Source organism: Agrobacterium sp. rho-13.3 (assembly GCF_033957765.2).
Taxonomy (GTDB): domain Bacteria; phylum Pseudomonadota; class Alphaproteobacteria; order Rhizobiales; family Rhizobiaceae; genus Agrobacterium.
Map to the genome: position 1 here is coordinate 2,966,832 of NZ_CP192774.1, position 55,228 is coordinate 3,022,059.

Here is a 55,228-nt window from a genome sequence, read left to right on the forward strand (position 1 = left end):
GTGGAAGAAGGTGCGCATGAGACGCTTGCGCGGCAGGAAGATGGTCTTTACGCTCGCCTCAACAATCTTCAGGCAACGGGCGTTCGCGGTCTTTAAACCGCAAATCACAGTGGGGAAGCATGAGCGGTGATGGCATGAAACTGGTTGTGGTCGGTGCTGCCGGGCGTATGGGACAAACCCTGATTCGGCTGATCCATGAAACACCGGGCGTCCAACTTCATGCCGCCCTGGAGCGTGAAGGTTCCCCCTTCATCGGTCGTGATGCGGGCGAGATTTCGGGCCTTGGTCCGATTGGTGTTGCCGTCACCAGCGATGCGCTTGAAGCCTTTGTGCATGCCGAAGGTGTGATCGATTTTACCTCGCCTGCCGGAAGCGTGGCTTTCGCAGGTCTCGCGGCGCAGGCGCGCATCGTCCACGTCATCGGCACCACGGGTTGCTCGGTGGAAGATGAGGAAAAATTCAATGCCGCAGCCCGCCACGCCCGCATCGTCAAGTCCGGCAATATGAGCCTCGGTGTGAACCTGCTCGGCGTGCTGACGCAGCAGGCAGCGAAAGCACTTGATGCCAACAGCTGGGATATCGAAGTCCTGGAAATGCACCATAAGCACAAGGTCGATGCGCCGTCCGGTACCGCCTTGCTTCTGGGTGAAGCAGCGGCAAAGGGGCGTGCGGTTGATCTCGCGACGTCTTCCGTACGCGTACGCGATGGCCATACCGGTGCGCGCGAAATCGGCACGATCGGTTTTGCCACGCTGCGCGGAGGTTCGGTTATCGGCGACCATTCGGTGATTTTCGCTGGTGAGGGTGAACAGATCACCCTGTCGCATCATGCTGGGGATCGCACCATTTTCGGGCGGGGTGCCATAACCGCTGCCCTGTGGGCTTTCGATAAAAAGCCGGGTTTCTATTCCATGCTGGACGTTCTCGGTCTGGCGAAAAACCAATAATCAACTCTGGAGAGATATTGAAAATGAGCGGAACCCTCGTCCTCGTTCGTCACGGCCAAAGTGACTGGAACCTCAAGAACCTCTTCACCGGATGGCGTGACCCGGATTTGACGGAACTCGGCGTCGAAGAAGCCAATGCGGGCGGCAAGGCGCTTGCCGATTACGGCATCAAGTTCGACGTGGCCTACACATCATCGCTGATCCGCGCCCAGAGAACCTGCCAGATGGTTCTTGACAATGTCGGCCAGTCCGACCTTGAAACCATTCGCGATGAGGCGCTGAACGAGCGCGACTACGGCGAATTGTCTGGCCTCAATAAAGATGATGCTCGCGTAAAATGGGGCGAAGAGCAGGTCCACATCTGGCGCCGCTCCTACGACATTCCACCTCCAGGCGGCGAAAGCCTGCGTGATACCGGCGCTCGCGTCTGGCCTTATTACCTGACAGAAATCCTGCCGCGTGTATTGCGTGGTGAAAAGGTTCTGGTTGCCGCACACGGCAATTCGTTGCGCTCGCTCGTCATGGTTCTCGACAAGTTGAGCAAGGAAGAAATTCTCAAGCTCAATCTCGCGACCGGCGTGCCCATGGTCTACAAGCTGAATGCAGATTCAACCGTCGCTTCCAAGGAAGTGCTGGGCGACATGTCCGCCGCGCATTGACTGTGAAAAAGCGCCGCGGGCTTTAGCTCTGCGGCGCTCAGTTTGATGACGGTAGAGTTCGTCATCTTGGATATGATCAGGGCGGCGAGAGCCGCCCTTTTATTTTCCATTATTGACGCAATCACTTCATCGTCGGCATGACGAATTCGGCACCTGCCTTGATGCCGGATGGCCAACGCGATGTGATGGTTTTGGTTTTCGTCCAGAACTTGATCGAATCCGTGCCGTGCTGGTTGAGATCGCCGAAGCTGGATGCCTTCCAGCCACCGAAGGAGTGGTAGGCGAGTGGAACGGGAATTGGCACGTTGATACCGATCATGCCGATGTTGATGCGGCTGGCGAAATCACGGGCGGCATCACCGTCACGGGTGAAGATTGCAACACCGTTGCCGTATTCATGCTTCATTGGCAGTTCGAGCGCTTCTTCGTAATTCTTGGCGCGAACGACAGAGAGAACCGGCCCGAAGATTTCTTGTTTGTAGATATCCATGTCCGGGGTGACGTGGTCGAACAGGCAGCCGCCGACGAAATAACCATCTTCATAACCCTGAAGATTGAAGTCGCGGCCATCGACCAGAAGTTCAGCGCCTTGCTCGACGCCACTGTTGATAAGGCCTTTGACGCGGGCTTGTGCTTCTTTGGTAATCAGCGGACCCATATCGGCCTTGTCGTCGGTATAAGGTCCAATTTTCAGTGCTTCGATCTGCGGGATGAGCTTTTCAACCAAGCGATTGGCTGTATCTTCGCCCACGGGAACAGCAACGGAAACGGCCATGCAGCGTTCGCCAGCCGAACCGTAACCAGCACCCATCAGCGCGTTGACGGCCTGATCCAGATCGGCATCCGGCATGATGATCATGTGGTTCTTTGCGCCACCGAAGCATTGGGCGCGTTTGCCATTCATGGCAGCAGTGCCGTAAACATAGCGTGCGATGGGCGTGGAGCCGACAAAGGAAACCGCGCCGATATCCGGGTTGGTCAAAAGGCCGTCCACGGCGCTCTTGTCGCCATTGATGACGTTCAAAATACCGGCAGGCAGGCCAGCCTCGATCATCAGTTCTGCAAGACGGATCGGCAGAGATGGATCTCGCTCGGATGGCTTGAGGATGAAAGCGTTGCCGCAAGCAATCGCTGGCGCAAACATCCACATCGGGATCATGCCCGGAAAGTTGAACGGCGTGATGCCGGCGCCAATGCCAACCGGCTGGCGGATGGAATACATATCGATGGCCGGGCCAGCACCCTCGGTGAACTCACCCTTGGAAAGATGCGGAATGCCACAGACGAATTCGCAGACTTCCAGACCACGAATGATATCGCCTTTGGAATCGTCAACCGTCTTGCCGTGTTCGCTGGAAAGAAGAACCGCCAGTTCGTCCATGTTCTGGTTCAGCAGCTCCACGAATTTGAAGAAAACGCGGGCGCGGCGCTGCGGGTTTGTCGCTGCCCATTTGGGCTGTGCCGCCTTGGCGCTGTTCACGGCTGCGAGAATTTCCGCGTCACTTGCCAGCGAAAGCGTGGCTTGCACTTCGCCCGTGGCCGGATTGTAGACATTGGATGTGCGGCCGCTGGTGCCTGCCACATGCTTGCCGTTGATGAAATGGCCAATTTCTTTCATGGATGTTCCTCCGGGATTTTTGATGACCAACCATCGCACTTCAATTTACACAAATCAACGCGTTGAAATAAGTAACCGTTGTGCGTAAATTATAGCGCAATCAGTGTTGAGGTGTGTCTTACAGAAAGTGAACAGCCTATGAGCGATGAAACTGTCGTGAGAATGGCGGAAATCGAAATCGATCCGGTTTATCTGGAGGCCTATCAACGTTTGCTTGCCGAGGAAATTGAGATTTCCGTCAATATTGAAGAGGGCGTGCTGGCATTGAATGCGGTCGCGATCAAAGGCTATCCAGAAAAGATTCGCATCCTTGAGGTCTATGCGAGCCGCGCAGCATACGAAGCCCATCTACAGACGCCGCATTTCCTGAAATACAAGGCGGGAACGGTTGGAATGGTAACATCACTCAACTTGATCGACGTTGAGCCCTTGATGATGCACAGCAAACCATGAACTGGGATGACGTCCGTATCTTCCTCGCCGTTGCACGGACCGGGCAGATTCTTGCCGCCTCAAAACGCCTCGGTCTTAATCATGCAACACTCTCCCGGCGGCTGACCTCGTTGGAAGAGGCACTGAAAACACGGCTTTTCACCCGCCGTACCAATGGCTGCGAATTAACGGAGGATGGAAGCCGGTTTCTCATCTCTGCCGAGCGCATGGAAACGGAAATGCTCAGCGTTCAGGCAAGCCTTGGGCGAGGGGATGCGGCCATCAGCGGAACGGTGCGGATTGGCGCGCCGGATGGTTTTGGGGTTTCTTTTTTGGCCCCGCGCCTTGGTGCGCTGACGGCGCTGCACCCGGAATTGAAGATCGAATTGGTGCCAGTGCCGCGTTCCTTTTCCTTGTCGCAGCGTGAGGCGGATATTGCAATTACCATCGAGAGGCCGGAACAGGGCAGGCTGGTTTTCTCGAAACTCACCGATTATTCGCTCGGCCTCTATGCCTCAAAATCCTATTTGAAAGAGAGCGGCGCACCTGACACCGTTGAGGCACTGAAACTGCATCGCCGGATTGGGTACGTCGAGGATCTGATATTCGCACCATCGCTCAACTATACCGGCGAAATCCTGCGTGATTGGGATGCAAGTTTTGAGATTTCCAGTGCCATCGGCCAGACGGAAGCGGTGCGCTCTGGCGCGGGCATTGGAATTCTGCACGACTATATTGCCAGAAGTCACGCAGAGCTGGTGCGGGTGCTGCCGGATATCGCGATCCGCCGGTCCTATTGGACAGCGTTTCATGAAAACGCCCGGCAGCTCGCCCGCGTTCGAACTGTTGCGCAGTTCCTTCAGGATATCGTCGCCAACGAGCGGCAGATATTCGTTTAGAGCGGGTTCACGCGGATGACATAGCAGACGATGTTTCTGGCTTCGATGGCAATTGTATCGTCGATCCAGACCGCGTCCAACGCTTCAAGGACTACGCTGTCCTGACTGGATTTCATGGGCACGCTGCCCGTCGCAAGCACTATAATCGTTTCCGTATCGGACTGTTTCGAGACAGAAAAACTGCCGCTTGCCCGCTCGACCTGATGCGTAAAACTCTCACGCCGTGTCATCACGTTCAGGTCGGTAATTGTGCCTTCCGGCAAGGTAGCGTCCACAGCAACGTCAGCCGCAAAGGAACGTGGTTGGCTGTGCCGAGTCAACAGCACAGGTGCCGCGCCATCGATGGCCAGCGACATGCCGTTGCCATCCAGAATGGACAGTGTGCGATCTATACCGGGAAAGATCGAGAATGGGCCATCGCTGGCAACCGTTGCCATGCTGATGCGCCAGTCGAAATCACTGACGGACGCGTTGGGAGGAAAGACGGTGATTTCCACCGTCTCCCCGCCACCATTCTTCCACGGCATGCGTTTGTAATCGCTGGCGCGTAAGACTTTCATGTGCATCAGTTACCCAGAATACCGGGCAGACGAAGGCCCTTCTCACGGGCGCAATCCAGCGCGATGTCATAACCGGCATCGGCATGGCGCATAACGCCTGTGGCCGGGTCGTTCCACAATACGCGGTCAAGACGCTTTGCGGCGTCTTCCGAACCATCGGCGCAGATAACAACGCCGGAGTGCTGGGAGAAGCCCATGCCCACGCCGCCGCCGTGGTGCAGAGACACCCATGTGGCGCCGGATGCGGTGTTGAGCAATGCGTTGAGAAGCGGCCAGTCGGACACGGCATCCGAGCCATCCTTCATTGCTTCCGTTTCGCGGTTCGGCGATGCGACGGAACCGCTATCGAGATGGTCACGACCGATGACGACTGGTGCTTTCAACTCGCCGCTCTTGACCATGTCATTGAAGGCCAGGGCGAGGCGATGGCGATCACCCAGACCAACCCAGCAGATGCGGGCGGGCAATCCCTGAAACGCGATGCGTTCGCGCGCCATGTCCAGCCAGTTGTGCAGATGGGTGTTGCCGGGAGTGAGTTCTTTCACCTTGGCATCTGTCTTGTAAATATCCTCCGGGTCGCCGGAAAGGGCAGCCCAACGGAACGGGCCGATACCACGGCAAAACAGTGGACGGATATAGGCAGGCACGAAGCCGGGGAAAGCGAAGGCGTTTTCCAAGCCCTCTTCCTTGGCAACCTGACGGATATTGTTGCCGTAATCGAGTGTCGGAACGTCTGCATTCCAGAAATCGACCATGGCCTGAACCTGAAGCTTCATGGAGGCGCGGGCTGCGGCTTCCACGGCTTTCGGGTCGCTCTCCTGCTTGGCACGCCATTCCGCAACGGTCCAACCGGCTGGCAGATAGCCGTGGATCGGGTCATGTGCCGAGGTCTGGTCGGTGACGATATCCGGGCGCGGACCACCGGCCTTCATGCGCTTGACGAGTTCCGGGAAGATTTCCGCCGCATTGCCGATAAGGCCAACAGATTTGGCTTCGCCAGCCTTCGTCCACTGGTCGATCAGCGCCAAGGCCTCATCCAGCGTATGCGCTTTTGCATCGACATAACGGGTGCGCAGGCGGAAATCGACGCGGGTTTCATCGCATTCCACGGCAAGGCAGCAGGCGCCAGCCATCACGGCGGCCAGCGGCTGCGCGCCACCCATGCCTCCGAGGCCGCCGGTCAAAATCCATTTGCCGGTGAGGTTGCCATCATAGTGCTGACGACCGGCCTCCACGAAAGTTTCGTAGGTGCCCTGCACGATTCCCTGCGTGCCGATGTAAATCCAAGAACCGGCAGTCATCTGGCCGTACATGGCCAGTCCCTTTTTATCCAACTCGTTGAAATGTTCCCACGTCGCCCAGTGTGGTACGAGGTTGGAGTTTGCGATCAGCACACGCGGCGCATCCTTGTGGGTGCGGAACACGCCCACCGGCTTGCCGGATTGCACCATCAACGTTTCGTCTTCGTTGAGGTCTTTCAGCGTGGCGACGATCTTGTCGAAGTCGGCCCAGGTGCGCGCTGCACGACCAATACCCCCATAGACCACCAGTTCATGCGGACGCTCTGCCACGTCTGGGTCCAGATTGTTCATCAGCATACGAAGCGGCGCTTCGGTCATCCAGCTTTTGGCGTTGAGTTGCGTGCCTGTGGGGCTGCGGACTTCACGTTCATTGTGGCGCGGGTTGGTCATGATTTCTCCCCTTATCGTTTGGTTTCGAGCGCAAACTGTTCCATGCGCGTCAGAATGGATTTGAGATGAATGCGAAGTTTCGTCGCTTTGCCTTCGTCATAGGCAAAGGGCGGCGTTTCGGTGGCAAGATGGGTGGATTGGGCCAGTTCCATCTGTATGGCGTGAACGCTATGATGTGGTTGTCCGTAGTGGCGGGTTGTCCAGCCGCCCTTGAAGCGGCCGTTCAAAGTGGATGTGTGACCTTCGGCCTTCGACGTTACATCGACAGCTATGCTTTCGATGGTCGGATCACAGGTCTTGCCCTCATCAGTGCCGATGTTGAAATCCGGCAACGCGCCTTCAAACAGGAAGGGGATGTGCGAACGGATCGAATGGCAATCATACAGAATGGCGATGCCGTGGATGGCCTTCACCCGCTCGATTTCTGCAGCCAATGCCGCATGGTAGGGCGCGTGGAAGGTTTCGAGCCGATGGGCGATGTCCGCTTCGGTTGGCTCTTCATCCGTCTTCCAGATCGGCCTGCCATCAAAATCCGTGTCTGGAACGAGACCGGTGGTGTTCTGTCCGGGGTAAAGGCTAACACCAGCAGGGTCACGATTGGCATCGATGACATAGCGGTGGAAGGTGGCGCGAACCGTCGTCGCGTCATCCAGCAGACCAGCATAGAGATCGTGAATATGCCAGTCGGTATCGGCAAGGATTTTGCCGTTGTCGTTCAGGCGTCCCCAAATTTCCGTGGGTACCTCGGTGCCAGTGTGCGGCAGGCCGAGGATGATGGGGGAGGTGCCTTGATGCAGGTCGAAAACCGACATCTCACGCCTCCAGCTTCGGCAAGATGCCATCCGAAATCGCGGCGACCAGTGCGCCGGATGCAATAAGCTCGGAGGCTACTTTCAGGTCTGGCGCCATGTAGCGGTCATCATCCAGCGAAGGAATGACATTGCGTAGCACGGCCATCGCCTTTTGAAGTTCCGGGCTGGTCTTCAGCGGGCCACGCAGTTCCACGCCTTGAACAGCAGACAGGGCTTCAATACCGAGAATGGCAAAGAGGTTTTCCGTCATGACCAGCAGGCGACGTGCGCCGTGGCAGGCCATGGAAACATGGTCTTCCTGATTGGCCGAGGTGGGCGTGGAATCTACCGAGGCCGGATGCGACATCTGCTTGTTTTCACTCATCAGCGCGGCCGAGGTCACTTCGGCGATCATGAGGCCGGAATTCAGGCCCGGCTTTTTGGAGAGGAAGGCAGGCAGGCCGTAGGACAAAGCAGGGTCCACCAGAAGTGCGACACGGCGCTGGGCAATCGCACCGATTTCGCAGATGGCAAGCGCCGTCTGATCGGCAGCAAAGGCCACGGGCTCGGCATGGAAATTGCCACCTGAAACGACCGAATTGTCGGACAGCACCAGCGGATTGTCCGTCACCGCATTGGCTTCAATTTCCAATGTGCGTGCAACTTGTCGCAGAAGATCCAGGCAAGCACCACCCACCTGTGGCTGGCAGCGAATGCAGTAGGGGTCCTGCACGCGCTCGTCACCTTCAATGTGGCTGACACGGATTTCAGAGCCTTCCAGCAGGTTGCGAAGGGCTGCACCCGCATCGATCTGGCCCTTATGGCCGCGAAGCGTATGGATATCGGGATGGAAGGGCGCGGAAGAGCCCATTGCGGCATCTGTAGAAAGCGCGCCGGTAATCAGCGCCGCCTGTGCAGCGCGGTGGGTGCGGAACAGACCGGCGAGTGCAAGCGCAGTTGAAGTCTGCGTGCCGTTGATCAGCGCCAGACCTTCTTTTGCGGCCAGCACGACTGGCTGAAGGCCGGCCTTGGAAAGCGCTTCCGCTGCGGGGAGCAGCGCGCCTTCATAAAACGCTTCGCCTTCACCCATCATCACGGCGGCCATATGTGCGAGCGGAGCCAGATCGCCGGACGCACCGACCGAACCTTTTTCCGGAATGGACGGAATCACGCCCTTTTCCAGCATGCCTTCAATCAGCCGAACCAGCTCCAGCCGCACGCCGGAGGCACCACGACCGAGCGAAATAAGCTTCAGCGCCATGATGAGGCGAACGACATTTTCCGGCAGTGCAGCACCCACGCCGCAACAATGCGAGAGAATGAGGTTGCGTTGAAGCGTAGCCACATCGGCAGCATCGATCTTGATCGAAGCCAGTTTGCCGAAGCCGGTGTTGATGCCATAGACCGGAGCATTGCCCGCAGCGATTTCGGCAATGCGCTTTGCTGCTTTTTCAATGCCTGCATCGAAGGAACGGTCTAGCTTTGCTGAACCATTGTTCCAATAAATATCTGCGAGAACGTCAAGCTGAACCGCGCCGGGATGAAGTGTGATGGTCATAGTGTCGTCCGTCCCTTGAAGATACGTGCATGAAGCGGGTTAAAGCCGATGCGGTAGATAAGCTCGGCAGGCCGTTCGATGTTCCATATGGTGAAATCAGCGGATTTTCCGACCTCAAGCGTGCCGGTTTCTGTGAGAAGTCCAAGTGCTTTTGCCGCATTGCGTGTCGTTGCTGTGAGGCATTCTTCCACCGTCAGGCGGAAAAGCGTGGCACCCATATTCATGGTCAACAGCAAAGAGGTCAGCGGTGATGTGCCTGGGTTGCAATCGGTGGCGAGCGCAATATCAGCACCCGCGTCACGCAGCGCCTGCACCGGCGGCAGTTGTTTTTCGCGCAGGGCATAGAAAGCACCGGGCAGCAGCACGGCAACGGTTCCAGCCTTTGCCAAAGCTTTTGCGCCCGCCTCGTCCAGATGTTCCAGATGGTCAGCGGAAAGTGCACCGTAGGATGCGGCAAGCGCCGCGCCGCCAAGGTTGGAAAGCTGCTCCGCATGGAGTTTGACGGGCAGTTCCAAGGCTTTTGCCTTGTCAAAAACGGTGCGGATGTCTTCGGGGGAGAAAGCAATGCCTTCGCAAAAACCGTCAACCGCATCGATCAAGCCTTCCGTATGACCGCGCTCCATTCCCGGCAAAACAACGTCTGCTATATAGTCGGCATTGCGGCCCTTATAGTCGGTGGGTGCGGTGTGGGCAGCAAGATAGGTGGTGAGGATGCGCACCGGCCGCAGCGTTTCCAGCTTGCGCGCCACACGCAGCATTTTCAGCTCTGTTTCAATGTCCAGTCCATAACCGGATTTGATTTCGATGGTCGAAATGCCCTCGGCCAGCAGCGTGTCCAGCCGTGGCAATGCCTGCGCAATCAACTCGTCTTCGGAAAGCGTGCGTGTATCGCGCACGGAAGACACAATGCCGCCGCCCGCCTTGGCAATTTCTTCATAGCTTGCGCCATTCAAGCGCATTTCGAATTCCATGGCACGGTTGCCGCCAAAAACGAGGTGGGTGTGGCAATCGATGAGAGAAGGCGTGATCCAGCGACTTTCACAATCAACCGTCTCGGCAGCATTGTTGAATTGCTCCGGCAATTCTGATTCCGGGCCTGCGAAAAGGATACGGCCATCACGAACGGCAATCGCGCCATTTTCAATAATTCCAAGGCCTGACTGCGAAGGATCAAGTGTTGCAATCCGCGCATTTCGCCACAGCGAAATTGGGCTATTTTTCGAAATGGAGTTTGCGTCCATGATGAATTTTCCCTTCCCTTATGTTTAATATGTATATACATAATGAAGGCAGAGGCAAGAGCCTGCGATATGAAAAAATGAGGAGCCAAGATGACCCTTCATGCTGAAACCGCTTTGCTGCCAGAAGGCTGGGTAAAGAACGTTCGTCTGATGATTACGGATGGCAGGATCGCTTCGGTTGAAGTCGGGGCAGCACCAACGCAGGGCGATGAGCGTCACAAGGTTCTCGTTCCAGCTATGCCAAACCTGCACAGCCACGCTTTTCAGCGCGCCATGTCTGGCATGGTGGAAACGCGCGGGGCCACCAATGACAGCTTTTGGAGCTGGCGCACGCTGATGTATCGTTTCGCGCTGACCATGACGCCGGACCAGATGGAAGCCGTTGCCGCGCAGCTTTATATGGAAATGCTGGAGGCCGGTTTTGGCCGGGTCGGCGAGTTCCATTATCTGCACCACGATAAGGACGGCGGCCACTACGCCAATATCGCCGAGCACGCCGAACGCATCGCGGCGGCGGCGTCGCAGACTGGCATAGCGCTCACGCTACTTCCCGTGCTTTATGCCCATTCCGGTTTTGGCGGTCTGGAGCCGGTGGACGGCCAGCGCCGCTTTATCAATTCAACGGATAGTTTTGCGCGCTTGCTGGAAGGTTGCCGCAAGGCAGTCGCGACATTACCCAAAAGCGTTGTTGGTGTCGCACCTCACAGCCTGCGCGCAGTGACACCGGAAGAGCTGGCCATCGCCGCGCAACTTGCTCCAGATGCACCCTTGCATATTCACATTGCCGAGCAGGTGAAAGAAGTCGAGGACTGCATTACATGGTCAGGCCAACGCCCTGTTGAATGGCTGCTGGACAATGCCGATGTGACAGATCGCTGGTGCCTCATCCATGCCACCCATATGACAGAAGGTGAGACTGAAGGCGTGGCGAAACGCGGTGCGGTCGCGGGTCTTTGCCCCATCACCGAAGCCAACCTTGGCGATGGCACGTTTCCGGCGACGGAGTTTCTGAATGCGGGCGGCGCGTTTGGCATTGGTTCTGACAGCAACGTGCTGATCGGCGTGGGTGATGAGTTACGGCAACTGGAATACTCGCAGCGCCTCTTGCACCGCGCCCGCAATGTTATCGCGCCCGCGAATGGCTCCACGGGTCGCACATTGTTTGATGCGGCGCTGATTGGTGGTGCGCAAGCCTTGGGTGCCAGGGTGGGTATTGCGCAAGGTCAGGCCGCGGATTTCGTGTCTCTGGATGTCGAAAACGCGCCTTATCTAGAGGGTGATCACCTGCTGGATGGTTGGATTTTCGGCAATTTGGTGAAGCCGGATAGGGTGTGGGTCAACGGCAAGACGGTCGTGCAGCAGGGGCGTCATGCGCAGCGCGAGGCTATCTCCCGTCGCTTCCGGCAAGCAATGAAAGAACTTTTGTCAGCATAGGGCATTCGCTGGGCTTGACTCCAATAGGTACGTGTTTGAGTCATGGGCCTCTAGGGAGTTCAAAAAACAAAATGCCCAATTTTCTTCGCAAGCTTTCGCCGACCAGTCTCGGCGTGGCCGTCATGCTGCTCGGTATGCTTCTGTTCGCCTTGAACGATGCCATGGGGAAGTGGCTGGTCGCGACCTATAGTTTGGGGCAGGTGGTGCTGGTGCGCAGCGCGGCTGCCATCATCGTGCTTTTGCCCATTCTGTGGAAAGCGGGCCTTAGCACTCTTGTGCGGATTGAACGCCCTGTTTTGCAGGCCTCTCGGGTGTTTTTTTCCACGGCGGAACTCTTTTGTTTTTACTTCGCGGTCGCGGCGCTGCCCTTGGCAGATGTCATGACCTATTGGCTGGCCGCACCCATTTATGTGGCGGCACTCTCGCCGTTTTTATTGGGTGAAAAGGTCGGTTGGCGGCGCTGGACGGCCATCGGCATTGGCTTCGTGGGCGTTTTGATTGCGCTCAATCCGAGTGCAGCCAGTCTCACCCCGGCGGCTTTGTTCTCTATTCTCGGCAGCGCCGCCTTTGCGTTTATGATGCTTTCTGGCAGGCAGCTTCGCAATACGCCGGATACGGTTTTGGCCTTCTGGCAGGTCGTCGGTGCAGCCCTTGCCGGTGTCGTCGCCCTTGCCATCGCGCCATCGGTTTGGGTACCGTTGAAATCCGGTTTTGACCTGTCACTTCTTTCGCTTTTGGGCATCGTCGCCGTGGTGGCGCATATACTGGTCAACCGCGCGCTGAAACTTGCCGATGCCGCCACGGTCGCGCCGTTGCAATACACGCTGTTGCTGTGGGCCGTCGTTTTCGGGTGGCTGATGTTCGGGGATGTTCCGCAGCCGGGCATCATCATCGGCGCGGGCCTAATCGTGCTGTCTGGCCTCTATATCTTCTTCCGCGAAAACACGTTGAAGCGCAGGCAAGGCAAACAAACCAATCAGACGGTAGACGACATCGTGTAAGCCACGATGTCGTCAGGCTGATGAATCAGCGCGCGAGCCAGCCCCCATCGACTGGCAGCACGGTGCCGTGAATGTAGTTCGAAGCGCTCGATGCAAGGAAGACAGCCGCGCCGCCGATCTCATCCGGCTTGCCCCAATGACCGGCCGGAATACGCGCCAGAATGGCAGCATTGCGGTCCGGGTCGTTGCGCAATGCTTCGGTGTTGTTGGTGTCGAAGTAGCCGGGCGCAATCGCGTTGACGTTGATGCCCTTGGATGCCCATTCGCAGGCCAGAAGGCGTGTCAAACCGGCAAGGCCGCTTTTGGAGGCCGTGTAGGACGGAATACGAATGCCGCCCTGAAACGACAGAAGCGAGGCAATGTTTATGATCTTGCCGGGCTTGTTTTCTGCGACCAGATGGCGGGCAAAGGCTTGGCTGAGAAAGAACACCGTTTTCAGGTTCACGTCCATTACCGCGTCCCAGTCGGCCTCGCTGAAATCCAGCGAATCGGCGCGTTTGATAATGCCCGCATTGTTGATGAGAATATCCGCGCTGCCCGACCAGCGAACCGTTTCTTCGATAATCTCGGCAACAGGCGCAATTGAAGACAGGTCAGCCTTGATGCTGTGGGTCTTGCCACCAATGGCCGCGATTGCCTCTTCCGTCTCAGCCATGGAGGAGCGCCCGACGAGCGCGACCGAGGCGCCCGCACCAGCCAGTGCCGTGGCAATGCCCTGTCCAAGTCCCGTATTGGCCCCGGTGACGATGGCGGTCTTGCCGGTCAAGTCGAAGGAAATCGTCATTCCGTTTCTCCATACTCAAGAAGTTCGCGATTGGTGTGAGTGTCTACCGCACGTAAGCCACGCAGGCAAGAAAACAAATAGTATCTATTTGCAAAATGATATGACAACGATGCACCTCGCAACTTTTGTTTGTAAATTGAAAGAAAGAACGCGCGCAATGTGGTCTATGAGGCCGAAAAAACAACTTTGGCCTTGACGAAATCACGAAGTTGAGAGACTTACAAAGTACTCCTAGCCCTTGGACATCGGGCATTGGGTAAAAGAACTTTGGTGCCGGGCCCCTCTGGCGAGAGTTTTACGGCGCTCTCGCGATGTCGGTACCGCCTGCTTGTTACGCCGGCGGATTTAAACCCATGAAGAATCTGACCATGCATTCCGTGCATGCGCTTTGCGCCATGCCCGTTTCGCGTCTTTCCGTTCCCACGATCATCAAGGGAGCGCTGTGATGACACCGACAACAAACTCGACACTCGCCTATTTTAAATGGGCCTTCATCGTTACGGTCGTGGGCCTGCTGCTTGGCGGCTATCTTGGCTGGGAAATGACCGGCACCATCAGCGGCACTGCCACGATCTTTTTCATCTGCGCGGTTCTGGCTGTGCTGGAAATCTCGCTTTCCTTCGATAACGCCATCGTCAATGCCAACAAGCTCAAAGACATGACGCCGGAATGGCAGCAGCGCTTCTTGACCTGGGGCATTCTGATTGCCGTTTTCGGCATGCGTATCGTCTTTCCACTGCTGATCGTCGTCATCGCCGCCAATGTTGGTCCGTGGACAGCCATGGTCATGGCGGCAACCGAGCCGGAACGTTACGCCCAGATCATGAAGGACGCCCATCTGCCGATCGCAGCCTTCGGCGGCACCTTCCTGATGATGGTGGGTCTGAGCTTCTTCTTCGACCACGAAAAAGACGTACACTGGGTGCGTTGGCTTGAAGAAAAGATTTCGACCTACTCGTCCATCAAGGGCATCGAAATCGCCTTTGTTCTGATCATCATGCTGGTCTTCTCGCGCATCATCAGCAACAGCGCAAATCCGGCACTTGGGCCGGAAGCGGCAACCGTGTTCTTCAGTTCAGCCATCTGGGGTCTTTTGACCTTCCTGCTGGTCGAAGTGCTGGGTGGTATTCTGGATCGCAGCCAACAGGTGCTGCAAGGTGCGGCGAAGGGCGGCTTCGGTGCGTTCCTCTACCTCGAAGTTCTGGATGCCAGCTTTTCGTTTGATGGTGTTATCGGTGCCTTCGCGCTGACCTCCAATCTCTTCATCATCGCCATTGGTCTTGGCATCGGCGCCATGTATGTGCGCTCGATGACGATCATGCTGGTCGAAAAGGGCACGCTTGCAGAATACCGTTATCTTGAGCATGGCGCGTTTTACGCCATCCTCATCCTCTCGGTCATTATGTACGTGCAGAGCCTGTTCCACATTCCTGAGGTCATTACCGGCCTTGGTGGTGCGGCGCTCATCGGTCTCTCACTCTGGTCTTCTATCCGTTACAACAAAAAGGAAAGAGCGCTGGAAGCCGAAGGCGGTCACACGGCTGAGGTTTGACCCTTTAAAAACAGCCTTTCGCCGTGCTGGCGAAGGGTTCGCTCCTGCATCATATTTGCGCAGTGATTAAAAAATAACCTTTGTGGTGTGGTGTCGAAAAAGAATGAACTCCCTTAAGCTGCTGATTTAGAAGTCATTATACGCCAGATCAAAACTGGCATGTTTCCTGCTTATAATCGGTAAGTCCAGAGGGGACACAAAAGGCTCGAAAACGGGCAAACAGACCGCCGCCATTATTGATGCGCTGTTGCAGCCGCAGAAAATAATGGCGGCGGTTTTGTTTTATTCATCGATTTGCAGGAAGATGAGCTAGAATTAATTGATCTTGGCAGCAAATAAGTGGAGCGGAACTTGGCCGTGGAACTGTCGCCGACGCAAGCGCTGGGCCTGTGGCATAGGGTCGTGATACGCCAAGTCGAGGAAGATGCACCCGATCTGACCTCGCGGCAGATGGCAATTCTCCTGCATATTTATCTCATACCGCCACCGCACACAGTGCGAGGGCTAGCGTCTCTGCTTGGTGTCACAAAACCTGTGATTACCCGCGCATTGGACAGTATGGGAACGATGGGGCTTGTTGAGCGCGAACGCGATACACGTGACCGCCGCAATGTGGTGATAAAACGCACGGTCGCCGGTGCGCTCTATCTGGAAAAATTCGGCGATTTGATTATTGATCAGGCGCGCAAGGCTTAAACTTTGGAACCAAAGCAATGACACTCGACCGCCGCCTGAATATTTTCCGTGATGACTTGGCTGATGAAAAGCTGAAAGGCCAAGTGGAGGCGGATCGTTTCGTCAGTGGCGCGCCCGCGCAAATCACCGTCCCGGTTATCGGTCTTCGCCCCAAACCGGATTTGGCCTCGGGCATTGATACGGAGCTGTTGCTTGGAGAAACGGTTCGTGTTTTCGACCGGGCGGATGGTTGGGCATGGGTGCAGGCAGATGCCGATGGTTATGCGGGCTACCTGCCCGAAACTGCGGTCGGCGATATATTGCCCGCCACGCATCGCATCATCGCGCCGCGCACATTCCTTTATCCAGCCGCCGAACTCAGAAAGCCACCGATTGCAGCTGTTTCCATGGGCAGCACTCTGGCCTTTGTGCGCGACGCTGAAACCCGAGGCACCCGCTATCTGCTGACCGAACAAGGCGAGGGCGTTATCGCTGCCCATTGCGTTGCCGTGGGGCAAACCTTGCAGGATGACGACTATGTTTCGGTGGCATTGCGCTTTCTGGAAACACCCTATCTTTGGGGCGGTCGCTCGGGTTTTGGTATCGATTGCTCCGGCCTCGTCCAGCTTTCCATGGCCATGGTTGGCAAATTTGCTTTGCGCGATACGGATATGCAGGTCGCGTCGCTTGGCACGGAAATCACCCGCGAAGAGTTGCAGCGCGGTGATCTGGTATTCTGGAAGGGCCACGTCGGCATTATGGAAGATGCGGAAACACTGCTCCATGCCAGTGGCCACACGATGAGTGTGACGCGGGAAAATCTCGATGACGCGATCCGACGCATCGGCTGGCTATATAACTTGCCGACATCCTATCGTCGGCCTTGAATATTTTCACGAAAACGTTTGAAGACATCCGCTGTTTCGGCGCAATTTTTGACCTATATGGAGTTGCGAGCAAACCAATCGCGGGACCCGGACATGACAAGATCAGCAACAGGCATCGTGGCGTTCATTCTCGCCGCTCTTTCCATTGCCTCTGTCGGTCATGCGCAAACGGTTTATGAAAATGGCTACATGCCAGCACCGGATGCCTACGCCAATCTGCCCGGCGTCAAAGACCCCAAGACGCTTCAGCCAAAGGAACGTTATACCTGCCATTCGACAACGGTAGCCTCTGGTTACCCGGATGGACCGTATCGCGATGTGTTCGGCAATCGCGGCCTGCCCATGCAGGGTTATCGCTGTACCGGCTCCGCCGGTGTCTCTGCCACTGGCACCCGCGTACCCACTTCGAAAGACTGGTATCCAGGCATAAACCCGCCCGCGACAGATTTCTGATCTGGTCTTCCCGAACCATCTTTGACCAAACCGGTCTGGACTTGCGAAGGTTCTTTCAGATAAGGCTTTAGCCTGGGAGCGGATCAGACTCCCAAGGGCTTAGGATTTTTTGAAATGCGCGGCGATACCGGCTTTGTCCGGTGCGGGGGATAGCAGCAGCAATGACGAAGATAGATATAGCGACCCGTGTTCACAACCACACCTGGAAGCTGGACCCCATCATCCGCAGTCTCATTGATACGGATTTCTACAAGCTTCTGATGTTGCAGATGATCTGGAAGCTGTATCCAGAGGTCAATGCAACATTCTCGCTCATCAACCGCACCAAAACGGTCAAGCTCGCAGAAGAGATCGACGAGATGGAGTTGCGCGAGCAGCTCGATCATGCCCGCACACTCAGGCTTTCGAAGAAGGAAAGCATCTGGCTGGCTGGTAACAGCTTCTATGGCCGTTCGCAGATTTTTGAGCCAGAATTTTTATCGTGGCTGGATAGCTATCAATTGCCGGAATATGAGCTGTTCAAGCGGGATGGCCAATACGAGCTGAATTTCCACGGGCGGTGGATGGATACCACGCTATGGGAAATTCCGGCCCTTGCCATCATCAACGAGTTGCGGTCACGCAGTGCCATGCGCTCGCTCGGCTATTTCACGCTTGATGTTCTGTATGCCCGTGCGAAAGCCAAGATGTGGGAAAAGGTAGAGCGTCTGCGCGAGCTTCCCGGCCTGCGCATCTCCGATTTCGGCACCCGCCGCCGTCACAGTTTTCTGTGGCAGCGCTGGTGCGTGGAAGCCTTAAAGGAAGGCATCGGCCCTGCCTTTACCGGCACCAGTAATGTATTGCTGGCTATGGATTCAGACCTTGAAGCGGTCGGCACCAACGCGCACGAGCTTCCTATGGTCGTCGCCGCCCTTGCACAAAATGACGAGGAGTTGGCCGCCGCACCCTATCAGGTGATGAAGGACTGGAACCGGCTTTACGGTGGCAACCTGCTGATCGTGCTGCCAGATGCGTTCGGAACCGCAGCCTTCCTGCGCAATGCGCCGGAATGGGTGGCCGACTGGACCGGTTTCCGCCCCGATAGTGCCCCACCCATCGAGGGTGGCGAGAAGATTATCGAATGGTGGAAAAAGATGCACCGCGACCCGAAGAAGAAACTTTTGATCTTCTCGGATGGTCTTGATGTCGACGCCATCATCGACACCTACAAACATTTCGAAGGCCGCGCCCGCATGAGCTTCGGTTGGGGCACCAACCTCACCAATGATTTCGCGGGCTGCGCACCGAAAACAATCGAAAGCCTGAAACCGATTTCGATCGTCTGCAAGGTCAGCCATGCCAATGGTCGCCCGGCCGTCAAGCTTTCGGATAATCCGCAAAAAGCCACGGGAGAGGCGGAAGAGGTACAGCGCTACCTAAAATTTTTCGGTCAGGAAGACCGCAAAGATCAGGATGTTTTGGTTTAAGGCGAGGCGGCTTATCCGCTTTGAGGTTTGCTGATAAAGCGTGCCAAACCCTTCATTGTCATGCTCGGACTTGTCCCGGGCATCTACCCACGCCTCCAAAATTGCAACCTAGCAGATCCTCGGGACTAGCCCGAGGATGACGTCGAGTGAGAATTTGAGCTTGTCCCAAGCCCAATCACCATTACGTCTTCGCAAAGTTCCGCGAAATATAATGGAACAGCGCCCGGATAGCCTGTGCCTCGCCGCCGATGGAGGAATGCGGGCGTTCGCTGAGAGACCAGCCGTAAATATCGAAATGCGCCCATTTTTTCGTTTGGGTTACGAAACGCTTGAGGAATAGCGCTGCGGTAATAGAGCCCGCCATGCCGCCCGCTGGCGCATTGGTGATGTCGGCGGCGCGCGAGCGGATATCTTTGTCGTAGCCCATGTAGAGTGGCAGTCTCCACAAAGGGTCGTCCACATCCATGCTCGCATCGGCGATGCTGTGGGCAAGGTCTTCGTCGTCGGTGAAGAAGGGCGGAACATCCGGGCCAAGTGCGACGCGGGCAGCGCCGGTCAGAGTCGCCATGTCGATCATCAGGTCAGGCGCATCGTCGTCCGCATAGGCCAGAGCGTCGGCCAGAACGAGGCGACCTTCGGCATCCGTGTTGTCGATCTGGACCGTCAATCCCTTGCGGCTCTTGTAGATATCGCCGGGGCGGAATGCGTTGGACGAGATGGAGTTTTCCACCGCAGGCACGAGAACGCGCAGTTCGATGGGCAGGCGCGCATCCATAATCATCAGCGCGAGGCCCAGCACATTCGCAGCGCCGCCCATGTCCTTTTTCATCAACGCCATGGAGGAGGAAGACTTTATATCAAGGCCGCCTGTATCGAAGCAGACACCTTTACCAACCAGTGTCAGACGCGGGTGACCTTTCTTACCCCATGTCATTTCCAGCAAGCGTGGCGCGCTGGCGCTGGCGCGGCCAACCGCGTGAATGAGCGGAAAGTTTTCTTTCAGCAGATCGTCGCCGGCGATGACAGATACCTGCGCTTTGTAATGGGCACCCAAACTGCGGAAGGGGATTTCAAGTTCGTCCGGTCCCATGTCATTGGCCGGCACGTTGATAAGATCACGCGCCAGATAAACGCCTGCCAGAACGCGTTTGATTTCCGCATCTTCCGCATCGCGGGGAATGAGCAGTTTCGCACCATTGCTTTTTACCGTGCGATATTTATCGAAGTGGTAGGCACCTAGACCGAAGCCCAGCGTCAGGCGGTTGACAGTGAGGGGCGCCGTCTCGATGTGCCAGTCCCCTTCAGGCAATTCGCGCGCCAGCTTGCCCGTTATAAACGGTATTTCCGAAGGGTTGGTGCCGAGACCGAGAAGCGCGCCCCCCAACGCTCCTTCTGCGGAAGGGATCAACAGGATCGCACCCGCGTCCGCTTTAAAGCCTGCCTTGCGCGCCCAATCCAAAGCAATCGGGTCGATCGCTCCCTGCTCGATATGTGCAGGCGTGATTGCGAAGACCGGTAATGTCTTGCCTGCCTTGGAGCTGAAAGGGGTCGGGCGCTCGATAAATTGATAGGGGGCCATGGTCAGCTTTCGTAAAGGTCTGGAATCAGCAAATTAACACTCTGTTAGGGTTAACAGATTATTGCTTGAGCGTAGGTTGCGTCGAATAAAATAACGACTCACCGCACATTTTCGATCCAAACCCAGAGCCGGGGCAATGTTATGATTGCTGTTACAGTCCTTCCAGCCCGCCACAAGACGCTGCTGCGCGGCGTTTGTGCGGCAGCGCTAGCCCTTGCTCTTGCCAGCTGTTCCACGAACAAGCCAGACCGTATGTCCACCGGCTCCATTGCGCCTGTCTCCCATTCCTATGATCAGATGAACATGGAGCAGTTGCGCCAAGCCGAAGCCTCGACTGGCAAAGCCTATGAGCGCAATCCCAAAGATCGTGGGACAGGGTTGAATTACGCCAATCTTTTGATGATGACGGGCAAAAACGCGCAGGCTTTGGCTGTGATGCAGCAGATTGCCATCGCTTATCCATCCGACCGTGAAGTGCTCGCATCCTATGGCAAGGCGCAGGCCGCTGCCGGTCAGTTGGAGCAGGCGCTGAGCACGATCAATCGCGCACAGACGCCGGATCGCCCGGACTGGCGTTTGTATTCCGCCGAAGGTGCGGTGCTGGATCAACTCGGCCGCTCCAACGAAGCCCGGACGAAATATCGTCAGGCGCTGGATCTCAAACCCAACGATCCAAGCATCTTGTCCAACCTCGGCATGTCTTACGTTCTCCAAAGCGATCCGCGCACGGCAGAAACCTATATGCGTTCCGCCGCCTCGCAGCCCGGTGCAGACAGCCGTATTCGCCAGAACCTCGCTCTCGTCGTTGGTCTTCAAGGCCGCTTCGAAGAAGCTGAACGCATTGCGACGCAGGAACTTTCCGCTCAGCAGGCGCAGGCCAATCTCACCTATCTCAGAGGCATGCTCTCACAGCAAAATGCCTGGTCGCAGCTTTCCGACAAGAACAAGAAAAAAGCGACAAACTAATTTGTATTTGTTGATGGGTTGAAGATAAGGCGGCCTGCGTGGTCGCCTTTTTGGTTTAACCTTCTTCGTCTTCAGAACGAGTCAGAAACGCGAATACCTGCTGGTCCAAGAATGACTGCGATCAGAACCGGCAAGAAAAACAGGATCATCGGCACCGTAAGTTTCGGCGGAAGTGCAGACGCCTTCTTTTCAGCCTCGTTCATTCGCTCATCGCGGCCTTCCTGCGCCAAAACGCGAAGAGCTTGCGCCAATGGCGTGCCATAGCGTTCGGCTTGAATGAGGGCTTGGACGACGCTTTTCACGCCGTCCAGCTGGGTGCGAATGCCCAGATTTTCGAGCGCGGTGCGTCGGTCTTGCAGAAATGACAGCTCGGCTGTGGTCAGCACCATTTCTTCGGCAAGCTCGGGAGACTGATCGGCCATTTCTTCAGCCACTCGGCGCATAGCGGCTTCCATGGACACGCCAGATTCCACGCAGATCAGCATCAGGTCCAGTGCGTCAGGCCAGGCGCGTTTGATGGATTTCTGGCGCTTGTTCATCTGGTTGGAAACGAAGATGTTTGGCGCGTAAAAACCAAGATAACCAAACCCGAGTACGGCCATCAGGCGAATGCCAAACGCTTTTTCTGCCAGATTGCCCATGACGAAAACCCAGAAAAAGGACAGCATCAGAAAAACGAAGGGCAGAATGAACCGGGCAGCGAGAAAGGTGTTCAGCGCGTTCTGGGAGCGATACCCCGCCGCTCTCAGCTTGTTCACCGTGTTGACGTCTACAAGCGCTTCACGCAGGTTAAAACGCTCGACGATACGGCGTGCCGACTTGTTGTTGTTGGAGCGCAGCGTCGCCTTGCCACCCTTTGCAAGTTCATTTGCACGCTCGCGTTCACGGATTCTGATTTGGTCGCGTTCTGTCGACACGGCCTTCATGCGCTTGTTGAGGTCTCCCTTTTCAAAATAGGGAATGGCAAGCGTGTAGAACGTCGCAAACACCGCTATCGACACCAGAATGGCGACGATAAGCAGCGGGTTGGTCAGGCTGGACGCGAGTTGCTCTGTCATGGCTTTGTGACCTCACATATCGAAATTGATCATGTTGCGCATGATGACGATGCCAATGGACATCCAGACTGCCGATGCCCCGAGAATGAGGTGCCCACGCGGATCGGTGAAAAGCACCATGATATAATCCGGCGAGGTAAGGTAAACGAGCGTTGCCACGATGAAGGGAAGGGCGCCGATGATGACGGCAGATGCCTTCGCTTCCATGGAAAGTGCGCTGACTTTCGCTTTCATCTTGCGGCGCTCACGCAGCACTTTGGACAGGTTTGCCAAAGCTTCCGAAAGGTTGCCGCCAGCCTGCGCCTGAATGGTAATCACCGTGCCAAAGAAGTTTACTTCCGGCAAAGGCATGGTCAGCATCATGCGGTTGATGCCGTCCGGAATGCTCATGCCGACCTGTTGTGCTTCTACGACGCGTTGAAACTCGGTTTTTACCGGCTCCTGCCCGTCGGACGCAATCAGTCGCACCGCATCGTTCAGAGGCAAGCCGGACTTGATGGACCGATACATAACATCAAGTGCATTCGGAAACTCTTCGAGAAACTTGGTCTGACGGCGTTTGACGAGAAAGCCGAGGATCCAGCGCGGAAGTCCCAAAGCACCGACAAAGCCGCCACCCAAGGCAAGAAGAAACGGTGCGCCATAAAGCAGCGCGACGAGAAAGATGGCCAGCCCGAGCCCGCCGCTCATCAGATAGAATTTTCTGACCGAAAAGGAAGAACCGGCCTGTATGAGCCTGCCTTTGACGCTGGTGTCTTTTCTGTCTTTTGCTTTTTCGTTTTGTTTCTTCTCAAGGTCTTTCAACGTGTCCTGGACGGACTTGCGCCGCTTGCCCAGTTCCTGCACGCGGTCGCGAGCGGCCTTGATCTTGTTGTGATCGGTTTCTGCTGCCTTGACGCGGCTGACCCGGCTTGCGGTTTTTTTCTCGACTTCGATCTGCGGAAACAGGAAGACATAGGCCATCGCTCCTGCCGATACGGCGACGAGGATAACAAGCAACATCACAGTCATGTTCATTTACTGTTCCGCCGTGCTTTATTGAGACTGGATTTCCATTTCATCAAGGGCGGCCGCAAGGCGCTTATCCTCGTTGAAATAGCGGGCGCGATCCCAGAAATGCGGTTTGCTGATGCCGGTTGAAACATGGCGGCCGATCAGGCGACCGTTTGCGTCTTCGCCATCGATTTCGTACCGCATCAAGTCCTGGGTGATGATGACATCGCCTTCCATGCCCAGCACTTCGGTCACTTGCGTGATCCGTCGCGAACCATCACGAAGACGGGCGGCCTGAATGACGATATCCACCGAAGACGAGATGATTTCGCGCACTGTTTTCGCGGGCAGGCTGAAGCCACCCATGGCGATCATGGATTCCATGCGGCTCAGGCATTCACGTGGTGTATTGGCGTGAATGGTGCCCATGGAGCCGTCATGGCCGGTGTTCATGGCTTGCAAAAGATCGAAGACCTCAGATCCACGCACTTCACCGACGATGATCCGTTCCGGGCGCATACGGAGGCAGTTCTTGACGAGATCACGCATGGTGATTTCGCCTTCGCCCTCGATGTTCGGCGGGCGTGTTTCCAGACGCACCACATGCGGCTGCTGAAGCTGAAGTTCGGCAGTGTCTTCGCAGGTAATGATACGCTCTGTCTTGTCGATGTAACTCGTCAAGCAGTTCAAAAGCGTGGTTTTACCTGAGCCCGTACCGCCTGATATAACCACATTACAGCGTACGCGCCCGATGATTTGCAGGAGAACCGCGCCCTCAGGCGTAATGGCGCCAAAGCGGACCAGCTGGTCGAGCGTCAGCTTGTCTTTCTTGAACTTTCGGATCGTCAGAACAGGACCGTCGATGGCAAGCGGCGGGGCGATGACGTTGACACGCGAACCGTCTGGAAGACGGGCATCGCAGATCGGGCTTGATTCATCGACACGGCGTCCGACCTGGCTAACGATACGCTGGCAGATCGACAGAAGTTGGCCGTTATCACGGAAACGGATATCGGATTCGATGGTCTTGCCGCCGACTTCGATAAAGGTCTGGCCAGAGCCATTGACCATGATATCGGCAATGTCATCGCGGGCGAGAAGCGGCTCCAGAGGACCGTAGCCCAGAACATCGTTGCAAATGTCCTCCAGCAGTTCTTCCTGCTCGGAAATCGACATCGCGAAATTTTTGATGGTGATGATATCGTTGACGATATCGCGAATTTCTTCGCGTGCGCTTTCGGTATCGAGTTTTGCCAGTTGCGACAGGTCGATCGTGTCGATCAGCGCCGAAAACACCTGTGCTTTCGTTTGATAATATTCGTCGGTGCGTGCTCGTTTTCGCGGCTGCGGCGGCTCAGAGCGGGATGTGGCAGGAACCGATGCCGGTGCAAGAACCATCGTATCGCCCGGTTCCGCACGCGGTGTTATGGCAGCAGCAGGCTGCGCAGGCGGTGGAGCCGCCTGTGCGTTATTGGAGCTTCTTACGAAGCCATCGCCGCCACGTTTTCCGAACATTTGTTTTTTCCAATGTGTCGCTGCACGGTAAAGCCGCGCATTACTTACGTTTTATAAGGTCCATAAACTTGCCGAGCCCGGCGCGCTTTGTTTTGCGCAGGGACGAGCGGCCCGTCACGATGTGGGAAATCTGCGAAAAGGTTTCGGCAATGGGTGACTTCGCATCGATTTCGCTGATCATCCGCCCGCTATTGGATGCACTCCCAAACAACTGCACATCAAAGGGAATGATGGCAATCGGTTCGATTTCAAGCGGTTCGAAGAAGTCCGCAGGCGCGATTTCGGGCCGTTTCGCCATGCCAACCTGATTGAGAACCAGATGCGGGGCCTTGTCATTGGGCCGCAGCTTCTTCAGCGCATCCAACAGGTTCTTGGTGTTTCTCAGATTGGCGAGATCCGGTACGGCAGTAATCACCACCTCATCAGCCTCCGAAAGCACGGTCTGCGTCCAGTCCGACCAGATGTGCGGAACGTCCAGCACGGCCACGGGCGCACTGCGTTGCAGAAGCTCCAGAATGGGCTGGAACGCCAGCCGCTCGAAATCGTAGGTTCGATCCAGCAATGACGGTGCGGCGAGCAGCGAAAGATGTTCTGAACATTTCGTCAGCAGACGATCGAGAAAAACTTCATCCAGACGCTCAGGCGCATAGACGGCTTCCGCAATACCTTGCGCGGGGTCCTGATCGAAATCGATATTGGCCGTACCAAAGGCAAGATCGAGGTCGGCAAGAATGGTCTCGGTCGAAAAAAGGTTTGATATGCCAAAGGCGCAATTATGGGCGATGGTCGATGAACCTACGCCGCCCTTGGAGCCGACGAACGCAATATTGCGACCAAGTGGTTCTGCCTCCGGGTCCACGAAAATGGCAGAGATGGATGCCAGCAAATCCGGCATTTTCACCGGTGCGACCAGATATTCCGAGATGCCGTTGCGCATGAGATCACGGTAAAGGGAAATATCGTTGTAACGACCGATGATGATCACGCGGGTCGTCGGATCACAAACCTCGGCAAGCGGTGCTAAGTCATTGAGCAGCGTGGATGGCTCGCGGGCTGTTTCAAGAACGATCAGGTTCGGCGTTGGGCTGGACGAAAACATCGTCGCAGCCGCTTCGATTTCGCCGTTGGTCACGCGCAGGCTAACTTTCGTCATCCGCCTGTCGCCGGAAAGACGATCCATAAGCCGCTGCATGCCTTCGCTTTCGCAAAACGCATGAATGGAGATGCGGGGCAGCGGCCTCAGCCCATCCAGATCGCCCGCGCGCAAAGGCTCATCGGAGTAGGTTTCATCCGGATCCTTGCGCTGTATGTCGTAGTCTACCGGGCTCATGGTTTATCCTGTTGCCGCATGCGTTGAGTGCTGGTCATTATTCCGTGGTGGCTGTGGTCTTACCTGCACGATAGTTGCCGATCACCAACGAGCGACGCTCCGCATCAATCGGGCTCATGCCACGCGGGCCGACAAGGTCCATCGGATTAGCGATTTGCGCAGCAAGATTGTTCTGGGATGCGCAACCGAAATTGTACCAGTTTTTGTTGGAATAGGTGTTGTTGGACAGGTCTTCCGGCCATTGTCCGCACTGTCCGGTCATTGCTGTAATCGCAATGTAGCTCAGCCGTATCGGTGCCGCGTCTCCAGAAGCGGCTGCACGATAGGGCGTTTCCACGATCTTGCCCGCAGGTATGCCAGATGATGTCAGTGCCGAGCGAACCTGACGTTTGATAAGAGACGCCGCCGCCGAGTTTGGCGAGCCGGTCGGTAGCTGAATTTGCACGACGCCAGAGGACGTCGCACTATAGCTCTGGGCAAAGCCCTTGATGTTATCCACCATGCCAATCGTCAGGCGGTTATCCCCGGACGACACCGGAATATCGAGTGAATGCTGCGCTTCCGAAAGTGTGATCGGGTGGCGGGTGCGGTAGTCATCGGGAATGGCGCCCGTCGACATCGGATCACGCGCGCAGCCTTGCGCAAGTGCTGCCGTGGTCAGCAGTGCAACAATGAGACCGGTTTTCCGGAGGGAGTGACTGAGGGCGAAAGGTTTCATCTGATGCATCTTTGTCATTTGTAGATAAACCCTACGGAGCCCTGATAGGGCTGTGTGTGTGCCTGTTGTTTGTTGCCGTAAACCTTGTTCACCCGGTTCATGAAATACATGGCCGCATCGTTTTCCGGGTTGAAGTTGTCATCCGGTCTGGCGATCTCGTTGCGTGACACGGGGCGGACGAGATAGGGCGTGGCAATAATGACAAGTTCCGTCTCGTTTCGGATAAAATCCTTGCTGCGGAACAGTGTGCCCAGCACCGGCACCTTGGAAACACCCGGTATCCCGGACATCGCCTGACGGACATTGTCCTGAACGAGACCGGCAATCACGATGGAGCCGCCGGAAGGCAGTTCTACGCTTGTGGATGCTTCACGTTTGCGAATCGACATGTAGGTGCTGCCCGGAATGTTAATGCTGCTGCCATTGCCGGTCACAGCGCTGCCTTCAAAAGTAGGCTCGGACACGTTCGTTTCGATTTTCAGACTGATACGGCCTGGCGATAAAACCACGGGACGGAAATTCAGCTCAATGCCGTAGTCAACCGTATCGGTTGTCCGTGTTACCGTTTGTTTTCCGTCAGTATCAATTGCCACTTCTTGCTCGGCTGGCAGCCGGAATTGTCCACCAACATAGAACTTAGCCTGCTCCCCAGAAATTGCGGTGAGGCTCGGTTCTGCCAATGTGCGCATCACACCAGCCTGTTCCATGGCATTGAAATAGCTGCTGAGCGCCACTTTGCCGATCGAACCGGCAATACTGCCCGTACCTGCAAGACCTATCGCATTTCCAAGGTTGGCTGGGTTGGAGAACGCGACGCGTCCGCCAAAATCGCTCCCTGAACCGCTGATCGAGCCGTTGAAACCGAGCTGCTTCAACACCTGTCGGCTGACCTCGGCGACCGTTACCTTCAGCGTGACCTGATCCTCACCTTCAATCGTCAGCATATTGACGATGGAAGAGTTCTGGCGGTCTTCGGCGAAAATCGCGACAGCGCCGTCGCCATTGCTCTGGCTGGTTTCAGTGATGTTGCGTGTCGTCGCTTCACCGCCCTTCAGGAAGGCAGTGGCAAGCTGTACGGCACGGGCAGAATCCTGCGGCGTGCGCACGCTTCCCGACAATACGATGTTGTCGGAAACGATCTCGACGCGAATATCCGATTCAGGAATGAACCGCCGCAAATTGGCTTCAAGGCCGGAAATGTCACGCTCGACTTCCAAATCGAGGCTGACGATTTCCTGGCCCTGCGCGCCGAAAATGAAAATATTCGTCTGTCCAACAGCTTTTCCAAACAGGTAAATGCGTCGGGAACTGCGCGTCACGGCATCCGCCATGCTGGGATCTGCAACAAGAATATCATGCGCGTCCTGCGGCAGATCAATCACCAGCGCCTTGTTCAGCCCCAGTTTCAGCCGCTTGCGTGTGCCCGTACCACTCTCTGTAATGCGCACGATGCTTGCGTTTTGGGCAAGCGCTTCAGTCGTACCGAGACCAAAAGGTGCGTTGGCACCGGGAAAGCCTGAGAATGCAATGCAAAACGCAAGGCCGCCAGACAGCGAGGAAAGCATGGCGCGTTTCAGACTATGATTTTTTTGTTGTCTGGTCATTGTGACGCCCCTTGTCCTTCCCGGACGATTGAGCCGGATTTGATGACCTGAATTGCCGGCTTGCCTGAGCCAGCGCTCAGCAGATAATCGGCGGACGTCGTGTCGCTCTCCTGCGCATCTGCAATGGAGCGCAGGGAAAGCGTCAGACGGTCGGCCATTTGTTGTGCGACAGTCATGATTTTTGCTTGCTCGGGTGTGAGCTCCAGCGTGGCTGTCGCGCCCACCACGGCTGTCGTTCCGTCTTCACCTTCTTTGATCTGCTGATCGATGGCGAGAACACGGACATTGTTGAGAACATTTTCCGTCAGGAATGTGCCCGCGTCGCCCTTGCGAACCATGATCACGTCGACGCGGTCATTGGGCAGCACGAAACCGCCAGCACCCGTCGCAACGGAAATCTCTGTCGCCAAAGCGCGTTTGCCAGCCGGAAGAAGCGAGGACATGATGCGTGTGCTGGAATCAACCACCTTTTCGGGACGGAGAGGCTCGCCTTCAAACAATGGTAGGCGCACGACGGCGCCTGTGAGTTCCGTTATAGCGTCGGGCCGTTTGTTTTCAGTCACCAAACTGTCGTTGATGCTTCCCTGAGGCCACGGCGCCCAGCGCACGGAATCCGCATTCAAGCGGCTGCCAACGGGAAGATTGACCGAAGAGACGAGGACGTTGACGGTCGGCTCTCTCTGAATAATGGCTTCTGCTTTTTCAACGACCTGCTGAGGGCCAGCCAGTTGCATAGCCAGCAAACCGGCGAGACCGGCGGCAACAACAGCTACGGAAAGAATGATCACACGTGACGGCTTCATGCTAGGCCCTTGAAAGAGTCAGAATCTCTGTCCTCAAGGATGGCCCGCCATTGGTGTAATTATAGTTAATAAAATGTCTGTATTTCTGGTTAATCAAAAATAAACGCAGGCTTCGTCAAAGCATATGCTGCATAGCGAGCTGTACAATGGGTGCTTCGGGGTACGTCAGCAAACCAGCTATCGCGATAGCAATTCCGTAAGGGACTTTTTTTGCGACCAATAGTGAGTCGGGAATGGGAATGCCGCTGGCCATGATTTCTTGTGAGCGGGAGCGCAAAAGCAAAATTGCCACTGTTAGAATGCCCCCGACAAGTGCAACGCAGACCAGAAATGTTGCAAGCGAAGCGTTAAAGCCAAACCAAATTGCTAATGCGGTCAAAAGCTTTGCATCACCTCCACCCATAGTGTTCAACGCGAAAAGAGCGAAGCACGCACAGAAAACGGTCAGTCCGGCTAGAAGGTTCATGCCGAATGACTGCAAATCCATGCCAGTGAAAGGCGCAATGACCACAAAGCCACCGAACAGTATAATTGAAATTCTGTTTGGTATTGTCATTGTGAAAAGATCGGTGAACGCTGCAAATGCAAGGCAAAGTGGGACAATAAGGAATATCGCCGATATAACCATCATACTGCCCTCACTTGCGAGTCGTAACTTTCAAAAATGGAAACTGCCCCGAATGGGGCAGAAATCCGTTATCTCAAGTTCGGAAATCAAGGTGCTTTGGCAGTTACGTTGAGGTAAGTTGCGACGTTAGCAAACTGCGTGCTCAAGTTCTTTCCGAGCGTTGTAGCACCAGTGATAATAGCAACGGAAATCAGGGCTGCGATCAGGCCGTATTCGATGGCGGTCGCGCCGGACTCGTCATTCATGAAGCGAGCGAAAATCTTGGTCATGCGGGTTCTCCTAAACTCTTCTATTGTTGTTCAGCACGCCGACAACTGTTTTCCGTTGTTCGGTTGTCCTCAAACTACAGAAGGCCGATTTCCAATCGCTTAAAAAATTGCGTTAAAAATAAGTAAACACGATGTTGAATTCACCATAGTAAACAACAACGTAAAGTAATAATTCTATCTTTAGAGAACTCTGGAGGCCCTTATTGTCAAAGGGTTTTGGTCGCTTTTCTTGCCTTGTGTGGTTCACGGGGTGGGACGCAACCTGTTCGATTATGAAGCATTGAATTATAAGGGCTTTCTCAACTGCTGATATGTAATTTACACCTTTTATTATGGTGCCGATGTTTAACCCTTCATTCACCAATCCGGCGCATGGTGTTTTTGATTGAAATGCCGCAACGCATCAACGAAGGCTGTCCATATCCATGTCATCCGCTTTTATGACTAGAATTGCTGTTACTTTGACGGTGCTTGCCGCCACACCAGCAACGGTCATGTCCGCCGACAGCGATATGCTGCGTGTGTCGATGAACCACGCGCGGGTTTTAAAGCTCGATCGCCCCGTCAGCAAAGTCATCATCGGCAATTCCAAGGTCGCCGACGCGACAGTGGCCGATGCTAAAACTATCGTTCTGACCGGCCGCAGCTTTGGCACTACCAACCTCGTCCTGCTGGATGCGGAAGGCAACGCTATCGTTGATGAGCGCATTCTTGTCTCGATAGACGAGGGCAACACGGTGCGCGTTTTCCGCCAGACCGCAAGAACGGTTCTGTCCTGTACGCCCAATTGCGAAGAACACTCGCCAAACGAAGGCGCATCCGCCACCGGTCAATAAGACACCGCTTTTTGATGAGTGTTAGGATGAAAGCGGGGGCAGCGTTTATAACGCCTTGTGTCCCAAACGATCCATGCCCCTATTGAACTTCAGCACGAAGCTTTCATGGATTTCTGTCGTTGTCGTTAAAGGCTTACGCGCAATTTCGCGGCGCCCGATGGGCGTTTTTTCTCACACAAAATTTCAGGTAAGTGCTTGATCTGGCTAAGATCAAAAATGGAATGGTGCCCAGAAGAGGACTCGAACCTCCACACCCTTTCGAGTACCAGCACCTGAAGCTGGCGCGTCTACCAATTCCGCCATCTGGGCGACGAGGAGCCATGTACGGGGGCAGTCGTCTGGTGTCAACAGCCATTGTGAAGTTTTGTGACGATCTTTTGTTTTTCAGTGAAAAAACTTGGAAGTCACTGTGGATGCCCCTCGGTTTGACGCCGATGAATGAGGTTTCGTGATGGCCTAAAACCGGTCCTGAACAGAATCAGGTGTCGAGTCCCTCGTTCTTTGAACGGTCGAGATGGCCGAGGTCACGGTCCGGGTCGATGACATCGCGGACGCGTTGTTTGAGTTCCTTGGGGCCGGGGAAACCGCCGTCGCGCTTGCGCTCCCAAATGCTTGTTCCATCGAGAAGGATTTCGAAACGACCGCCGGTTGCTGGAACGAGCGAAACTTCCGCCAGGCTGTCGGCGAATGTATGCAGCAACTCCTGCGCCATCCATGATGAGCGCAAAAGCCAGTTGCACTGGGTACAGTAGACAATGGAAATGCGCGGTTTGGATTGTGCGTCTGTCATTTTGTCCCTCCTTGGTTCTTGGGCAGGCCCATGTTTCTTCGGCGTGTGAATGTTTGCAAGTGCCGATCCGGGAAAAACAAAATGATCAGATGGACGCAGTGCCGTAGATCTAACCGATCCGTTTGTAAAACAACGTCGTTCCGCAAAAGCTTCCATCCGGAAACAAGGCGTAATCGGGAATAACCCCGACGCGCTCCCAGCCAAAGCGGGGATAGATGGCTTCTGCTTCGCTGCCGGTGGCTGTGTCCAGCACCAGAAGCGTCCTGCCGCGCTTTGCCGTTTCTGCCTCAACCCGTTCCATCAGCCTGCGGGCAAGGCCAAGGCCGCGCGCAGAGCGATGCACGAGGAGCTTCATCAGGTCGCCCCGGTGCGGCTGGTTCGGTTTCGAGGCCAAGCCCACCTGCACCGTGCCGACTATTTTGCCATCCACCTCTGCCACCACATGAATGGTGCCGCCTTCCTCAATGGCGTCTGCAACGCTCAACCAAAACGCTCTCGCGTCGACCGGTGTGAAGGGCAGCATAAAGCCCACGGATGCGCCGCCATTGACGCAATCAGATAGAATCTCGCAAAGGTCAGGCAGCGCGGCCAGCGTTTCTTGCCTGGTCAGCACACGAATCGTTGCCATTTCAATCTCCAGAATTTTAGTGTTTTCTTTGATCCAGCACCACGGCGTAGCGCGCCGGCCTGTCGGATGGATTGTGAAACGCGTGGCCGTCGCCCAAGGGCATGAACAGGCAATCGCCCGGTTCCATCCGGTGCACCTCATCGGTCGTCGTCATTTCGAGCGCGCCTTCCAGCAGCCAGATATATTGCGTCATTCCCCGGCTTGCCGCATGTGGCGGAAAGCTGACACGGGCACCCGCAGGAAAGGTCACTTCAACGATATCGACGTCAGAGCCAACGCGCGGCGGCGAAATGGCACGGCGCACATAACCGGTTTCAGGGTCTTGCCATATCTGCTGGTCCTGTTTTCGCACCAGTGGCGAAACGGCCTGCTCCTCCGCAGCAAAAAAGCCCGAAAGTGATAGGCCGAGTGCGGAGCAGATACGGGCGAGTAGCGAGGCAGTGGGGCTGGCCTCACCACGCTCGATGCGGGAGATCATGGCGCGGCTGACACCGGATACGCTGGCAAGCTGATCCAGTGTCAGCCCACCTTGGGTTCGCAGATGCTTTATACGCCCGGCGATGGAGCGTTCAAAAATATCGTTTTCATTTTCCATTATGCAAGAATAAATTTCTCTCATGATGGAGTCAATATCCACGATAGAAGAATTTCTCAGGCGATGAGGCGAAGATGCCAGCTAGGCGCCGACCTGTGCAATCCAGTCGTTCAGGTTATAATAATTGGTGACGCGGCTGATTTTGCCGTCTTTCAGTTCGAAAAAAGCACCGGCGGGCAGCACATATTTCTGACCGTTGGCGTCCGGCAATCCCTCGTCTGTTGTCAGATATTCGCCGTTGACGATGAATTCTGCGGAGCCGCGTTTGCCATCCTCGCTGCCCATGATGACTATGTCCGTCAGCGTTTCCTTATAGCAGCGGTTCATGTGGTCCATGAATGTCGCGAAGGTGGCCTTGCCGCTTTGGCGTTCGCCCTGATTGATGTCATGCACGACATTATCGCTCAGCAGTGCCAGAAAAGAGTCCATATCCTGTCGGTTGAAGGCGTCGTAATAGGCGTGGATCGTGTCTGTGGCGGTCATGTCGTCTCCATCTCTCAACAGAACTTGGCGGGCATTTGCTGCTAAGATATAACCATGCAACGCAAATGTGAAAACGCTTATGACCGTCGAAATTCGTTCCCTTTCCGGCATCGATGCCACACCATTTTTCGATGATCTTGCGCGGCTGCGCATCACGGTCTTTCGCGCATTTCCGTACCTTTACAATGGATCGCTGGCCTATGAGCGGAAATATCTGGAGACCTATGCGAAGGCGCAAGGTGCCGTTTTCGTGCTGGCGCTTTCCGGTGGTGTTGTCGTGGGTGTGTCTACCGGTATTCCGATGATGGCCGAAACGGATGAGGTCAAGGCGCCTTTTGTGGAGGCGGGGTACGATCCTTCCCGCATTTTCTATTTCGGAGAAAGCGTGCTTTTGCCGGATTATCGCGGCCACGGCACTGGCGTGCGGTTTTTTGAGGAGCGTGAAGCGCATGCAAACCGTTTTGGCGGTTTCGAGTGGTGTACCTTTTGTGCGGTGGAGCGACCAACAGATCATTCGCGTCGGCCGGTGGATTACGTGCCTTTGGATAGTTTCTGGAAAAAGCGCGGTTACAGGCATCACCCGGAGCTTCGCACCAGCTTCTTTTGGCAAGACCTTGATGAGAGTGGCGAAAGCCCAAAGCCTTTGTCGTTCTGGATGAAAAGGATTGCGACGTGACGAGACTTGCTGCCAGCCAATATGCCATAGACCTCATTGAAACATGGGATGCCTATTCCAGCCATTTGGCGGCGATTGTGCAAGAGGCGAAAGATGCAGGTGCGGAGCTTCTTTTGCTGCCGGAATATTCGGCCATGGCGCTCACAGGGCAATTGCCGCCAGACGTTCGCTCTGATCTGCACCTCTCTATCGCAGCTATCCAGCCGCTTATCCCTGTGTGGGTGGAGCTTTGCGACGAGCTTGCGCGCCAACACCAGATCATCTTTCAGCCGGGCAGCGCGCCGGTGAAAGACCCGGACGGAAAATTCAAAAACCGGGCATGGCTGTTTGGGTCAGATGGTTTGATCGGTTATCAGGACAAGCAGATCATGACCCGTTTCGAGCGGGAACAATGGAACATACATGCGGGCGTTGAGGGTCTGAAAGCTTTTGATACGCCCATCGGCAAGCTCGGCATTCTCATCTGTTACGACAATGAGTTTCCTATGCTTGGGCGCAGATTGGCGGAGCTGGGTGTGGAACTGGTGCTGGCACCAAGCTGCACGGATACGCTGGCAGGAGCATACCGTGTGCGCATCGGCGCGCAGGCGAGGGCGCTGGAAAATCAATATGCCGTGCTGTCATCGCCAACTGCTGGTGAAGCACCATGGTCTCCCGCTGTCGATGAAAATCGCGGACGTGCCGCGCTTTATGTGCCACCAGATTACGGCATGCCACCTTCGGGAATCGTCGCGCAAAGCGAACACGGTGAGGTGACGCAAAGCACGCTTCTGGTGGTTGACATCGACCTTGGCGATGTGGCGCGGCTTCGCAACGAGGGGCAGGTTGCCACTCGCCGCGACTGGCCGGAGCAATTTGCTATCTAAAAGCCTGCTTTTCGGCGGCTTTTAATTAAATTCCCGCTTTGCTGGCGCAACGGCCCCTGCTATAGCGCGGGGCATGAGCACAAATTCGACCCGCACCCCGCTTGACCATATCCGCAACTTCTCCATCGTCGCGCATATCGACCATGGCAAATCGACACTTGCCGACCGGTTGATCCAGTCGACCGGTGGCCTTGCCGAACGCGATATGTCCGAGCAGGTGCTCGACAATATGGATATCGAGCGGGAACGTGGCATCACCATCAAGGCACAGACCGTACGCCTGCATTACAAGGCGAATAACGGTGAAACATATGTGCTGAACCTCATCGATACCCCCGGTCACGTCGACTTTGCCTATGAAGTGTCTCGTTCGCTGTCGGCCTGCGAAGGTTCGTTGCTGGTGGTGGATGCGTCACAGGGCGTGGAAGCACAGACGCTCGCCAACGTTTATCAGGCCATCGATAACGACCACGAAATTGTGACGGTTCTGAACAAGATCGATCTGCCGGCGGCAGAGCCAGACCGCATCCGCGAACAGATCGAAGAAGTCATCGGCATCGATGCGTCTCAGGCTGTGCTGATCTCGGCCAAGACTGGCCTCGGCATTCCAGACGTTTTGGAAGCTATCGTGCACCAGTTGCCAGCACCAAAGAGCGAGCTTGGCGAAAAGGGTCCGTTGAAGGCTCTGCTGGTGGATAGCTGGTATGACACCTATCTCGGCGTTATGGTTCTGGTCCGCGTTCTGGATGGCGTGCTGACCAAGGGTCAGACCATCCGCATGATGGGCACGGATGCAAAATATCAGGTGGAGCGCGTCGGCGTTCTCACGCCTAAGATGGTGGCTGTCGATAGCCTCGGCCCGGGCGAAATCGGTTTCATCACCGGATCGATCAAGGAAGTGGCCGACACCCGCGTTGGCGATACCATCACCGAAGACAAGCGGCCAACAGCGCAGGCTCTGCCAGGCTTCAAGCCCGCACAGCCGGTGGTGTTCTGCGGTCTTTTCCCGGTCGATGCTGCCGACTTCGAAGACCTGCGTGCTGCCATGGGCAAGCTTCGCCTTAATGATGCGTCCTTCTCCTTTGAAATGGAATCATCTGCCGCTCTCGGCTTTGGTTTCCGTTGCGGCTTCCTTGGCCTGCTGCATCTGGAAATCATTCAGGAGCGTCTGGAGCGCGAATTCGATCTCGACCTGATCGCCACCGCGCCTTCGGTGGTCTATCAGTTGACGATGACCGATGGTTCCGAGCGCGAGCTACACAACCCTGCTGACATGCCTGACGTCGTGAAGATTTCCGAAATCCGCGAACCATGGATCAAGGCAACGATTTTGACGCCGGACGATTACCTCGGCGGCATTTTGAAGCTGTGTCAGGACCGCCGTGGCGTTCAGACAGAACTCACCTATGTCGGCAAGCGCGCCATGCTCACCTATGAGTTGCCGCTTAACGAAGTGGTGTTCGATTTCTACGATCGCTTGAAGTCCATCTCAAAGGGTTATGCCTCCTTCGATTACCATCTCGACGGTTACCGCGAAGGCAACCTCGTCAAGATGTCGATCATGGTCAATGGCGAGCCTGTCGACGCGCTCTCCATGCTGGTCCACCGCACCGCTGCCGAAAAGCGCGGTCGCGACATGTGCGAGAAGTTGAAAGACTTGATCCCGCGTCACATGTTCAAGATCCCGATTCAGGCAGCGATCGGTGGCAATGTCATCGCCCGCGAAACGATCTCGGCCATGCGCAAGGACGTAACCGCCAAGTGCTACGGCGGCGATGCCACCCGTAAGCGCAAACTTCTGGACAAGCAGAAGGAAGGCAAGAAGCGCATGCGCCAGTTCGGCAAGGTGGACATTCCGCAGGAAGCGTTCATTGCCGCGCTAAAGATGAGCGACGATTGATCTTTTCTTTGAACGTAATGCGTATACAATATGCGCATTACGTTGGAGATCGTCATGCCATCACCGGTCAGAAAGGCTGCTAACCTTTCGTTGGACAATGTCCTCGTCGAGCAAGCGCGCGAATTGAAGATCAACATATCCCGCGCTGCCGAAGAGGGGATCACCCATGCCATCAAGGCTGAGCGTGAACGGCTGTGGCGGCTGGAAAATGCCGAAGCAATTCGCCTCGAAAACGAATATGTCGAAAAGCACGGACTGCCATTCGCTCAGTACCGCAAGTTCTGATGGCCCGGTTTTGCGTTTATCGAATGTCGGACAGCCACATATTGGCACTAGACCTTCAGGCCGATATTCTGGAAAGCCTAAAAAACACGCGTTATTGCCCCACTTTACCCCATTGATGAACTGTCGTGGTCAATAACGCGGCTCAGCCCTCGCTTCACCATTGACGGGGACGTTTTTGTCATGGCGACGCAGAGAATGGTTGCCATATCTGTTCAGGAAATCGGAGATTTCGTCATCGATCTTTCCAGCCGCAGTGACGATATCGTTGCTGTAACTGATTTTCTTTTCCAGGGTTTCTGATTTCAGTTGATTGCCGCTATTCGTCGTGAAAAACAACGAAAAACCGCCTGCCGTAAGGCAAGCGGTTTTCATTTATCACATCACCAATCCTGTTAGGGCTGGGTCTGCGTGCCACCAGTGTTTGGCGAAGCAGGGGCCATCGTGTTGGCTGGCGGCGCTGCGGGTGTCATCGGCGCTGGTGCGGGAGCCTGATCAGTGACTGCCGGCGGCGTCGTGGATGATGTTGTTGTTGGGTCGGTTCTTGACGGTGCGCTCATCTGCATCCAGATAAAGCCGCCAACCAACAGAACGGCAATAACCGCTACCCATGGTGCCCAGCCAGCGGACTTGCGGGCTGCTTCAGGCGTTGTGCGCAGTTCAGGGCGGTCCGGACGAAGGTTCGGGTCGCGTGGCAGGTTTGGATCGAATGTCATTGTCTTTTCTCCTCTTCCTATGGGGAGAAAATGCACTTCCGCGTGATTGGTTCCAGAAATCTACGATTCTTGAAAAAAGCGCCCGTTATTGGCGCAACGCCGCATTGATCGCCGTGCGCAAAATATCCACCAGCTTCGGGTCATCACATTGCGAAACATTGAAGCGCATATAGCCCGCTGCGGTCTGCGCCTGACTGAACACATTGCCCGGCGCAAGCACCACATTTTCCGTCAAGGCGTGGCGCGCCACATCTGCCGCGTCCACGCCGTCCGGCAGTCTGCACCATAAAAAAACGCCCGCCTGCGGTTCGATCCATGGTGTTATGCCGAGTGGTTTGAGTTTGGTAATGGTGTCCAACCTTGCCCGGGCAAGCCGCACTTTCATCGCCTCGATGTGGCGGCGATAACTTCCGTCCTTCAGAGCGGACAGCACAAGGGCTTCACAAAGCTGGCTTCCAGAAAAACTGGCGGCGATTTTCATGTCGGTCAGCGGCTCTATCCAGTCCTTCGGTGCAGCAATATAGCCACATCGAACAGACGCAGAGAGCGTTTTGGAAAAACTGCCGATCTGCACCACGCGGTTCAGGCCGTCGAAGGCGGCAAGTCTTGGCGCTCTCTGCTCTTCGAAATCTGCAAAAATATCGTCTTCGATAATCGTCATCCCCGCACGTTCCACCAGCATCAGTACACGATGCGCCGTAACCGGGGAAAGAACGGCACCCGTCGGATTGTGGATCGCAGAGTTGGTGATGTAGAGCCTTGGCCTATGCTCCTCCAACGCCTGTTCGAACAATGCGATATCGGGACCGGATGGCGTGTAGGGGACGCCAATGACCTTGACGCGATGGGCGCGCAAAATGGCATGAAAATTAAAATAACACGGGTCGTCCACCAGCACGGTCTGTCCCGGCTCCAGCAGAAACCGACACAACAGATCAATGGCCTGCGTACCGGAATCGGCCAGCAGAATTTGCTCTGCACCCGCATGCACGCCAACGTCACCCAGTCTTCGCGACAGCAGTTGTCGAAGCGGCAAAAGACCAAGCGGCGAGCTATAATCGGTCAGAAACTCCGTTCCAGCGCGGGAGACGTTGCGCATGGCACGGCGCAGGGTGTCCTCCGGCATCCAGGAGGATGGCAACCAGCCACAGCCGGGTTTTATCATGCCCTCGCGCCCGTCCAGCGCCATCCGCGAAACCCAGAATGGATCGACGGCGCGATCCAGTTTCGGCCCGATATCCACAAGCGATAGGGGTGCCAATGTGCTGGCCACATAAAACCCGGAGCCGGGGCGGGAGCGGATCGCACCTTCTGCCACCAGCCGCTCGTAAGCTTCCACAACGGTGGAGGTGGAAACCTGCATCGCCTTGGCAAAGCCGCGCACAGAGGGAAGTTTCGCACCAGATGAAAGGCTGCGGGCAGAGATCCGACGGCGAATTTCCACCATCACGCTATCGATCCGCGGTGCCGCGTTGTCGGCTTTTTGCACAGATACATCCATCTGTATTGCTCCATTCGGCATAACGGTTTTGTCAAACCGTATCGTACTGTCGCTGTGAACGCCATCCACAGCGGCGCATAGCTTCCATCAAAATGGAGCAGTGCAATGGACAGATTATCAAGCGGTTGGTGGAGCGGGTTTCTAGGGGTGGTCATTTTCAGTGGCTCATTGCCGGCGACCCGCATGGCGGTGACGGGTTTCGATCCCGTGTTCCTCACCCTTGCCCGCGCCAGCATTGCCGGGCTGCTGGGCCTTGCCCTGCTTCTGGTATTTCAACAGAAACGCCCTGCCCGAAGTGATGTGCTGTCACTTGCGATCGTTTCTCTGGGCGTGGTCGTCGGTTTTCCGCTGCTGACGGCGTTGGCGCTGAAACACATCACCTCAGCGCATTCCATCGTTTTTGTCGGGCTTCTTCCATTGGCAACCGCGATTTTTGCGGTGCTGCGCGGCGGAGAGCGTCCACGTCCGGCCTTCTGGCTGTTCTCCTGCCTCGGCAGCGCGCTGGTTGGCGGGTTTGCACTGACGCAAAGTGGAACCGCGTCGCTGACAGGTGCTCTTTTGATGTTGGCGGCTATTGCCGCATGTGGGCTGGGTTATGCAGAAGGGGCCGCACTGTCGCGCAGGCTGGGCGGCTGGCAGGTCATTTCTTGGGCGCTGGTTTTGTCGCTGCCCGTCATGCTGCCATTGGCGCTTTTCACCATGCCCACCTCGTTGAACAACATCGCCGGTGCCGCATGGGGCGGCCTCGTTTATGTGTCGTTGTTCAGCATGCTCATCGGTTTTGTCTTCTGGTATCGCGGGTTAGCGCTCGGCGGTATTGCCGCCGTTGGCCAACTGCAATTGCTCCAGCCCTTCTTCGGCCTCGTTCTGGCAGCGACCCTGTTGGGAGAGCCGATCAGTGCTGCCATGCTGACTGTGACGCTGGGCGTTGTGGCCTGCGTGGCGGGCGCAAAGAAGTTCTCTCAATAGAGTACCGCTTGTCAGCCGTTGCCGCGTGATACCCAGCGATGCCAGCTTTCTTCACTGCCGCCAAACACGTTGAGATCGATCTTGCCCTCTACACCATGCGACAGGCCAGAGCCGGAATATTGCCAGAACAGCCATTTGCGATCTGGATAGACCTTGGACGGATGTTGTGCCACGGCGCGCAGCCAGAACGGGTAATCCAGAAGTTCACCAGACAGGTGATCCTTGTAGAAATCCGGTGCGGTATAGATGATCGGGCGCTTGCCGTAATGCCGCTCCAGCATGTCCATGAAGACCTGCATCTTTTCCAGCACCTTGGCGCGGGGAAGACGCATTTTGCAACTGGATTCGCCGTTATATTCAACGTCGATCACCGGCGGCAGCGCATCCGGGTCACGCGGCACATTGCGAATGAACCATTCCGCCTGATGGCTTGCCGGGCGACACCAGTAGAAGAAGTGATAGGCGCCGCGGCGCACACCTGCGGCCTTGGCACGGTTCCAGTTGGTCTTGAACATCGGGTCCAGATGGTCGCCACCATCGGTCGCCTTGATGAACGCGAAGTTCGCGCCCCGTGATCTCAAGCCTTCCCAGTCGATATTGCCCTGCCAGCGGGAAACATCCACGCCGTGCACTTGGTAATGCCGGGGTGTGACCTTGCCGAAATTGATCGGCTTGGCGTCACTGAAATTGGAGCGGAAAATGCGTGAGCGTACCGCCGGTCCAGCATTGATGGCAGGGGCAGCGGCCATAGCCAGCTGAACCGGCTTTTCATTCGGCAAAACCACGCCGGCTTGCGGTGCCATCGCTGCATTGATCTGAGGGACGGCACGCGGAATGCCTTGCTGATGGTCTACGGCAGCAAAAGCTGGTGATCCTGATGGCATCGGTCCACCCCAGGCCAGAACCTTTTGGCTGGGTTCGGCACGCAGCGGTGCCTGCATGTTTCCAACACTGGCCTGCGGGACGGGCGCGGAAGGCGTCACCGAACTTGTGGTCTCTTTGGAAGGTATGCCCGCCATCAGGCCATCCGGCCCGGAACTGGACGTACAGCCCGTAATGGATAGGCAGGCGAGTATAAACGCTGGCACTGTCGATCGATGCATGAGAACCCGTACGCAAAACAAACAGGCAAGTGCAAACGGCACCACCCTGAGACCATGAAAAATTATGACTAACCACAAATTATCAAAAAAGACTGAATCCAATCTTTACGAACGGCAATGGTTCAAAATGGAGAAGGCGCATCGCAATAAACATTTCGCTATCCCGACGTGAAAGCAGATAGCAAAACGCGCGGACAAAGCTGCCCGCGCGTAAACTCAGATCGCAAAGTTTTGGAGATTACGCCGCGAAGCGATTGCCCTCGCGCCGCCCATGCGTGGCCGCCAGACGAAACTGCTCCAGCAATTGCAGCAGCTGGTCCGTTTCTTCGTTCAACTGCTCGCTTGCCGCGCTGGTTTCTTCCACCATGGCGGCGTTTTGCTGGGTCAGCAAATCCACCTCGCCAACAGAGCTGTTGATCTGTTGCATGGCGATGGACTGGTCCTGCGTGGACTGTGTGATCTGTTGAACATGGTCGCTGACGTGGGAAATCTGCGTGCCGATTTGGGCCAAGGCATCGCCGGTTTTTGCAACCAAGCCAGAACCGGTTGCGACTTCCTTGGATGACACCGCGATCAATTCCCGGATTTCCCTTGCCGCTGCGGCAGATCGCTGAGCCAGTTCGCGCACTTCATGCGCTACAACGGCAAAGCCCTTGCCTGCTTCGCCCGCCCGCGCGGCTTCAACGCCTGCATTCAAAGCCAGCAGGTTTGTCTGGAACGAGATGGAATCGATCACCTCTGTGATATTGCCGATGGTCTGGGATGCATTCTCGATCCGCTGCATGGCCGAAACCGCATTGCGGACGATGACCAGCGACTCCTCGGTATTGCGACGGGTTTTGTCGACAATATCGTTGGCTTCGCGGGCGCGGTCCACGGCATTGCGCATGTTGGAATTGACCTCATCCACCGCGGCGGCCGTCTCTTCAAGTGACGCGGCCTGACGTTCGGTACGACGGGCGAGATCGACAGCGGACACAGACATCTGCTGGGCATTGTCCCTGATAGCACCGACATTTTCGCGAATCCCGCCGATGGTTTCGCGCAGCCGCAACATGGACTGGTTGAAATCGACGCGCAATTGTTCAAGACGACCATTGAAGGGGGTATCGATGGTGGTCGAAATATCGCCTGCCGAAAGACGTCCCAGACCGCCGGCCAACGCGCTGACTGCGAATTGAATCTGGCGATCCAGTTCCTTGCGTTCCGCATCGTTGGACTGGCGCTCGGCTTCTGCCGCCGCTCTCTGCTCTTCAGTTGACGCTTCAAGGCGGATGCGCTGCTCTGCATTGTCTTTGAAGACTTCCAAGGCGCGGGCCATGTCGCCGATTTCGTCGTAACGGTTCTTGCCGTCCAGCGGAATGTCGATTTCCCCCTTGGCCAGACGTTTCATCGCGCTGACGATACCAAGGATTGGGCCTTTGAAGGTCATCACCAGGCCGATGCCTGCAAAAATCGCTACCAGCACGCCAATCACCATGGCAGAGAGCGAGATGCCATCGGCCTTGCCGCGCTCGGTGTCGGCAGCGGTCCGCTGCTTTTCGGCAAAGCCCGTCAGATTGGTCCAGACGTGACCAATTTCGGCTTCTGCCATGCTGAAGGCCACCTTGCGCTGTTGCGAAAGCGCCAAAAGATCCGTGGCGGAGCCATCCAGCTTCGTGGCCAGTTCATCAATCGCCTTGGCACTTTTGCGCGTGCCTTCCGACATCTTGCTGTCGCCGGTCATTTCACCGGTGGACACATTCAGACGGAATGCGGCATCGCGGAATTTCTCAAGCCCCGGCTTGTCTGGGGCGGCCACATAACCTGCCATGTGTAATTCGAGGTTTTTAGCATCGTCGGCAACCTGCCGTGCAGCGGCGAGGAAGGCCGTCGCCTGTTCGATGGGCTGGTCAAGCTGACCAAAAACCTCGGTTGCCTGACGGGATTTGACCGTCGCAAAACCCTGCAAACGAATGGTCGCGGGGCGCATGAGGTTGACTGAGCGCTCGATCGCGCCGACCGTGGCGTCGTTGACGACGCCGATGTTGAGCTGCGCACGGATTTGCGCCACACCGTCGGCAAGCTGGTCTATAATCATCTTCTGATCGACGGTGGCAATGGCGACGAGTTCTTTGGCGGTGGTTTCAAGATTGCCAATGGCAGCCTTCACAACGGCAGTCTTTTCGTCCGGCAGCATCACCTTGTTGAAATCTGTCACCACTGTGGCAATGAGATTTGCACCACGATTGAGCTTGTCAGCCTCGCGCAAAAGCAGCTTGGCCTTTGTCTCGTCGGTCTGGAGCGTGTTTCTGATATTCGTGGCGTTCGCCAGAAGGCCGTTCAGCTCCTTCACGATGGTGGAAAGGTCGGTTCCCATACCAGCGCGGAGTGCTTGCTCCTTCTGGTGGCTGGACCACAATTCGTCCACTTGCGTGTTGATGACTTTTGTTCGCTCGATTGCGTCTTTTATTTCGGTGGAGTTGCCATCTTCCGTGGCGCGCAGAAAATTGGCCTGTTCCGCGAGTTGGCGATGCAGCGTCGTGCGGGTCTCGTCGTTAGTGTTGTTAAGAAACGACGTCATGCCGCCATAGACTTCCTTGAATCCCGTCAAGGACTGTAAAATCGTATTGGAAATATCCATACGGCTTTGCAGAAGGTTTGAGGCGTAGAGACCCGAAAATCCGACAGCAAGAATACTTGCAACGAAGGGTGCGATGAAAACAATGACTTTTGTTTGTATTTTGAATCGCGCAAGAAAGTTATCGATCACCATTGTTTTCCCAGAAGCCCCTTTTTGATTATATATCGGTATTTGCCGATATGATTATGTAGGTAAAACTACTGCGATTCAGGTTTGAAAAAACGGTTAAGACCGCGCAATTTCTTCTCATCGTGATGGCGAAAAGAGAAGCTGGCACTCTTGCGCCAGCCCCAATTTTTTTGACGGTTTCGAATACGAGCTGTTCAGTTCACAGCCTTGAGCGTGGTTTGAAACGCATCCACGATCATCCGCACAAGTTCCTTGTGAATGTCTGATCTGTCACGCCGACCTCCCGGCTCGCAGATGGGATCGACCTCGCCAATCGACTTCAAGAGTTCCGCTGCACCGTTTTTGCAGACCGGAAGAAAGCTGAAATGATCGCTTTCATCGACCTGCATGTAGGTGGCATCAGGCACGTCTTTGGCGAGTTGATCCGAAAGCACGGACACCGGGATTTTGCCGACACTGCCGAGATTGATGAACGTTAGTGGAATATCGATGGTCCTGAGGCTTTCTTGGGTGAAAGCGACTTCCAATCCCGGATCGACAAGCACTGCCGTGCGGATACGGTCATCGTGGTTCGATTGCTCGAAGCGTGCCTTATCAACAGTGTGCAAATCAAGTTTCGGCACTTTGATCTGTTCGTCATTTTTAAAGCCCCGCCCACCGGAAAACCATTGGCAATCCATGGATGTGGCATAGTCCACGCAATATTGCGCATAGGCACCGAGATTGGCGCGTGCACCGGCAAGCTCGATGGCCGTGCTTCCGCCTAGCGAAAAACCGAGGACACCGATGCGGTTTGCGTCAATGGATTTGGACCACGTCGCATCCCGGGTCAGCGATGTGATGATGGTGGAGATGTCATCCGTGCGCTCCCATATTTTCGGCGTATCGGCAGGCGTGGAATCGCCGCTGGTCGTGCCCGGATGGTCGGGTGCCGCGACGATAAAGCCAGCTTCGGCAAGCGCCGTGGCAATCCACGCCATACCAATTGCCCGAGAGCCGGAGCCGTGGGACAGCAGCACGAGAGGCTGGCGGTCTGGCTGGATGGCCGCATCCTTTATAGCGGGCGCACCTTCAAAAATACGGTTTTCACCGACATTGACCTTTTCGCCCTTGCCGTCGGACGGATACCAGACGGTAACGGAAAGATCCTTGCCGCGAGCGGTTGAATGAATGGTGATGTCGCGTGTGCCGACAGCCTGTTCCGCAAAGGCTGTGTGAGCGGTGAAAGTGCACAGCAGCATGGCGGCTGAAGAGATGATGGAGCGCATGGAAAAACCTCATGGATTTGAAAATAACGAGGTTGTTTTCGGCTCGCTGTCATTTTTCCACGCCCTGAAACGCGTTTGAGGTCGTACACAAACGCGATCTGGTCCATGAAAAGCATATTGTCATCTCTTGCCGGAAATGCCGCCCGTGCTGTTCGTTCCATTGCCCATTGTCGTCTCACTGCTGCTTTTGCTGATGCTGATTTCCGTCTTGCGTGGAAATGGCGCTGGCAAAGCCAATCGTCCGTTTCTGGCGTTGATTGCGCTCAGTGCCGTGCAGTCGGCCTTGGTGGGGTTGCGCTGGGGTTACCATATCGAATGGCTGAAATTTGCGTTGCCCATCATGGCATCGCTTCTGCCGCCTTTGGCCTATGCCAGTTTCAGAAGCCTGATGAACGACCGCCGCCAGGAGCGTGCCGTTACCATTGCCAGCGTCACCGCGCCCCCTTTGGCTATCATCGCGATGTTGTTGGCCTATCCCATCGCAATTGATTTTGCCCTTGTGCTGCTTTTCGTAGGCTACGCATTGGCGATCATTCTGCTGGGAAGGCGCGGACCGGATGGCTTGGAGGAGGCGCAGTTTGCCAGCGTGACGGCGGTGCACCGTGCGCTTTATATCGCAGCGGCGGCCTTATGCCTCTCCGCCACCTTCGATGTTCTGGTCCTCATCGATTTTGAGTGGTCGAGGGGGCAAAATGCCGGTGTCATCATCAGCAATGGCAATCTGCTCGGCCTTCTTTTGATCGGCTTGACGGCTTGGGTTGCGGGCGATAGCAGACCCGAAAAACTCTCAGGCGCGGCGCAGGCTGAAGCGGAAACGGTCAGTCCCACCGCCGAGGATCACGAGATTATGGCGCGGCTGGAAGAGTTGATGGCAAGTCATAGTGTCTACCGGGACGAAAATCTCAATCTTTCTCGCCTTGCGCGGAAACTGGCTTTGCCCAGCCGTCAGATTTCCAACGCCATCAACCGCGCCACCGGCGGCAATGTTTCGCAATACGTCAACCAGTTGCGGGTGCGGGATGCCTGTCGATTGCTGGAGGAAACGGAGCAGTCGGTCACATCCATCATGCTGGAAAGTGGCTTCCAGACCAAATCCAATTTCAACCGCGAATTTCGCCGCGTCACCGGCATGAGTCCGTTGGCATGGCGGGAGCGGGAGGTATGGAAACTGGTATCTGAAAACAAAAAAGGCCACCCGGCATAACCGGATGGCCCTCGAAAGATCGATGACGGCAGAGGATTACAGCGTGCCGTTGCGCTGCTGGATCATCATGTAGGTGTCATAGGTGTATTCAGCGATCTGCGCCCAAAGATACGCATCTTTCTTGAACGCCTGCTGGCTCTCGTAGATTTTCTTGAAGTTCTCGTTCACCGAAGAAATCTCGGCATAGGTTTCCAGCGCCGCCTTATGGCACACGTCGAGAATTTCCTGGCTGAATGGCCGCAGAATGGCACCCTGTGCAACGAGTTCCTTCAAAGCCTTCGGGTTGCGGGCATCGTAACGCTCCAACATGGAGGCGCTGCCAGCCGCACAGGCGTCCGTCAGGATGCGCTTGTAATTGTCCGGTAGGCTGTTGAACTTTTCCAGGTTCACGAAGGCGTGGCAGGCCGGGCCACCTTCCCACCATGCGGGATAGTAGTAATATTTCGCGACCTTGTAGAAGCCAAGCTTCTGGTCGTCGTAAGGGCCGACAAATTCCGTGGCGTCGATGGTGCCCTTTTCCAGTGCTGCGTAAACATCGCCACCAGCGATCTGCTGTGGCGTGATGCCAACCTTCTGCATGACCTGGCCGGTCAGGCCAGCGATACGCATCTTTAGACCCTTGAGGTCATCTATGGTGTTGATTTCCTTGCGGAACCAGCCGCCCATCTGCGCACCCGTATTGCCCAACAGAATGGAGTAGATGTTGTGCTTGGCAAGAAATTCGTTCAGCAATTCGTTGCCGCCGGCCTGGTTGAACCAGGCATTGGTCTGGCGTGCATTGAGGCCGAAAGGAACCGATGTGCCGAGTGCAAATGTCGGGTCTTTGCCGACATAATAATAGGAACAAGTATGGGCCATTTCGACCGTACCTGAAGTCACGGCATCGGCGGCCTGAAGGGCAGGCACGATCTCACCGCCTGCAAAATGCTGAATGACGAAGTTGCCGCCGGATGCTTCCTTGACGTGATCGGCGACGATCTGGCCAGCACCAAAAAGGATATCGAGACCCTTGGTAAAGGAAGAGGTCATGCGCCAAGTGATTTTTGGATTTTCCTGAGCGATGGCGGGTGCGGCAAGAGCGGTTGCGGTGACGCCTGCACCAACGGCACCTGCCTTGCGGATAAATGATCTGCGATCCATGTCGATTTAGCCTTGAAGATAAGAACACTAGGGCGAACCGCTTGGTACGCCTCCCGCGAGCTACTAACCATGTCCGGTTGCAGCCTTCAAGAGAATCTTGGTGATATTGGGTCGAGAGTTGATTGTTTTCGAGTAGAATGGAAAATTATGCTTCAACGCTTGGGTGCGGGGTCGTCAAATGCTGGATTGTAAAACAGGGATAGCGTCAGGCTGCGGGCGATACGCTCTGCGGTCGCCATAAACCAGTCGCGGGCTTGGCGATTGGGTGCAATGTCCTCGAGCGTCTGTGAAAACAGCGCCAGCCATTGCGGAAAAAGCTCCGCACTCATGCCGTGCAGCCCTACATGCGCCTGCACCGGCTTGCCGCCATAAGCCCCGGTCTTGAACGCAATGGCCAACCAGAAGCTTTTCATCTTGTCCATATGCTCCGGCCAGCGACCGGCCAGACGATTTTCAAAAACCGGACCCAGCGTCTCATGGTCGCGAATGCGGGCGTAAAACGTCTCGACCAGTCTGTCGATGAACGCAGCATCAACACTGATGTTTGCCATCTGCGCCTCTGCGCGCGTGCGGATTTCAGCATTGTGCGCGGCGCGAGCCTCGATGTGTTCGTTCATGAATGTCTCTCCGACGTTACCGGCAATATGAGTGAGCGGACTGCAACCCTCAATGTGGCGTTTTAACCACGGAAATAAAATTAGAATAGTTCTAAATTCACTTGCGAAAATTCGACGGCGAGATTATTTAGAATTATTCTAAAAAGGATAGTTGCATGTTTCGCAGTCTGTTTTCCCTTTCCAAGCGCCCTTTTTCCTCGCTCAGCGAACAGGAAATTCTCGCCCTTGCCATATCGTCTGAAGAGGATGACGCGCGTATTTATCGGTCCTATGCCGGGCAGTTACGCGGGCAATATCCACAATCAGCCAAAGTTTTCGAGGATATGGCGGAAGTAGAGCAGGCGCATCGCAATATGCTGATTGGAATGCACCAACAGCGTTTCGGTGAAATCATTCCGCTTATTCGCCGGGAGCATGTGCGCGGTTTTTACGAGCGCAAACCCGACTGGCTGGTGAGCAACCTGTCTCTTGAAAAAATCCGGGAGCAGGCCGAGCTGATGGAAAGTCAGGCCATTCGTTTTTATGACGAAGCGGTAAAGCATGTCACCGATGCCTCAACGCGAAAACTGCTGGGCGATCTGGCCGAAGCGGAGCGTGGGCATGAAGATATTGCCGGAATGCTGGAAGGCAAACATCTGCCGGAACACACGAAGTCCGAGGAGGAAGAAACAGCCAAACGCCAATTTTTGCTGACCTATGTGCAGCCGGGCCTTGCCGGGTTGATGGATGGTTCAGTGTCAACGCTGGCCCCCATTTTCGCCGCCGCATTCGCCACGCAGGATACTTGGCAGACCTTTCTCATCGGCCTGTCGGCATCGGTGGGTGCCGGTATTTCCATGGGCTTTACTGAAGCTGCCCATGATGATGGCAAGCTTTCCGGGCGTGGTTCACCGCTCAAACGCGGCTTTGCCTCGGGCATCATGACGGCGATTGGTGGTCTTGGTCACACACTGCCTTACCTTATTCCGCACTTCTGGACGGCAACGGCTGTGGCTGCCGTTATCGTTTTTGTGGAGCTGTGGGCCATCGCCTTCATCCAGAACCGCTTTATGGAAACGCCGTTTCTGCGCGCCGTGTTTCAGGTGGTGCTTGGTGGATCGCTGGTGCTGGCGGCGGGTATCATCATCGGTAATGGGTAACGATATGATTGGAGAAGGCCCACGAAACCTCGCGAGCCTTCCTCAGTTTAAAACTCAAGCAGCCTGCGGAACGCGGGCAATAACCTTGATTTCAAAATCGAAACCCGCCAGCCAGTTCACGCCAACCGCAGTCCATGTGGGATAAGGCTTTTCGTGAAAGACCTTGTCCTTGATGGGCATAATTGTGTCGAACTGAGTGGCCGGATCGGTGTGGAACGTGGTGACATCAATGATGTCATCGAAAGTGGCGCCCGCCGCTTTCAGCACAGCTTCCAGATTGTCGAAAGCAAGCTGAACTTGGCTTGCAAAATCCGGCTCCGCTGAACCATCGTCACGGCTGCCGACCTGACCGGAGACGAACAATAGGTCTCCAGATCGTACTGCCGCCGAATAGCCATGGGCTTCATACAGCGCGTGCCGTTTGGCGGGAAAAATTGCATCACGTTTGCTCATTTGTGTCTCCTGAATTCAAGGCAGCATCTTCCGTTCCCCGACGCAGCGCTATCAAGCGGCGGGCGGGGTGGATGATCTGACTTGTCGTTACTTTACTGTTCGGGTCCGAAACTGATATACGTCCCGTATGTCTAAATATGTGGGCATACGCCCCGTATGTCAATACGCATACGCGTCGTATGTGAACTTGTGGGGATGCAAATGATCGCAAGAACGCGAGCGCAAATGGTGGAAGAAACGCGCGCCAAGCTCATACAGGCAGCGCGAAAGGCTTTTGCATCAAGAGGTTATGCAGCTTCGTCCATGGATGATCTGACCGCAGAAGCCGGGCTGACGCGCGGCGCTCTCTACCATAATTTCGGTGATAAAAAGGGATTGCTGCAAGCGGTTATCGACCAGATCGACGCGGAAATGCTGGCCAGAATGCGTGTGGTTCAGGAAAAAGCCGAAACCCCTTGGCTCGGCCTGATGGCTGAAAGTCTCGCCTATATCGAAATGGCGCTGGAGCCGGAAATACAGCGCATCATGCTTCTGGATGGTCCAGCAGTGCTGGGTGATCCGGCCAAATGGCCCAACCAGACGGCCTGCCTTCGGCGCATCGAAAAAACCGTTCAGGCGCTGATCGATGAAGGAACACTCAAACAGGTCGATGCGAAGGCGGCGACGTGGCTTCTGAATGGTGCGGTGCTGAATGCGGCGTTATGGATTGCGGCGGCTGATGATCCGAAAACGGTGTTTTCAAAAGCAGCCGACGCCTTTCAGCATATGGCTTCAGGCTTATTGGCGGAAAGATGATGCGCAAACAGATCGGTATTCGATCTGTTTGCCGTAATATTAGCGCAGCGCGCCGACCAGAACATCTCGGCCATCTTCGATGGAAACCCAACGGCCTGTATTGAAAGAGGCCTGACGTTTCAAATAGGTGTAATTGGTGTCCGTCCAGATTTTGACGTCATCCGACAGGTTATCGAGGATGAAGTCGCCGTCATTGGTGCGCAGGGTCAGCACAGCATGGCCTTCGCCATCCGGCTTGCGAACAACGGTAATCAGAAGATCGGACACGGCAAAGCCACGTTCCATCAGCTTCTTGCGCTTCAAAAGAACAAAATCTTCGCAGTCACCAGCGGTGGTGGGATATTCCCAGACCTCATCCCTGCCATAGACTTCCAGATCGGTCATGGCGACGATTGTGGTGTTCACTTCCTTATTGATGTCACGAATGACCTTCCAGCCGTATTCCGTCACACGCGGGGGCGGGGTCAGCTTGCTGCGGATATCGCACTCGGAAATGTACTTCTGACAGAACTCGTAGTGACCGATAGGCTGGGACGTGATGCCTCCGGTGACCATGGCAGGGCTGCCCTTGTTTGCCGCCATTGCAGAGGCCGCAGAAAGTACTCCGGCCGCAACTGCTATCAGCAGAGCAAGCGCCCGCGGTGCATTCATCATGAAACCCGTCCCTTAAAATCTTAATGAAAAGTTAAGAGAGGTTGGGGGTGGGAGTCAATCGGAAGTCATCGTCCATGAACGCAAGATGAATAATATGGTTAAGATCGTTGCCGGTTTGCCTATAAAACAAGGCTTTTGGCCGCTGCCAACATGCGCTCTATGTCCTGTGGACGGGACAGTCGATGGTCGCCATCGCGAATAAGACTGAGCACGACGTCGTCCGCAGGCAGGTGGTCGAGCAATTTGAGGGCGTGGGAATAGGGCACATCCGCATCCTGCATGCCCTGCAAAATGTGAACCGGGCAACCGGTCTGGATGATGCCTTGAAGCACCCGGTTGTTGCGCCCGTCTTCAATCAGATCACGGGTAAAGATGTTCGGCTCGGGGCTGTATTCCGATGGTTCCTCGAAATAGCCTCTGTCTTTTAGAGACGCTTTTTCCGCTTCTGAAAGATTGGGTTCGATAAGTTCGAAAGTGAAATCCGGTGCAGGCGCGATCAGCAGCAGGCCTGCGACTTCGGGGCCATGCTTATCCTTCCGCAACTCTTCGATCAGCCGCAGCGCAATCCAGCCGCCCATGGAAGAACCCACGGCGACGATGCGCTTGGGGGCGGTGTGACGTAGGACAGCAATCGTTTCTTCCAGCCAGCGCGAGATCGTGCCTTTGTTGAAATCGCCCTTGGACGCGCCATGGCCGGAGTAATCGAGGCGAATGCAGGCAAGGCCGTTTTCTGCGGCAAACCGGTCCAGTTCCACCGCCTTGGTGCCGGTCATGTCGGAACGATAACCACCGAGCCAGACCAGTGCTGGAGCATCGCCATCGTGCTGCGCTTTGCGGGAAAGTATCGCGATATCGCGGGCCTCAGCGGCGGTGCCAACGGTAATGTACTCGATCGTTTGCTCGTTCATAATGATGCTGTTCTCCTGCATTTTGTTCTCCCTGTAGAGCAGATTCGGAAAAAGCACGACAGGAGGTGATTTTTTTGAGCGGCTGTGCTATTGACTTCGCGGCGGCATTCACGACATTTCCGCCATTTGCACCGACAAGCTGGTTATTTGCCGACGCGATCCCGAAACAGATCAGGAGAATACGACCATTCGCAGACCGTTCAAAGCCGATGCCCCCGTCAAAGAGGGCCCGCGCTCCAACAGGGAAATTCGAATTCCCAAAATTCAGCTTATTGATGAAGAAGGCCAGAACCTTGGCGTAATGCCAACGGATCAGGCGTTGAAGATGGCAGAAGATGCCGGTCTTGATCTGGTTGAGATTTCGCCGAACGCGGAACCGCCGGTCTGCAAAATTCTTGATCTTGGCAAGCTGAAGTATTCGACCCAGAAAAAAGCGGCCGAAGCGCGTAAGAAGCAGAAGATCGTTGAAGTCAAAGAAATCAAGATGCGCCCGAACATCGACACTCACGACTATGAAGTGAAGATGAAGGCGATGAACCGTTTCTTCGACGAAGGCGACAAGGTGAAGGTGACGCTGAAGTTCCGTGGCCGCGAAATGGCGCACCAGGAACTCGGTATGAAGCTTTTGCTCCAGGTGAAGGAAGACACCGTGGCAATAGCCAAGGTCGAAGCCGAACCTAAGCTGGAAGGCCGTCAGATGATGATGGTTCTGGCTCCGAAATAAATTCAAAAAACGCCTGTATTGCAGTCGTTTTGACCGAGTTGCAGGGGAATTGTTTATTCCCCGTTGCGCTTTTTTATAACTGCGGTTATAGGAGCGCGTCCGAACGGTCCGGCAGGGCATGCCGTGTCCGTTCCAGAATAGCTTGAAAGCAGGCTTCGTCTGCCTGTCTTTCGATACAAAATAATGGAGTAGCAAAATGCCCAAGATGAAGACGAAGTCCGCCGCTAAAAAGCGGTTCAAGATCACAGGCACCGGCAAGGTTCTCGCAGCCGCTGCTGGTAAGCGCCACGGCATGATCAAGCGTTCCAACAAGTTCATTCGCGACGCGCGCGGAACCATGGTTCTGGCCGACGCTGACGGCAAAAAAGTCGTCAAGAACTACCTGCCGAACGGTCTCTAAGACTTTTCCGCACATTTGGACATTTTAAGGAGATCATGACATGGCACGCGTAAAACGTGGCGTAACTTCCCGCGCCAAGCACACCAAGACACTCAAGGCAGCCAAGGGCTTCTACGGTCGTCGCAAGAACACCATTCGCGCAGCTAAGGCTGCTGTGGATCGTTCCAAGCAATACGCCTATCGCGACCGCAAGGTTAACAAGCGCAACTTCCGCGCTCTGTGGATCCAGCGTATCAACGCTGCTGTTCGCGAATTCGGCCTGACCTATGGCCGCTTCATCGACGGTCTGAACAAGGCTGGCATCGAAGTTGACCGTAAGGTTCTGTCGGACATGGCTATCCATGAGCCTGCTGCATTCGGCGTTCTCGTCGACACTGCGAAGAAGGCTCTTGAGTACCTCAAGGATGCTGGCACAACCAACGAATTTGAAACCGCTGTAAAGTAATTACGGCGCGGACAATCTGTTGTTCATTTGAAACCCGCGCCGGGCCACCGGTGCGGGTTTTATCGTTTGATGGCGGCTTTGAGATAAGGTCGCAAAGCGGGCGATGCGTCCGTGCATGAGTTACCAATGCTTGAAGCCAACGGTCCAGAAGAAAGAGCGAAAGGTTTTCACGTCCATCTTGAGGACGCGGATATCGCTGTTCTGATGCAGGCCTTGCTGACGAGCGATAGGCGCATTCTGCAAATGCATCTTTCAATAGGCTCCGTGTGGATCAAACGTCAGGGCACCGAACAGGCGCCGTGGTGGGTCAAGTTCCAGTCGTTTATGGCTTCGCTGCTGCCTTACGCGTTTCTGAAGCCTTCGCCCATTCTCAAACCCGCTGCCATGATGGCGCGGGAAAAGCGGCGGATGATCGAGTTCGGGAGTAAGGGTTTCCCCGTGCCGGACATCATCTACGCGTCCGAAACCGCCATCGTGCTGTCCGATGTGGGGCCAACGGTCCAACGCATTTTGAAAACCAAACGCGGTGCCGGTGATATCGATCATGACGCACTTCTCGTCGACTGCGCCGCAGCGATTGGCGATTTACATGCGGCTGGCCTTTGCCATGGTCGTCCGCACGTGCGCGACTTTTTCCTGCGCGACGGCCGCATCGGTTTCATGGACTTCGAGGAAGAGCCACAAGCGGTGATGCCGCTCGAAACCGCGCAGGCACGAGACGTTTGGTTGCTGTTTTTGCCATTGGTGATGCTGGCCCAAAACGGCCGGACAACACTTGACGCTGCCTATCGCGCATGGGCATCCCGTGCGCCGCAAGCGGCAAGAGCCGAATTGCGGCGGCTGGTGCGCGTTCTGGGTCGTTTTTTGCCACTCGCCCGGTTGATTGGGCGCGTGCGGATGGGTAGTGATCTGCAACGCTTTATCTTGGCGACGGATTATCTGAAGAATGCTGTTGAAACCGAAGCCGCAGGTGCAACGCCCGGCGAGGCAGGAAAATATGACTGAACTTGATACGTTGAAATCGCAATTGATCTCGGACATTACCGCTGCCGGGGATGAGACGTCCATTGAAGCCGTGCGCGTTTCGGCACTCGGCAAAAAGGGCTCGGTTTCAGAGCTTCTGAAAACCTTGGGCTCCATGACGCCGGAAGAGCGTCAGACGCGTGGCGCCGCCATCAATCAGCTCAAGACCGAAGTGACGGACCTGATATCCGCCCGCAAGACCGAGCTAAAAGACGCCGCCATCACCGCCCGCCTCAAAGCGGAAACGGTC

General features: G+C 55.7%; 59 protein-coding genes and 1 tRNA gene (2 of these 60 only partly in view). 28 read left to right on the forward strand and 32 right to left on the reverse strand.

Annotated features, from left to right (window positions below; genetic code table 11):
- The 3 genes in view from RMR16_RS14360 to RMR16_RS14370 are tightly spaced (at most 23 nt apart) and all read left to right on the forward strand, a layout consistent with a single transcriptional unit that may run on beyond the window.
- On the forward strand, positions 1–96 hold the end of the coding sequence (locus RMR16_RS14360; RefSeq protein WP_320200223.1) for an ABC transporter ATP-binding protein. It extends 1,689 nt beyond the left edge of the window; 96 of the gene's 1,785 nt are visible here — the last part of the coding sequence; its start codon lies beyond the left edge, outside the window; the stop codon is at positions 94–96.
- Positions 97–119: 23 nt separating this feature from the next.
- Positions 120–947 (forward strand): 4-hydroxy-tetrahydrodipicolinate reductase, encoded by an 828-nt coding sequence (gene dapB / locus RMR16_RS14365; protein WP_320200222.1) that lies wholly within the window; start codon positions 120–122, stop codon positions 945–947.
- 23 nt (positions 948–970) lie between these two features.
- Positions 971–1,606 (forward strand): 2,3-bisphosphoglycerate-dependent phosphoglycerate mutase, encoded by a 636-nt coding sequence (locus tag RMR16_RS14370; protein WP_320200221.1) that lies wholly within the window; start codon positions 971–973, stop codon positions 1,604–1,606.
- 121 nt (positions 1,607–1,727) lie between these two features.
- Here the strand turns inward: RMR16_RS14370 and RMR16_RS14375 are convergent, their stop codons facing one another.
- Positions 1,728–3,224, reverse strand: coding sequence for a CoA-acylating methylmalonate-semialdehyde dehydrogenase (locus tag RMR16_RS14375; RefSeq protein ID WP_320200220.1), 1,497 nt, complete (start codon positions 3,222–3,224; stop codon positions 1,728–1,730).
- Positions 3,225–3,362: 138 nt separating this feature from the next.
- Between RMR16_RS14375 and RMR16_RS14380 the strand changes: the two genes are divergently transcribed.
- The gene (locus tag RMR16_RS14380; RefSeq protein ID WP_320200219.1) at positions 3,363–3,677 is read left to right on the forward strand and encodes a putative quinol monooxygenase; all 315 of its coding nucleotides are present in this window, start codon (positions 3,363–3,365) and stop codon (positions 3,675–3,677) included.
- Positions 3,674–4,555 (forward strand): LysR family transcriptional regulator, encoded by an 882-nt coding sequence (locus RMR16_RS14385; RefSeq protein ID WP_320200218.1) that lies wholly within the window; start codon positions 3,674–3,676, stop codon positions 4,553–4,555. The genes RMR16_RS14380 and RMR16_RS14385 overlap by 4 nt, the downstream gene beginning before the upstream one ends.
- Here RMR16_RS14385 and RMR16_RS14390 read toward each other — a convergent pair.
- Genes RMR16_RS14390 through hutI form a run of 5 tightly spaced genes read right to left on the reverse strand, consistent with a single transcriptional unit; the run spans position 4,552 to position 10,396 of the window.
- Positions 4,552–5,115, reverse strand: a complete 564-nt coding sequence (locus RMR16_RS14390; RefSeq protein ID WP_320200217.1) for a HutD/Ves family protein — start codon at positions 5,113–5,115, stop codon at positions 4,552–4,554. The genes RMR16_RS14385 and RMR16_RS14390 overlap by 4 nt on opposite strands.
- A gap of 5 nt (positions 5,116–5,120) precedes the next feature.
- A complete protein-coding gene (hutU, locus tag RMR16_RS14395; RefSeq protein WP_320200216.1) occupies positions 5,121–6,806 on the reverse strand; it encodes a urocanate hydratase in 1,686 nt (561 codons plus the stop codon).
- Between the two features lie 11 nt (positions 6,807–6,817).
- A complete protein-coding gene (hutG, locus tag RMR16_RS14400; protein WP_320200215.1) occupies positions 6,818–7,618 on the reverse strand; it encodes an N-formylglutamate deformylase in 801 nt (266 codons plus the stop codon).
- A 1-nt stretch (position 7,619) separates the two neighbouring features.
- The gene (hutH, locus tag RMR16_RS14405; protein ID WP_320200214.1) at positions 7,620–9,155 is read right to left on the reverse strand and encodes a histidine ammonia-lyase; all 1,536 of its coding nucleotides are present in this window, start codon (positions 9,153–9,155) and stop codon (positions 7,620–7,622) included.
- Positions 9,152–10,396, reverse strand: coding sequence for an imidazolonepropionase (hutI, locus tag RMR16_RS14410; RefSeq protein WP_320200213.1), 1,245 nt, complete (start codon positions 10,394–10,396; stop codon positions 9,152–9,154). The genes hutH and hutI overlap by 4 nt, the downstream gene beginning before the upstream one ends.
- A gap of 90 nt (positions 10,397–10,486) precedes the next feature.
- Here hutI and RMR16_RS14415 point away from each other — a divergent pair, with 90 nt between their 5' ends.
- Both RMR16_RS14415 and RMR16_RS14420 read left to right on the forward strand, forming a co-directional pair.
- The gene (locus RMR16_RS14415; RefSeq protein WP_320200212.1) at positions 10,487–11,830 is read left to right on the forward strand and encodes a formimidoylglutamate deiminase; all 1,344 of its coding nucleotides are present in this window, start codon (positions 10,487–10,489) and stop codon (positions 11,828–11,830) included.
- A 71-nt stretch (positions 11,831–11,901) separates the two neighbouring features.
- The gene (locus tag RMR16_RS14420) at positions 11,902–12,831 is read left to right on the forward strand and encodes a DMT family transporter (protein ID WP_320200211.1); all 930 of its coding nucleotides are present in this window, start codon (positions 11,902–11,904) and stop codon (positions 12,829–12,831) included.
- Positions 12,832–12,856: 25 nt separating this feature from the next.
- On the opposite strand, the gene kduD is transcribed toward RMR16_RS14420, so the two are convergent.
- Positions 12,857–13,615 (reverse strand): 2-dehydro-3-deoxy-D-gluconate 5-dehydrogenase KduD, encoded by a 759-nt coding sequence (gene kduD, locus RMR16_RS14425; protein WP_320200210.1) that lies wholly within the window; start codon positions 13,613–13,615, stop codon positions 12,857–12,859.
- Positions 13,616–14,060: 445 nt separating this feature from the next.
- Here kduD and RMR16_RS14430 point away from each other — a divergent pair, with 445 nt between their 5' ends.
- The 5 genes from RMR16_RS14430 (at position 14,061) to pncB (ending at position 18,648) form a co-directional block, all read left to right on the forward strand.
- Positions 14,061–15,167: a DUF475 domain-containing protein gene (locus RMR16_RS14430; RefSeq protein WP_320200209.1), complete on the forward strand. Its 1,107-nt coding sequence runs from the start codon at positions 14,061–14,063 to the stop codon at positions 15,165–15,167.
- A gap of 351 nt (positions 15,168–15,518) precedes the next feature.
- Positions 15,519–15,863, forward strand: a complete 345-nt coding sequence (locus tag RMR16_RS14435; RefSeq protein ID WP_320200208.1) for a MarR family winged helix-turn-helix transcriptional regulator — start codon at positions 15,519–15,521, stop codon at positions 15,861–15,863.
- 17 nt (positions 15,864–15,880) lie between these two features.
- Positions 15,881–16,729 carry an NlpC/P60 family protein gene (locus RMR16_RS14440; RefSeq protein ID WP_320200207.1) on the forward strand — a complete coding sequence of 283 codons (849 nt, stop codon included), beginning with the start codon at positions 15,881–15,883 and terminating at the stop codon, positions 16,727–16,729.
- Positions 16,730–16,822: 93 nt separating this feature from the next.
- Positions 16,823–17,182 carry a hypothetical protein gene (locus RMR16_RS14445; RefSeq protein WP_320200206.1) on the forward strand — a complete coding sequence of 120 codons (360 nt, stop codon included), beginning with the start codon at positions 16,823–16,825 and terminating at the stop codon, positions 17,180–17,182.
- Between the two features lie 161 nt (positions 17,183–17,343).
- Positions 17,344–18,648, forward strand: coding sequence for a nicotinate phosphoribosyltransferase (pncB, locus tag RMR16_RS14450; protein WP_320200205.1), 1,305 nt, complete (start codon positions 17,344–17,346; stop codon positions 18,646–18,648).
- A 181-nt stretch (positions 18,649–18,829) separates the two neighbouring features.
- Here pncB and RMR16_RS14455 read toward each other — a convergent pair whose 3' ends face one another.
- On the reverse strand, positions 18,830–20,227 hold the full coding sequence (locus RMR16_RS14455) for a leucyl aminopeptidase family protein (protein ID WP_320200204.1): 1,398 nt from the start codon (positions 20,225–20,227) through the stop codon (positions 18,830–18,832).
- 141 nt (positions 20,228–20,368) lie between these two features.
- On the opposite strand from RMR16_RS14455, the gene RMR16_RS14460 reads away from it, so the two are divergent.
- Complete coding sequence (locus RMR16_RS14460) at positions 20,369–21,193, forward strand: tetratricopeptide repeat protein (RefSeq protein ID WP_320200203.1); 825 nt, start codon at positions 20,369–20,371, stop codon at positions 21,191–21,193.
- A gap of 71 nt (positions 21,194–21,264) precedes the next feature.
- On the opposite strand, the gene RMR16_RS14465 is transcribed toward RMR16_RS14460, so the two are convergent.
- From RMR16_RS14465 to RMR16_RS14505, 9 genes are all read right to left on the reverse strand, one after another.
- A complete protein-coding gene (locus RMR16_RS14465) occupies positions 21,265–22,251 on the reverse strand; it encodes a type II secretion system F family protein (protein WP_320200202.1) in 987 nt (328 codons plus the stop codon).
- A 12-nt stretch (positions 22,252–22,263) separates the two neighbouring features.
- Positions 22,264–23,268, reverse strand: a complete 1,005-nt coding sequence (locus tag RMR16_RS14470) for a type II secretion system F family protein (RefSeq protein WP_320200201.1) — start codon at positions 23,266–23,268, stop codon at positions 22,264–22,266.
- Between the two features lie 18 nt (positions 23,269–23,286).
- A complete protein-coding gene (locus RMR16_RS14475; protein ID WP_320200200.1) occupies positions 23,287–24,759 on the reverse strand; it encodes a CpaF family protein in 1,473 nt (490 codons plus the stop codon).
- Between the two features lie 40 nt (positions 24,760–24,799).
- On the reverse strand, positions 24,800–26,089 hold the full coding sequence (locus tag RMR16_RS14480; RefSeq protein ID WP_320200199.1) for an AAA family ATPase: 1,290 nt from the start codon (positions 26,087–26,089) through the stop codon (positions 24,800–24,802).
- Between the two features lie 37 nt (positions 26,090–26,126).
- Complete coding sequence (locus RMR16_RS14485; protein WP_320200198.1) at positions 26,127–26,807, reverse strand: CpaD family pilus assembly protein; 681 nt, start codon at positions 26,805–26,807, stop codon at positions 26,127–26,129.
- A 14-nt stretch (positions 26,808–26,821) separates the two neighbouring features.
- Positions 26,822–28,411, reverse strand: a complete 1,590-nt coding sequence (locus RMR16_RS14490) for a type II and III secretion system protein family protein (protein ID WP_320200197.1) — start codon at positions 28,409–28,411, stop codon at positions 26,822–26,824.
- Positions 28,408–29,214 carry a Flp pilus assembly protein CpaB gene (gene cpaB / locus RMR16_RS14495; RefSeq protein WP_320200196.1) on the reverse strand — a complete coding sequence of 269 codons (807 nt, stop codon included), beginning with the start codon at positions 29,212–29,214 and terminating at the stop codon, positions 28,408–28,410. Before cpaB ends, RMR16_RS14490 begins: the two co-directional genes overlap by 4 nt.
- Before the next feature lie 115 nt (positions 29,215–29,329).
- A complete protein-coding gene (locus tag RMR16_RS14500; RefSeq protein ID WP_320200381.1) occupies positions 29,330–29,842 on the reverse strand; it encodes an A24 family peptidase in 513 nt (170 codons plus the stop codon).
- An 86-nt stretch (positions 29,843–29,928) separates the two neighbouring features.
- Positions 29,929–30,111 (reverse strand): Flp family type IVb pilin, encoded by a 183-nt coding sequence (locus tag RMR16_RS14505; protein WP_320200195.1) that lies wholly within the window; start codon positions 30,109–30,111, stop codon positions 29,929–29,931.
- A 425-nt stretch (positions 30,112–30,536) separates the two neighbouring features.
- Here RMR16_RS14505 and RMR16_RS14510 point away from each other — a divergent pair, with 425 nt between their 5' ends.
- Positions 30,537–30,947: a pilus assembly protein N-terminal domain-containing protein gene (locus RMR16_RS14510; RefSeq protein WP_413786006.1), complete on the forward strand. Its 411-nt coding sequence runs from the start codon at positions 30,537–30,539 to the stop codon at positions 30,945–30,947.
- A 222-nt stretch (positions 30,948–31,169) separates the two neighbouring features.
- Here the strand turns inward: RMR16_RS14510 and RMR16_RS14515 are convergent.
- From RMR16_RS14515 to RMR16_RS14535, 5 genes are all read right to left on the reverse strand, one after another.
- Positions 31,170–31,256, reverse strand: a tRNA-Leu gene (locus RMR16_RS14515).
- 169 nt (positions 31,257–31,425) lie between these two features.
- The gene (locus RMR16_RS14520) at positions 31,426–31,737 is read right to left on the reverse strand and encodes a SelT/SelW/SelH family protein (protein WP_320200193.1); all 312 of its coding nucleotides are present in this window, start codon (positions 31,735–31,737) and stop codon (positions 31,426–31,428) included.
- 109 nt (positions 31,738–31,846) lie between these two features.
- Positions 31,847–32,365 (reverse strand): GNAT family N-acetyltransferase, encoded by a 519-nt coding sequence (locus RMR16_RS14525; RefSeq protein ID WP_320200192.1) that lies wholly within the window; start codon positions 32,363–32,365, stop codon positions 31,847–31,849.
- 16 nt (positions 32,366–32,381) lie between these two features.
- On the reverse strand, positions 32,382–32,963 hold the full coding sequence (locus RMR16_RS14530; RefSeq protein ID WP_320200380.1) for a helix-turn-helix domain-containing protein: 582 nt from the start codon (positions 32,961–32,963) through the stop codon (positions 32,382–32,384).
- Between the two features lie 78 nt (positions 32,964–33,041).
- Entirely contained in the window at positions 33,042–33,443 is a 402-nt protein-coding gene (locus RMR16_RS14535; RefSeq protein ID WP_320200191.1) for a ketosteroid isomerase-related protein, read from the reverse strand.
- Positions 33,444–33,522: 79 nt separating this feature from the next.
- On the opposite strand from RMR16_RS14535, the gene RMR16_RS14540 reads away from it, so the two are divergent.
- From RMR16_RS14540 to RMR16_RS14560, 5 genes are all read left to right on the forward strand, one after another.
- Entirely contained in the window at positions 33,523–34,119 is a 597-nt protein-coding gene (locus RMR16_RS14540; protein ID WP_320200190.1) for a GNAT family N-acetyltransferase, read from the forward strand.
- Entirely contained in the window at positions 34,116–34,985 is an 870-nt protein-coding gene (locus tag RMR16_RS14545) for a carbon-nitrogen hydrolase family protein (RefSeq protein WP_320200189.1), read from the forward strand. Before RMR16_RS14540 ends, RMR16_RS14545 begins: the two co-directional genes overlap by 4 nt.
- 61 nt (positions 34,986–35,046) lie before the next feature.
- Positions 35,047–36,885: a translation elongation factor 4 gene (gene lepA, locus RMR16_RS14550; RefSeq protein WP_320200379.1), complete on the forward strand. Its 1,839-nt coding sequence runs from the start codon at positions 35,047–35,049 to the stop codon at positions 36,883–36,885.
- Positions 36,886–36,939: 54 nt separating this feature from the next.
- Positions 36,940–37,170 carry a type II toxin-antitoxin system CcdA family antitoxin gene (locus RMR16_RS14555; protein WP_320200188.1) on the forward strand — a complete coding sequence of 77 codons (231 nt, stop codon included), beginning with the start codon at positions 36,940–36,942 and terminating at the stop codon, positions 37,168–37,170.
- Positions 37,171–37,302: 132 nt separating this feature from the next.
- Positions 37,303–37,470 (forward strand): CcdB family protein, encoded by a 168-nt coding sequence (locus tag RMR16_RS14560; protein ID WP_432354671.1) that lies wholly within the window; start codon positions 37,303–37,305, stop codon positions 37,468–37,470.
- A gap of 92 nt (positions 37,471–37,562) precedes the next feature.
- Here the strand turns inward: RMR16_RS14560 and RMR16_RS14565 are convergent, their stop codons facing one another.
- Both RMR16_RS14565 and RMR16_RS14570 read right to left on the reverse strand, forming a co-directional pair.
- A complete protein-coding gene (locus RMR16_RS14565; RefSeq protein WP_320200187.1) occupies positions 37,563–37,883 on the reverse strand; it encodes a hypothetical protein in 321 nt (106 codons plus the stop codon).
- Between the two features lie 85 nt (positions 37,884–37,968).
- Positions 37,969–39,384 (reverse strand): PLP-dependent aminotransferase family protein, encoded by a 1,416-nt coding sequence (locus RMR16_RS14570; protein ID WP_320200186.1) that lies wholly within the window; start codon positions 39,382–39,384, stop codon positions 37,969–37,971.
- Positions 39,385–39,489: 105 nt separating this feature from the next.
- Between RMR16_RS14570 and RMR16_RS14575 the strand changes: the two genes are divergently transcribed.
- A complete protein-coding gene (locus RMR16_RS14575) occupies positions 39,490–40,353 on the forward strand; it encodes a DMT family transporter (RefSeq protein WP_320200185.1) in 864 nt (287 codons plus the stop codon).
- Positions 40,354–40,364: 11 nt separating this feature from the next.
- On the opposite strand, the gene RMR16_RS14580 is transcribed toward RMR16_RS14575, so the two are convergent.
- The 3 genes from RMR16_RS14580 to RMR16_RS14590 all read right to left on the reverse strand — a co-directional run bounded on the left by RMR16_RS14580 (position 40,365) and on the right by RMR16_RS14590 (position 45,476).
- Positions 40,365–41,456: a glycoside hydrolase family 25 protein gene (locus RMR16_RS14580; RefSeq protein WP_320200184.1), complete on the reverse strand. Its 1,092-nt coding sequence runs from the start codon at positions 41,454–41,456 to the stop codon at positions 40,365–40,367.
- 238 nt (positions 41,457–41,694) lie between these two features.
- Positions 41,695–44,211 carry a methyl-accepting chemotaxis protein gene (locus tag RMR16_RS14585; RefSeq protein ID WP_413786005.1) on the reverse strand — a complete coding sequence of 839 codons (2,517 nt, stop codon included), beginning with the start codon at positions 44,209–44,211 and terminating at the stop codon, positions 41,695–41,697.
- Between the two features lie 191 nt (positions 44,212–44,402).
- Positions 44,403–45,476 carry an alpha/beta hydrolase family protein gene (locus RMR16_RS14590; RefSeq protein ID WP_320200182.1) on the reverse strand — a complete coding sequence of 358 codons (1,074 nt, stop codon included), beginning with the start codon at positions 45,474–45,476 and terminating at the stop codon, positions 44,403–44,405.
- 145 nt (positions 45,477–45,621) lie between these two features.
- Here RMR16_RS14590 and RMR16_RS14595 point away from each other — a divergent pair, with 145 nt between their 5' ends.
- Complete coding sequence (locus RMR16_RS14595) at positions 45,622–46,680, forward strand: helix-turn-helix domain-containing protein (RefSeq protein WP_320200181.1); 1,059 nt, start codon at positions 45,622–45,624, stop codon at positions 46,678–46,680.
- Positions 46,681–46,716: 36 nt separating this feature from the next.
- On the opposite strand, the gene RMR16_RS14600 is transcribed toward RMR16_RS14595, so the two are convergent.
- Positions 46,717–47,820, reverse strand: coding sequence for a TRAP transporter substrate-binding protein (locus RMR16_RS14600; protein ID WP_320200180.1), 1,104 nt, complete (start codon positions 47,818–47,820; stop codon positions 46,717–46,719).
- Between the two features lie 152 nt (positions 47,821–47,972).
- Complete coding sequence (locus RMR16_RS14605) at positions 47,973–48,437, reverse strand: group III truncated hemoglobin (RefSeq protein WP_320200179.1); 465 nt, start codon at positions 48,435–48,437, stop codon at positions 47,973–47,975.
- A gap of 155 nt (positions 48,438–48,592) precedes the next feature.
- Between RMR16_RS14605 and mbfA the strand changes: the two genes are divergently transcribed.
- Positions 48,593–49,576, forward strand: coding sequence for an iron exporter MbfA (gene mbfA, locus RMR16_RS14610; RefSeq protein ID WP_320200178.1), 984 nt, complete (start codon positions 48,593–48,595; stop codon positions 49,574–49,576).
- A gap of 54 nt (positions 49,577–49,630) precedes the next feature.
- Here the strand turns inward: mbfA and RMR16_RS14615 are convergent, their stop codons facing one another.
- Positions 49,631–50,029: a RidA family protein gene (locus RMR16_RS14615; protein ID WP_320200177.1), complete on the reverse strand. Its 399-nt coding sequence runs from the start codon at positions 50,027–50,029 to the stop codon at positions 49,631–49,633.
- Between the two features lie 201 nt (positions 50,030–50,230).
- On the opposite strand from RMR16_RS14615, the gene RMR16_RS14620 reads away from it, so the two are divergent.
- On the forward strand, positions 50,231–50,824 hold the full coding sequence (locus RMR16_RS14620; RefSeq protein ID WP_320200176.1) for a TetR/AcrR family transcriptional regulator: 594 nt from the start codon (positions 50,231–50,233) through the stop codon (positions 50,822–50,824).
- A gap of 39 nt (positions 50,825–50,863) precedes the next feature.
- Here RMR16_RS14620 and RMR16_RS14625 read toward each other — a convergent pair whose 3' ends face one another.
- Both RMR16_RS14625 and RMR16_RS14630 read right to left on the reverse strand, forming a co-directional pair.
- Positions 50,864–51,478: a transglutaminase-like cysteine peptidase gene (locus tag RMR16_RS14625; RefSeq protein WP_320200175.1), complete on the reverse strand. Its 615-nt coding sequence runs from the start codon at positions 51,476–51,478 to the stop codon at positions 50,864–50,866.
- Between the two features lie 119 nt (positions 51,479–51,597).
- Positions 51,598–52,386: an alpha/beta hydrolase gene (locus RMR16_RS14630; protein WP_320200378.1), complete on the reverse strand. Its 789-nt coding sequence runs from the start codon at positions 52,384–52,386 to the stop codon at positions 51,598–51,600.
- Between the two features lie 187 nt (positions 52,387–52,573).
- On the opposite strand from RMR16_RS14630, the gene infC reads away from it, so the two are divergent.
- The 5 genes from infC to pheS all read left to right on the forward strand — a co-directional run.
- Positions 52,574–53,110 (forward strand): translation initiation factor IF-3, encoded by a 537-nt coding sequence (gene infC, locus RMR16_RS14635; protein WP_320200377.1) that lies wholly within the window; start codon positions 52,574–52,576, stop codon positions 53,108–53,110.
- A gap of 196 nt (positions 53,111–53,306) precedes the next feature.
- Positions 53,307–53,510 (forward strand): 50S ribosomal protein L35, encoded by a 204-nt coding sequence (gene rpmI / locus RMR16_RS14640; protein ID WP_113086357.1) that lies wholly within the window; start codon positions 53,307–53,309, stop codon positions 53,508–53,510.
- Positions 53,511–53,550: 40 nt separating this feature from the next.
- Positions 53,551–53,955 carry a 50S ribosomal protein L20 gene (gene rplT, locus RMR16_RS14645; RefSeq protein WP_320200174.1) on the forward strand — a complete coding sequence of 135 codons (405 nt, stop codon included), beginning with the start codon at positions 53,551–53,553 and terminating at the stop codon, positions 53,953–53,955.
- A gap of 126 nt (positions 53,956–54,081) precedes the next feature.
- A complete protein-coding gene (locus RMR16_RS14650) occupies positions 54,082–54,960 on the forward strand; it encodes a serine/threonine protein phosphatase (protein ID WP_320200173.1) in 879 nt (292 codons plus the stop codon).
- Positions 54,953–55,228: the beginning of a phenylalanine--tRNA ligase subunit alpha gene (pheS, locus tag RMR16_RS14655; RefSeq protein WP_320200172.1), read on the forward strand. 807 nt of this gene lie beyond the right edge of the window; only the first 276 of its 1,083 coding nucleotides appear in the window; the start codon lies at positions 54,953–54,955; its stop codon lies off the right edge, out of view. The genes RMR16_RS14650 and pheS overlap by 8 nt, the downstream gene beginning before the upstream one ends.

What these genes read in the sequence shown, in the direction of transcription:
- dapB (WP_320200222.1), top strand. Translation starts at nt 120, where the DNA reads ATGAGCGGTGATGGCATGAAACTGGTTGTGGTCGGTGCTGCCGGGCGT.
- RMR16_RS14370 (WP_320200221.1), top strand. Translation starts at nt 971, where the DNA reads ATGAGCGGAACCCTCGTCCTCGTTCGTCACGGCCAAAGTGACTGGAAC.
- RMR16_RS14375 (WP_320200220.1), bottom strand. Translation starts at nt 3,224, where the DNA reads ATGAAAGAAATTGGCCATTTCATCAACGGCAAGCATGTGGCAGGCACC.
- RMR16_RS14380 (WP_320200219.1), top strand. Translation starts at nt 3,363, where the DNA reads ATGAGCGATGAAACTGTCGTGAGAATGGCGGAAATCGAAATCGATCCG.
- RMR16_RS14385 (WP_320200218.1), top strand. Translation starts at nt 3,674, where the DNA reads ATGAACTGGGATGACGTCCGTATCTTCCTCGCCGTTGCACGGACCGGG.
- RMR16_RS14390 (WP_320200217.1), bottom strand. Translation starts at nt 5,115, where the DNA reads ATGAAAGTCTTACGCGCCAGCGATTACAAACGCATGCCGTGGAAGAAT.
- hutU (WP_320200216.1), bottom strand. Translation starts at nt 6,806, where the DNA reads ATGACCAACCCGCGCCACAATGAACGTGAAGTCCGCAGCCCCACAGGC.
- hutG (WP_320200215.1), bottom strand. Translation starts at nt 7,618, where the DNA reads ATGTCGGTTTTCGACCTGCATCAAGGCACCTCCCCCATCATCCTCGGC.
- hutH (WP_320200214.1), bottom strand. Translation starts at nt 9,155, where the DNA reads ATGACCATCACACTTCATCCCGGCGCGGTTCAGCTTGACGTTCTCGCA.
- hutI (WP_320200213.1), bottom strand. Translation starts at nt 10,396, where the DNA reads ATGGACGCAAACTCCATTTCGAAAAATAGCCCAATTTCGCTGTGGCGA.
- RMR16_RS14415 (WP_320200212.1), top strand. Translation starts at nt 10,487, where the DNA reads ATGACCCTTCATGCTGAAACCGCTTTGCTGCCAGAAGGCTGGGTAAAG.
- RMR16_RS14420 (WP_320200211.1), top strand. Translation starts at nt 11,902, where the DNA reads ATGCCCAATTTTCTTCGCAAGCTTTCGCCGACCAGTCTCGGCGTGGCC.
- kduD (WP_320200210.1), bottom strand. Translation starts at nt 13,615, where the DNA reads ATGACGATTTCCTTCGACTTGACCGGCAAGACCGCCATCGTCACCGGG.
- RMR16_RS14430 (WP_320200209.1), top strand. Translation starts at nt 14,061, where the DNA reads ATGACACCGACAACAAACTCGACACTCGCCTATTTTAAATGGGCCTTC.
- RMR16_RS14440 (WP_320200207.1), top strand. Translation starts at nt 15,881, where the DNA reads ATGACACTCGACCGCCGCCTGAATATTTTCCGTGATGACTTGGCTGAT.
- RMR16_RS14445 (WP_320200206.1), top strand. Translation starts at nt 16,823, where the DNA reads ATGACAAGATCAGCAACAGGCATCGTGGCGTTCATTCTCGCCGCTCTT.
- pncB (WP_320200205.1), top strand. Translation starts at nt 17,344, where the DNA reads ATGACGAAGATAGATATAGCGACCCGTGTTCACAACCACACCTGGAAG.
- RMR16_RS14455 (WP_320200204.1), bottom strand. Translation starts at nt 20,227, where the DNA reads ATGGCCCCCTATCAATTTATCGAGCGCCCGACCCCTTTCAGCTCCAAG.
- RMR16_RS14460 (WP_320200203.1), top strand. Translation starts at nt 20,369, where the DNA reads ATGATTGCTGTTACAGTCCTTCCAGCCCGCCACAAGACGCTGCTGCGC.
- RMR16_RS14465 (WP_320200202.1), bottom strand. Translation starts at nt 22,251, where the DNA reads ATGACAGAGCAACTCGCGTCCAGCCTGACCAACCCGCTGCTTATCGTC.
- RMR16_RS14470 (WP_320200201.1), bottom strand. Translation starts at nt 23,268, where the DNA reads ATGAACATGACTGTGATGTTGCTTGTTATCCTCGTCGCCGTATCGGCA.
- RMR16_RS14475 (WP_320200200.1), bottom strand. Translation starts at nt 24,759, where the DNA reads ATGTTCGGAAAACGTGGCGGCGATGGCTTCGTAAGAAGCTCCAATAAC.
- RMR16_RS14480 (WP_320200199.1), bottom strand. Translation starts at nt 26,089, where the DNA reads ATGAGCCCGGTAGACTACGACATACAGCGCAAGGATCCGGATGAAACC.
- RMR16_RS14485 (WP_320200198.1), bottom strand. Translation starts at nt 26,807, where the DNA reads ATGAAACCTTTCGCCCTCAGTCACTCCCTCCGGAAAACCGGTCTCATT.
- RMR16_RS14490 (WP_320200197.1), bottom strand. Translation starts at nt 28,411, where the DNA reads ATGACCAGACAACAAAAAAATCATAGTCTGAAACGCGCCATGCTTTCC.
- cpaB (WP_320200196.1), bottom strand. Translation starts at nt 29,214, where the DNA reads ATGAAGCCGTCACGTGTGATCATTCTTTCCGTAGCTGTTGTTGCCGCC.
- RMR16_RS14500 (WP_320200381.1), bottom strand. Translation starts at nt 29,842, where the DNA reads ATGGTTATATCGGCGATATTCCTTATTGTCCCACTTTGCCTTGCATTT.
- RMR16_RS14505 (WP_320200195.1), bottom strand. Translation starts at nt 30,111, where the DNA reads ATGACCAAGATTTTCGCTCGCTTCATGAATGACGAGTCCGGCGCGACC.
- RMR16_RS14510 (WP_413786006.1), top strand. Translation starts at nt 30,537, where the DNA reads ATGTCATCCGCTTTTATGACTAGAATTGCTGTTACTTTGACGGTGCTT.
- RMR16_RS14520 (WP_320200193.1), bottom strand. Translation starts at nt 31,737, where the DNA reads ATGACAGACGCACAATCCAAACCGCGCATTTCCATTGTCTACTGTACC.
- RMR16_RS14525 (WP_320200192.1), bottom strand. Translation starts at nt 32,365, where the DNA reads ATGGCAACGATTCGTGTGCTGACCAGGCAAGAAACGCTGGCCGCGCTG.
- RMR16_RS14535 (WP_320200191.1), bottom strand. Translation starts at nt 33,443, where the DNA reads ATGACCGCCACAGACACGATCCACGCCTATTACGACGCCTTCAACCGA.
- RMR16_RS14540 (WP_320200190.1), top strand. Translation starts at nt 33,523, where the DNA reads ATGACCGTCGAAATTCGTTCCCTTTCCGGCATCGATGCCACACCATTT.
- RMR16_RS14555 (WP_320200188.1), top strand. Translation starts at nt 36,940, where the DNA reads ATGCCATCACCGGTCAGAAAGGCTGCTAACCTTTCGTTGGACAATGTC.
- RMR16_RS14565 (WP_320200187.1), bottom strand. Translation starts at nt 37,883, where the DNA reads ATGACATTCGATCCAAACCTGCCACGCGACCCGAACCTTCGTCCGGAC.
- RMR16_RS14570 (WP_320200186.1), bottom strand. Translation starts at nt 39,384, where the DNA reads ATGGATGTATCTGTGCAAAAAGCCGACAACGCGGCACCGCGGATCGAT.
- RMR16_RS14575 (WP_320200185.1), top strand. Translation starts at nt 39,490, where the DNA reads ATGGACAGATTATCAAGCGGTTGGTGGAGCGGGTTTCTAGGGGTGGTC.
- RMR16_RS14580 (WP_320200184.1), bottom strand. Translation starts at nt 41,456, where the DNA reads ATGCATCGATCGACAGTGCCAGCGTTTATACTCGCCTGCCTATCCATT.
- RMR16_RS14585 (WP_413786005.1), bottom strand. Translation starts at nt 44,211, where the DNA reads ATGGTGATCGATAACTTTCTTGCGCGATTCAAAATACAAACAAAAGTC.
- RMR16_RS14590 (WP_320200182.1), bottom strand. Translation starts at nt 45,476, where the DNA reads ATGCGCTCCATCATCTCTTCAGCCGCCATGCTGCTGTGCACTTTCACC.
- RMR16_RS14600 (WP_320200180.1), bottom strand. Translation starts at nt 47,820, where the DNA reads ATGGATCGCAGATCATTTATCCGCAAGGCAGGTGCCGTTGGTGCAGGC.
- RMR16_RS14605 (WP_320200179.1), bottom strand. Translation starts at nt 48,437, where the DNA reads ATGAACGAACACATCGAGGCTCGCGCCGCGCACAATGCTGAAATCCGC.
- mbfA (WP_320200178.1), top strand. Translation starts at nt 48,593, where the DNA reads ATGTTTCGCAGTCTGTTTTCCCTTTCCAAGCGCCCTTTTTCCTCGCTC.
- RMR16_RS14615 (WP_320200177.1), bottom strand. Translation starts at nt 50,029, where the DNA reads ATGAGCAAACGTGATGCAATTTTTCCCGCCAAACGGCACGCGCTGTAT.
- RMR16_RS14620 (WP_320200176.1), top strand. Translation starts at nt 50,231, where the DNA reads ATGATCGCAAGAACGCGAGCGCAAATGGTGGAAGAAACGCGCGCCAAG.
- RMR16_RS14625 (WP_320200175.1), bottom strand. Translation starts at nt 51,478, where the DNA reads ATGATGAATGCACCGCGGGCGCTTGCTCTGCTGATAGCAGTTGCGGCC.
- RMR16_RS14630 (WP_320200378.1), bottom strand. Translation starts at nt 52,386, where the DNA reads ATGAACGAGCAAACGATCGAGTACATTACCGTTGGCACCGCCGCTGAG.
- rpmI (WP_113086357.1), top strand. Translation starts at nt 53,307, where the DNA reads ATGCCCAAGATGAAGACGAAGTCCGCCGCTAAAAAGCGGTTCAAGATC.
- rplT (WP_320200174.1), top strand. Translation starts at nt 53,551, where the DNA reads ATGGCACGCGTAAAACGTGGCGTAACTTCCCGCGCCAAGCACACCAAG.
- RMR16_RS14650 (WP_320200173.1), top strand. Translation starts at nt 54,082, where the DNA reads ATGCTTGAAGCCAACGGTCCAGAAGAAAGAGCGAAAGGTTTTCACGTC.